At 37.8% G+C, this 57671-nt stretch carries 47 protein-coding genes, 4 tRNA genes and 1 pseudogene (1 of these 52 cut by a window edge); 37 read left to right on the top strand and 15 right to left on the bottom strand.

The genetic code is table 11. From position 1 onward, the window contains the following. From OOA_RS08005 to OOA_RS07995, 3 genes and pseudogenes are all read left to right on the top strand, one after another. On the top strand, window positions 1-1050 hold the 3' portion of the coding sequence (locus tag OOA_RS08005; RefSeq protein WP_008911635.1) for a DASS family sodium-coupled anion symporter. The gene continues 423 nt to the left of window position 1, outside the view; only the last 1050 of its 1473 coding nucleotides appear in the window; its start codon lies beyond the left edge, outside the window; its stop codon occupies window positions 1048-1050. 296 nt (window positions 1051-1346) lie between these two features. Then, window positions 1347-2219 (top strand): annotated as a pseudogene (locus tag OOA_RS08000) (DMT family transporter). A 225-nt stretch (window positions 2220-2444) separates the two neighbouring features. Beyond that, window positions 2445-2765, top strand: a complete 321-nt coding sequence (locus tag OOA_RS07995; RefSeq protein WP_008911634.1) for a hypothetical protein — start codon at window positions 2445-2447, stop codon at window positions 2763-2765. A gap of 76 nt (window positions 2766-2841) precedes the next feature. Here the strand turns inward: OOA_RS07995 and OOA_RS07990 are convergent, their stop codons facing one another. Beyond that, window positions 2842-3933: an NADH:flavin oxidoreductase/NADH oxidase gene (locus OOA_RS07990; RefSeq protein WP_008911633.1), complete on the bottom strand. Its 1092-nt coding sequence runs from the start codon at window positions 3931-3933 to the stop codon at window positions 2842-2844. 858 nt (window positions 3934-4791) lie between these two features. On the opposite strand from OOA_RS07990, the gene OOA_RS07985 reads away from it, so the two are divergent. The 3 genes from OOA_RS07985 (at window position 4792) to OOA_RS07975 (ending at window position 8521) form a co-directional block, all read left to right on the top strand. Beyond that, on the top strand, window positions 4792-6108 hold the full coding sequence (locus OOA_RS07985; protein ID WP_008911632.1) for a CitMHS family transporter: 1317 nt from the start codon (window positions 4792-4794) through the stop codon (window positions 6106-6108). Between the two features lie 569 nt (window positions 6109-6677). Further along, window positions 6678-7388 (top strand): RNA ligase family protein, encoded by a 711-nt coding sequence (locus tag OOA_RS07980; RefSeq protein ID WP_040690889.1) that lies wholly within the window; start codon window positions 6678-6680, stop codon window positions 7386-7388. Further along, window positions 7385-8521 carry an AAA family ATPase gene (locus OOA_RS07975; RefSeq protein ID WP_008911630.1) on the top strand — a complete coding sequence of 379 codons (1137 nt, stop codon included), beginning with the start codon at window positions 7385-7387 and terminating at the stop codon, window positions 8519-8521. The genes OOA_RS07980 and OOA_RS07975 overlap by 4 nt, the downstream gene beginning before the upstream one ends. A 115-nt stretch (window positions 8522-8636) precedes the next feature. Here the strand turns inward: OOA_RS07975 and OOA_RS07970 are convergent, their stop codons facing one another. The 8 genes from OOA_RS07970 to citC all read right to left on the bottom strand — a co-directional run bounded on the left by OOA_RS07970 (window position 8637) and on the right by citC (window position 16848). After that, a complete protein-coding gene (locus OOA_RS07970) occupies window positions 8637-9692 on the bottom strand; it encodes a 4-oxalomesaconate tautomerase (RefSeq protein ID WP_008911629.1) in 1056 nt (351 codons plus the stop codon). A 228-nt stretch (window positions 9693-9920) separates the two neighbouring features. Further along, window positions 9921-11354, bottom strand: a complete 1434-nt coding sequence (locus OOA_RS07965) for an anion permease (RefSeq protein ID WP_008911628.1) — start codon at window positions 11352-11354, stop codon at window positions 9921-9923. Window positions 11355-11600: 246 nt separating this feature from the next. Next, the gene (gene citG / locus OOA_RS07960; protein WP_008911627.1) at window positions 11601-12515 is read right to left on the bottom strand and encodes a triphosphoribosyl-dephospho-CoA synthase CitG; all 915 of its coding nucleotides are present in this window, start codon (window positions 12513-12515) and stop codon (window positions 11601-11603) included. Beyond that, window positions 12496-13041 carry a citrate lyase holo-[acyl-carrier protein] synthase gene (gene citX / locus OOA_RS07955; RefSeq protein ID WP_008911626.1) on the bottom strand — a complete coding sequence of 182 codons (546 nt, stop codon included), beginning with the start codon at window positions 13039-13041 and terminating at the stop codon, window positions 12496-12498. The genes citG and citX overlap by 20 nt, the downstream gene beginning before the upstream one ends. 4 nt (window positions 13042-13045) lie before the next feature. Further along, complete coding sequence (gene citF, locus OOA_RS07950; protein WP_419177168.1) at window positions 13046-14521, bottom strand: citrate lyase subunit alpha; 1476 nt, start codon at window positions 14519-14521, stop codon at window positions 13046-13048. 61 nt (window positions 14522-14582) lie between these two features. Then, on the bottom strand, window positions 14583-15479 hold the full coding sequence (citE, locus tag OOA_RS07945) for a citrate (pro-3S)-lyase subunit beta (protein WP_008911624.1): 897 nt from the start codon (window positions 15477-15479) through the stop codon (window positions 14583-14585). Further along, window positions 15479-15775, bottom strand: coding sequence for a citrate lyase acyl carrier protein (gene citD, locus OOA_RS07940; RefSeq protein WP_008911623.1), 297 nt, complete (start codon window positions 15773-15775; stop codon window positions 15479-15481). Before citD ends, citE begins: the two co-directional genes overlap by 1 nt. Beyond that, window positions 15772-16848 (bottom strand): [citrate (pro-3S)-lyase] ligase, encoded by a 1077-nt coding sequence (gene citC, locus OOA_RS07935; protein ID WP_008911622.1) that lies wholly within the window; start codon window positions 16846-16848, stop codon window positions 15772-15774. Before citC ends, citD begins: the two co-directional genes overlap by 4 nt. A 369-nt stretch (window positions 16849-17217) precedes the next feature. Between citC and dpiB the strand changes: the two genes are divergently transcribed. Beyond that, entirely contained in the window at window positions 17218-18855 is a 1638-nt protein-coding gene (gene dpiB, locus OOA_RS07930) for a sensor histidine kinase DpiB (RefSeq protein ID WP_040690883.1), read from the top strand. Further along, the gene (dpiA, locus tag OOA_RS07925) at window positions 18848-19531 is read left to right on the top strand and encodes a two-component response regulator DpiA (RefSeq protein ID WP_008911620.1); all 684 of its coding nucleotides are present in this window, start codon (window positions 18848-18850) and stop codon (window positions 19529-19531) included. The genes dpiB and dpiA overlap by 8 nt, the downstream gene beginning before the upstream one ends. A gap of 148 nt (window positions 19532-19679) precedes the next feature. Here the strand turns inward: dpiA and OOA_RS07920 are convergent, their stop codons facing one another. Beyond that, window positions 19680-20711, bottom strand: coding sequence for a tetratricopeptide repeat protein (locus OOA_RS07920; RefSeq protein ID WP_040690881.1), 1032 nt, complete (start codon window positions 20709-20711; stop codon window positions 19680-19682). 1297 nt (window positions 20712-22008) lie between these two features. Between OOA_RS07920 and dtpA the strand changes: the two genes are divergently transcribed. Then, window positions 22009-23478 (top strand): dipeptide/tripeptide permease DtpA, encoded by a 1470-nt coding sequence (dtpA, locus tag OOA_RS07915; RefSeq protein WP_008911618.1) that lies wholly within the window; start codon window positions 22009-22011, stop codon window positions 23476-23478. 58 nt (window positions 23479-23536) lie between these two features. Here the strand turns inward: dtpA and OOA_RS07910 are convergent, their stop codons facing one another. The 4 genes from OOA_RS07910 to OOA_RS07895 all read right to left on the bottom strand — a co-directional run bounded on the left by OOA_RS07910 (window position 23537) and on the right by OOA_RS07895 (window position 27315). Further along, window positions 23537-24322, bottom strand: coding sequence for a glucose 1-dehydrogenase (locus OOA_RS07910; RefSeq protein ID WP_008911617.1), 786 nt, complete (start codon window positions 24320-24322; stop codon window positions 23537-23539). A 158-nt stretch (window positions 24323-24480) separates the two neighbouring features. Continuing rightward, complete coding sequence (locus OOA_RS07905; RefSeq protein ID WP_008911616.1) at window positions 24481-24963, bottom strand: DUF4822 domain-containing protein; 483 nt, start codon at window positions 24961-24963, stop codon at window positions 24481-24483. A 293-nt stretch (window positions 24964-25256) separates the two neighbouring features. Beyond that, window positions 25257-26240: a class II fructose-bisphosphatase gene (gene glpX / locus OOA_RS07900; protein ID WP_008911615.1), complete on the bottom strand. Its 984-nt coding sequence runs from the start codon at window positions 26238-26240 to the stop codon at window positions 25257-25259. 151 nt (window positions 26241-26391) lie between these two features. Beyond that, window positions 26392-27315, bottom strand: a complete 924-nt coding sequence (locus tag OOA_RS07895; protein WP_008911614.1) for an AEC family transporter — start codon at window positions 27313-27315, stop codon at window positions 26392-26394. Window positions 27316-28056: 741 nt separating this feature from the next. Here OOA_RS07895 and OOA_RS07890 point away from each other — a divergent pair. The 23 genes from OOA_RS07890 to OOA_RS07780 all read left to right on the top strand — a co-directional run bounded on the left by OOA_RS07890 (window position 28057) and on the right by OOA_RS07780 (window position 49219). Continuing rightward, window positions 28057-30903, top strand: coding sequence for a DUF2339 domain-containing protein (locus tag OOA_RS07890; RefSeq protein WP_008911613.1), 2847 nt, complete (start codon window positions 28057-28059; stop codon window positions 30901-30903). Between the two features lie 197 nt (window positions 30904-31100). Further along, entirely contained in the window at window positions 31101-31364 is a 264-nt protein-coding gene (locus OOA_RS07885) for a hypothetical protein (RefSeq protein WP_008911612.1), read from the top strand. 68 nt (window positions 31365-31432) lie between these two features. Then, window positions 31433-31837, top strand: coding sequence for a GFA family protein (locus OOA_RS07880; RefSeq protein ID WP_008911611.1), 405 nt, complete (start codon window positions 31433-31435; stop codon window positions 31835-31837). A gap of 246 nt (window positions 31838-32083) precedes the next feature. Beyond that, window positions 32084-32491, top strand: coding sequence for a phosphate-starvation-inducible protein PsiE (psiE, locus tag OOA_RS07875; RefSeq protein WP_419177167.1), 408 nt, complete (start codon window positions 32084-32086; stop codon window positions 32489-32491). Window positions 32492-32877: 386 nt separating this feature from the next. After that, entirely contained in the window at window positions 32878-34110 is a 1233-nt protein-coding gene (gene pepT, locus OOA_RS07870; RefSeq protein ID WP_008911609.1) for a peptidase T, read from the top strand. Between the two features lie 332 nt (window positions 34111-34442). Then, window positions 34443-35102, top strand: a complete 660-nt coding sequence (locus OOA_RS07865; RefSeq protein ID WP_008911608.1) for a LuxR C-terminal-related transcriptional regulator — start codon at window positions 34443-34445, stop codon at window positions 35100-35102. Next, on the top strand, window positions 35096-36928 hold the full coding sequence (uvrC, locus tag OOA_RS07860) for an excinuclease ABC subunit UvrC (protein WP_040690879.1): 1833 nt from the start codon (window positions 35096-35098) through the stop codon (window positions 36926-36928). Before OOA_RS07865 ends, uvrC begins: the two co-directional genes overlap by 7 nt. A gap of 57 nt (window positions 36929-36985) precedes the next feature. After that, window positions 36986-37534: a CDP-diacylglycerol--glycerol-3-phosphate 3-phosphatidyltransferase gene (gene pgsA, locus OOA_RS07855; protein WP_008911606.1), complete on the top strand. Its 549-nt coding sequence runs from the start codon at window positions 36986-36988 to the stop codon at window positions 37532-37534. Between the two features lie 153 nt (window positions 37535-37687). After that, window positions 37688-37763: transfer RNA gene (locus OOA_RS07850), tRNA-Gly, on the top strand. 24 nt (window positions 37764-37787) lie between these two features. After that, a tRNA-Cys gene (locus tag OOA_RS07845) sits at window positions 37788-37861 on the top strand. Between the two features lie 7 nt (window positions 37862-37868). Next, window positions 37869-37955, top strand: a tRNA-Leu gene (locus OOA_RS07840). A gap of 106 nt (window positions 37956-38061) precedes the next feature. After that, window positions 38062-38148, top strand: a tRNA-Leu gene (locus OOA_RS07835). 643 nt (window positions 38149-38791) lie between these two features. Then, a complete protein-coding gene (locus OOA_RS07830) occupies window positions 38792-38983 on the top strand; it encodes a hypothetical protein (protein WP_008911605.1) in 192 nt (63 codons plus the stop codon). 665 nt (window positions 38984-39648) lie between these two features. Next, window positions 39649-40149, top strand: a complete 501-nt coding sequence (locus OOA_RS07825; RefSeq protein ID WP_008911604.1) for a hypothetical protein — start codon at window positions 39649-39651, stop codon at window positions 40147-40149. 438 nt (window positions 40150-40587) lie between these two features. Beyond that, window positions 40588-41343, top strand: a complete 756-nt coding sequence (locus OOA_RS07820; RefSeq protein ID WP_008911603.1) for a hypothetical protein — start codon at window positions 40588-40590, stop codon at window positions 41341-41343. A 351-nt stretch (window positions 41344-41694) separates the two neighbouring features. Further along, a complete protein-coding gene (gene yhfZ, locus OOA_RS07815; RefSeq protein WP_008911602.1) occupies window positions 41695-42615 on the top strand; it encodes a GntR family transcriptional regulator YhfZ in 921 nt (306 codons plus the stop codon). Between the two features lie 24 nt (window positions 42616-42639). Continuing rightward, on the top strand, window positions 42640-42999 hold the full coding sequence (locus tag OOA_RS07810; protein ID WP_008911601.1) for a PRD domain-containing protein: 360 nt from the start codon (window positions 42640-42642) through the stop codon (window positions 42997-42999). A 74-nt stretch (window positions 43000-43073) separates the two neighbouring features. Further along, window positions 43074-44246: a YhfX family PLP-dependent enzyme gene (locus OOA_RS07805; protein WP_008911600.1), complete on the top strand. Its 1173-nt coding sequence runs from the start codon at window positions 43074-43076 to the stop codon at window positions 44244-44246. After that, complete coding sequence (locus tag OOA_RS07800) at window positions 44239-45477, top strand: phosphopentomutase (protein ID WP_008911599.1); 1239 nt, start codon at window positions 44239-44241, stop codon at window positions 45475-45477. Before OOA_RS07805 ends, OOA_RS07800 begins: the two co-directional genes overlap by 8 nt. Then, window positions 45470-46366 (top strand): phosphotriesterase-related protein, encoded by an 897-nt coding sequence (locus OOA_RS07795; protein ID WP_008911598.1) that lies wholly within the window; start codon window positions 45470-45472, stop codon window positions 46364-46366. The genes OOA_RS07800 and OOA_RS07795 overlap by 8 nt, the downstream gene beginning before the upstream one ends. Before the next feature lie 18 nt (window positions 46367-46384). Then, entirely contained in the window at window positions 46385-46747 is a 363-nt protein-coding gene (locus tag OOA_RS07790; protein ID WP_008911597.1) for a DUF2620 domain-containing protein, read from the top strand. Between the two features lie 11 nt (window positions 46748-46758). Then, window positions 46759-48108 carry a YhfT family protein gene (locus OOA_RS07785; RefSeq protein WP_008911596.1) on the top strand — a complete coding sequence of 450 codons (1350 nt, stop codon included), beginning with the start codon at window positions 46759-46761 and terminating at the stop codon, window positions 48106-48108. A gap of 28 nt (window positions 48109-48136) precedes the next feature. After that, on the top strand, window positions 48137-49219 hold the full coding sequence (locus tag OOA_RS07780) for an aminotransferase class V-fold PLP-dependent enzyme (RefSeq protein WP_008911595.1): 1083 nt from the start codon (window positions 48137-48139) through the stop codon (window positions 49217-49219). Window positions 49220-49280: 61 nt separating this feature from the next. On the opposite strand, the gene copM is transcribed toward OOA_RS07780, so the two are convergent. After that, complete coding sequence (copM, locus tag OOA_RS07775) at window positions 49281-49646, bottom strand: CopM family metallochaperone (RefSeq protein ID WP_008911594.1); 366 nt, start codon at window positions 49644-49646, stop codon at window positions 49281-49283. Between the two features lie 949 nt (window positions 49647-50595). On the opposite strand from copM, the gene OOA_RS07770 reads away from it, so the two are divergent. The 5 genes from OOA_RS07770 to cspE all read left to right on the top strand — a co-directional run bounded on the left by OOA_RS07770 (window position 50596) and on the right by cspE (window position 57348). Further along, complete coding sequence (locus OOA_RS07770; protein ID WP_008911593.1) at window positions 50596-51345, top strand: Slam-dependent surface lipoprotein; 750 nt, start codon at window positions 50596-50598, stop codon at window positions 51343-51345. A gap of 69 nt (window positions 51346-51414) precedes the next feature. Further along, entirely contained in the window at window positions 51415-52878 is a 1464-nt protein-coding gene (locus OOA_RS07765; protein WP_008911592.1) for a surface lipoprotein assembly modifier, read from the top strand. Between the two features lie 18 nt (window positions 52879-52896). Then, complete coding sequence (locus tag OOA_RS07760) at window positions 52897-55896, top strand: TonB-dependent receptor domain-containing protein (RefSeq protein ID WP_008911591.1); 3000 nt, start codon at window positions 52897-52899, stop codon at window positions 55894-55896. Between the two features lie 44 nt (window positions 55897-55940). Further along, window positions 55941-56699, top strand: a complete 759-nt coding sequence (locus OOA_RS07755; RefSeq protein WP_008911590.1) for a TonB family protein — start codon at window positions 55941-55943, stop codon at window positions 56697-56699. A gap of 436 nt (window positions 56700-57135) precedes the next feature. After that, entirely contained in the window at window positions 57136-57348 is a 213-nt protein-coding gene (cspE, locus tag OOA_RS07750; RefSeq protein ID WP_008911589.1) for a transcription antiterminator/RNA stability regulator CspE, read from the top strand. Window positions 57349-57671: the final 323 nt, after the last annotated feature.

Genomic DNA, 57671 nt, shown 5'->3' with positions numbered 1-57671 from the left:
TTATTAGCACCCGTTACCCCCAGTAATACAGCACGTGGTGGTGGTATCATGCACCCCATTATGCGCTCGATTGCCGATAGTTTTGGCTCCAAAGCGGATGATGGCACTACAGGAAAAATTGGTCGATATCTTTCGTTAGTCAACTACAACATTAACCCAATTACATCTGCGATGTTTATTACAGCAACAGCTCCCAACCCATTAATTGTCAGTTTAATTGTGAGTGAGGCTGGGGGAGCTAATGAACTAACTTGGGCAATGTGGGCGGTTGCTGCATTTGTACCTGCTTTGGTGTCTTTAATTTTGATGCCATTAGTCATCTATTTTATGTATAAACCTGAAATCACCTCAACGCCAAATGCTCCCCATTTTGCCAAGGAACGTTTAAAACAGTTAGGGTCTATCTCATTACCTGAAGTTATTACACTCGGCGTTTTCTTACTGTTACTTTTAATGTGGGCAGGTGTGCCTGCAATGTTATTTGGCCCAAATTATAGTATTAACCCAACCACAGCCGCGTTCATTGGTTTAGGTATTTTGTTGGCGACAGGAGTCATTAGTTGGGATGACGTACTGAAGAACAAAGGGGCTTGGGATACAGTGGTGTGGTTTGCAGCACTTGTCATGATGGCCAGTTTTTTAGGAAAACTTGGATTGATCAAATGGATGTCAATCTCTGTGGGGACCTCAATCGATAATATGGGAGTCAGCTGGGTTTGGGGCGCGCTAATACTGGTGCTGATTTATGTTTATTCACACTATTTCTTTGCCAGTACCACTGCACACATTACTGCAATGTTTGCGGCCTTCTTTGCCGCAGGCTTAGCCCTTGGTGCACCGCCGATGCTGTTGGGTTTAACGTTAGCGTTTTCATCATCATTAATGATGTCTCTAACGCATTATGGAACAGGGACAGCACCGATTATCTTTGGCTCGGGTTATACCACCCTTAGTGAATGGTGGAAAGTTGGGTTTGTCATGAGCGTGGTGAACTTGATTATTTGGATCGGGTTAGGGAGTGTGTGGTGGAAATTCCTTGGTTATTGGTGATTGTTTAGTCAGTCAGCGACAGCAATAAATAACTGGATGATGACGAGACTTATAAAGTTGGCTAACCAATTATAAGCTCATGTTATCATCCGGTTTTTTTATGAGCCATAAAGAAAAATTGGCGCGTTTATTGTGTTATATCCCCATTGATAGAAGAATATCTTTTTATTTTGAAGGTCTTAAATTGTGCTTAAGGTACGGATATTGAGGCCTTTGATATGAAATATTGATTGGTATAAAACATATACGCAGTATGATAATGGTAACAAAATTATCATTGATAGGCAGAATACAACATGCAGCCACAAAGAAAGGCCGAACTATTCTTAGTGCTGACAACATTTATCGCCGCATGGGGATGGGTTTTTTCTCGTGAAGCCGTACAAGAAATGCCAATATTTGCTTTCTTAGGCAGTCGTTTTTTACTTGCAGCTATTATTTTATTGCCTTTTTGCCGAGGTAAACACAATCAAATTCGCTTAAAACAGCTCCCCAGTATTATGATGACGGGCGGTTGGATGGCATTAAATTTAGTTTTATGGATTTACGCAGTCGCTACTACGGATTCTATTGGCGAAGGTGCATTTATCATGAGCTTAGCGATGCTGTTTGTGCCTTTAGTTGGGTGGGTAATTTTAAAGATTAGGCCTAGCCGATACTTTTGGGAGGCTTTGCCTATCGCCATATTAGGTCTCGCTTGTTTGACCCTTTTTACAGGGCAAGTTCAGTTTAAAAGTAGCCAACTCTGGTTTTTAGCGGCGGCAATTGTGCAGGCGATTTATTTTTGTTATACCAGCCTGTATACTCGCAGTGTTCCATTACTCCCTCTAACCACTATCCAATTAGCCTGAACTGGCTTCGTGGGATTAATTCTTTCCTTTTTTTTAGAAGAGTGGCCAACGACATTGACCACGACAACATTAATGTGGTTCGTTGCTAGTGTGGTGATTGCCACAAGCTTACGCTTTATTTTACAATTAATTGGGCAGAAAAATACAACGACTGCGAATGCCGCTATTATTATGGTCCTCGAACCTGTCATGACAGTATTTGTTGCTGCAATTTGGTATCACGAGCGAATGCCACTGATTCAAATAATAGGCTGTATTCTTATTTTGAGTGCGCTATTTTATTATCGATGGCGCGCGATGAGTTTGTTATCGAAATAAGACTTTACTAAAAATAAACGGTGTAATAGAGATTTTTTATATTAAAGCGGCTATTATTATTCACATGAAAAGGGTATGGGTATTAATCTAAATAAGTGCTTTTTATTTGAACTATACTTAATTAAAAATATTTCAAATTGCTTGCAGGGGACACTCATACAATTTGAAGTATGACGAGTATGGTAAGATTAATTGTTGGCAAATAGAATTTTTAATAGGCTTAAAATGAAAAAAATCGCATTAGCATTAGGTATGGCAAGTGTTATCGCTTTATTAGCAGCATGTTCAGATGAAAAATCTGAAATTGCAGAATACAAAGCTAATTTTGTGACTACGTGTGTAAAAGCATCTGGTGATCCTGCAGGAGAAACAGCGGCTGCGGTTACTGCAATTTGCGGCTGTGCATATGACAAAACACTCGAAAAATATGGTTTAAAAGAATTTAAACGTATTAGTAACGAATTAGAAAAATCGCCTACTGCTGAGCCAGAGTTCCAAAAAACTATTGTGGAATTTGTGAACCAGTGCATCAAAACTGATCGTTAATATCGAAATAAACGTCAGTAGCAATCAGTAAACTGCACCTTAAGGGTAGGATATCTACTTGTTAAGGTGCTTTTTTTTACTTAAATAAATTTTTGAGTTGATGTGGTGCACTTCGCAAATATTGAGGTGCGACTTTAATGCTTTGGCTCAATTGTGCAGCTGCACGCCATGGCCAACGAGGGTCAAAAAGCATTCCTCTACCAATTGCAATGAAATCTGCTTGCCCTGTTGCAATAATCGCTTCCGCTTGCTCTGGTTCGGTAATAAGCCCAACGGCAATCACTGGCATATGTGTATGCTCATGAATCGCTTGTGCGAGAGGTACTTGGTAATTCGGGCTGATTGGTATCTGCTGCTGCTCAGATAAACCACCAGAAGATACATGAATATAATCACATCCGAGTTCTTCAAGTAACTCTGTCAATTCGATCGACTCAGGTAAATTCCAACCACCATCAACCCAATCGGTGGCTGAAATTCTAACACCGACTGCAATATTTGGGTTAATTTCGGCTCTTATTGCTCTGAACACCTCAATTAAGAAACGGCTGCGATTTTCAAAATTGCCACCATACTCATCTTGTCGCTTATTTGATAAAGGTGATAGGAATTGATGCAATAAATAGCCATGAGCTGCATGAATTTCAATCACATCAAATCCCGCATATTCTGCACGTTTAGCAGTATCAACAAATTGCTGTAGAGTATCCTCAATTTCATCTTTACTGAGCTCACGAGGTGGATAATTATTTCCAAATGGCAAATTGGATGACGAAACCGTTTCCCATCCGTACTCATCTTGCTTGGATAAACTTTTACCACCAAGCCAAGGTAGATCAGTAGAGGCTTTTCTGCCTGCATGCGCGATTTGGATACCTAGACGCGCATTTGCAAATTGCCGAATACCTTCTAGCATTTTTTTCAACGCATTGGCTTGCTCATCATTCCATAAGCCGAGATCTTGATAGGTAATTCTTCCGTTAGGTGTAATAGCACTCGCTTCTACAATCACCAAAGCAGCACCTGAGAGTGCAAGATTCATATAATGTGCGTTATGCCAAGCGGATGGCATACCATCAATAGCTGAATATTGGCACATTGGTGGAACAATAATTCTATTCTCTAAAGAAACTTGTCCTATAGAGGTGGGAGAAAATAGGAAACTCATATATCTTTTTCCTTAGTCATCTAATCAATTTAGATATCATACAAATTAATCTAACTTAAGACTGTGCGCTTAATGTGATTTTTACTCTGTAATGGAACACGAATAATAGTGACGAATTGCAAGTAAATAAGTATAAATTTGATAAATGAATAAAAAAGTATAAATTTCTGTCTATAAACTTTTCAATTTGCTTCAAAACATTAAAATAAAATAGAAAAGATAAAATAGTTTAGTAATTCAAGAAAATTAGTTACTTAGAATCGATAGCTTAGCAATTAAGTAAATAAAAAACAAAATAAAATGGTGTTAATTCTGTGTAATGGTTTTAATGGTGTTAATAGTCAATTCTTCTGCAATTTTATATTAAACAATAATTTAACATATCAATTTACTGGCATTCATCGCGCAAAAAAATAAATTAACTCTTGCGAAACTACGCATTGATTTATATAAGGACAGGGTTGCTGTTTTATAAAACTGAGATTCTCTATTAAATGTAATCGTATCAGTTATAGCAAATGAAGATGATAATGCTTAGCTATTATACAATCTAACTATTTCAATATACGTGGCGTATTACCGGAATAAAGCGCGGCGTTTAGTTATTCAAGTAATGTATTATTTATGACCGTATTCCCTCTTCTTCAGTTGTGCCTTGATGGTATTTAGTGAGGAGGTTCACAGTATTTCTCGGTTAATCGGGCTTTTTATCGAAATAAACTCACTGGTCACTTAAATAAAATTTAAATTATTTTGAGTATGAATTGAAAGTAAAAGATGAATTAAAGCAATGTCAAGTTAAGAGTATTTGATTTTCATTATTCACCTGAAAAATATAATTCTAATAAGGAATTCGATGTGTTGACGATTATTGGTATTTTGATCATTCTTTCGATAGTGACTCTACTGATGATGGGGAAAGTTAGCCCTATCATTGCAATGTCTTGTATACCCTTTATTGGCGCATTAATCGCGGGTTATTCAATCCCCGAAATATCAGTATTCTTTGAAAGTGGTATTAATAAAGTAGCCAAAGTTGCTGCGATGTTTTTATTTGCCATTTTATTTTTCAGCTTGATGAAGGATTTACACATTTTTGATCCTCTGATCCGCGCTATGGTCAAATTGACACGCGGCAATGTGATCATTGTGTGTGTGATGACGACATTAATTGCCGGCGTTGTACACCTTGATGGTTCAGGTGCTGCAACATTTTTGATTATTATTCCAGCACTTTTACCTCTGTATCGCCAACTTGGTATGAGCCCTTATTTAATGCTGTTGCTGATGTGTGCCAGTATGGGCATCATGAATATGGTGCCATGGGGTGGCCCTCTAGGCCGAGCATCAGCAGTAACAGGCATTGATGCGTCAGTTTTATGGCAAGGCTTGATACCAGTACAAATCATTGGAATGGCAGGTGCTGCGGTTTTTGCTGCCTTAATGGGAATTCGTGAAAACCGTCGTATAGCTGCCGCAAGACTTAACGGAACAACGCCTTATGAAATGGATTCATTATTACCTGCTAATGAGCAAATGGCCGATATTAATGAGCCGGGTCACAAACCTAAAAAACCATGGTTCAATGGTGGGTTAATTATTATTTCCATCATCTGTCTTGCTTTTGGTTTGCTGTCCGCGCCTTATGTATTTATGATCGCGTTGTCGTTAGCCTTACTGGTCAATTTTCCTAATCCCAAAGATCAGATGAGAGTGTTGTCAGATCATGCGCCACAGGCATTGGGTATGGTGGCAATTATACTTGCAGCAGGTGCTTTTCTTGGCATCATGTCAGACGGCGGTATGCTTCAATCTATTGCTGAGGATTTAACGGCGATACTACCAACAGAGTGGATTTCCAAAATTCATATCTTTGTCGGTATTCTTGGCGTACCAATGGACATTTTTACCAGTACTGATGCCTATTACTTCGCATTACTGCCAATTATTCAACAAATTGCAGCAACAGCAGGTGTTGACCCATCCGCAGTAGTATATTCAATGGCTATCGGTAATAACGCAGGAACATTTGTGAGCCCATTCTCTCCAGCCGCATGGCTAGCAATGGGACTGGCAGGTATTGATATGGGCCGCCATTTGCGCTATTCGTTCGGTTGGATTTGGTTGTTCAGCTTCTTTACCTTAGGTGTTGGTGCGGTTCTCGGCCTTTACTAAAAATTGCTCGTCGTCTTTTGCACTGTAGCAGCGTTGGCTGCACTCCCGAGCCTTAGTTACATACTTGTGTATGTTCCTAAGGCCTCGCTCATTGGCCGCCTTGCTACAGCACAAAATACTTAGAGCAATTATGAAGTGTTGAAAATGCTTAAATGCACACATTTTTCCTCTAATCCTGAAACCCGAGCCTTAGTCACATACTTGTGTATGCTCCTAAGGCCTCGCTCATTGGCCGCCTTGCTATAGCACAAAATACTTAGAACAATTATGAAGTGTTGAAAATGCTTAAATGCTTAAATGCACACATTTTTCCTCTCATCCTGAAACTAGAATAGCCAAAGCTTGGGATGAAATGCCAAATTCGGAATAAATTGATAGTCTTTTACTTGACTCTTGGCCTAGAATCGAGTGCGATTGAAGTAATTCATGCGTTTTATATTTAGTAAATCCCAATTATGAGGCCGTCTCGCGGAAGCAATATGTAATACCAACACTTGATTTCTCAAACAACACAGAGGCAAAACGTGAAAAAGTTTTGTCGATATTCCTATTTCTGTAGAGAAAGCATCATGAACATGCAATCAAGAAAGTATGGTAGAACGTATCACTATCCGTTCTCGCCCGGAACCACCAGCGATGATCGTATTAATAGCGATTGGTGGTCTCACATGCAAAACATTGAACAACTGGTACATACTGAAAAACTCGATGGTGAAAATAATTGCTTGAGCCAACAAGGTGTTTTTGCACGCTCGCATGCGACACCAACACAATCAGCATGGAGCCAACAAATTCGCCAACGCTGGCAGCTAATAAAAAATGATTTAGGCGATATCGAGCTATTTGGTGAAAACCTTTATGCGGTGCATTCGATTGAATATCAGCATATAGAAGATTATTTCTATATTTTTGCGGTTCGGCAAGGTGACTATTGGTTGAGCTGGGAAGAGGTAAAGTTCTACGCTGCTTTATTTGATTTCCCAACCGTACCAGAATTATCTATCGTTATTGATAGACAACTAGGTTCGACTCATTTTAGTGAACAACTGATAGCAGCCGCTTCATCAGATAGCCAATTTATCGGGCATGATACCCAAACTCATCAATCTTGCTGTATGGAAGGAATTGTTACTCGTGATAGCAAACGCTTCTTAGTTGATGATTTTATGGCGCATGTCTTCAAATATGTCCGCAAAAACCATGTAAAAACCGATATTCACTGGAAGCGCAACTGGCAGCGCGCCAAATTAGCCTTTGAGCACCAAGGAGGCACACAATGAGTTGGCAATTAACCGATAAACGCGAATGGTCACAACTGGAATCACAGTTTGATTTTATTCGCGATATGCGAGACGTTCCTCAAGATGCTCGGCATCATGCTGAGGGTAATGTGGCAATACATACTCAAATGGTACTTGCTGAACTCGAAAATTTGCCTGAGTATCAACAGCTTTCCTCTTTGGATCAAAATATTCTCTGGACTGCTGCTTTACTGCATGATGTCGAAAAACGCAGTACGACGCGAGAAGATGAAAATGGGCGAATTATTTCCCCTGGGCATGCTAAAAAAGGCGAATTATCTGTTCGTAATATCCTATTTCAGAATATTGAAACACCGTTTTCGATTCGAGAACAGATTGCTGCATTAGTTAGGTATCATGGCTTACCGTTATGGATTATGGAGAAAACCGATCCACAACAAGCCTTATTTGCAGCGTCACTACGTGTTGAAATGCGGTTACTATGCTTATTAGCCAAAGCAGACGCACTAGGTCGAAAATGTGAAGACCAAGCTGAACTACTCTCTAGGATAGAATTATTTGAGCTTTTTTGTCGTGAGCAAGAATGTTGGGATAAACCGAAAGTGTTTGCCTCGATGGCAGGGCGATTTGATTATTTTCACTACCAACGTGGTACGCCTGATTATGAGCCATTTGAAGAACAAGGAAGTGAAGTTATTATGCTATGTGGTTTACCGGGAATGGGTAAAGATCACTTTATTTCCCAATTTTATCAGCAGCATGCGATAGTTTGCCTCGATGAGATTCGGCGCGAACATAAAATCAATCCCGCAGATAAGCAAGCTCAGGGCTGGGTCGCTCAGCAAGCGAAAGAGCAAGCTAAGGTATTACTGAGAGCTAAAACAGATTTTATTTGGAATGCGACTTCATTAAGCGCCTCTTTACGCGCCAGTATGATCAGTTTATTTGCTCGTTATCAAGCCAAAGTACATCTTATCTATTTGGAAGTGCCGTACAAACAATGGCAACAGCAAAATCGACAGCGTAAGTATGCTGTACCAGAGAAAGTATTAGCGCGCATGGCGAGTAAACTTGAGTTACCGACACCAGATGAAGCTCTCCATGTGTCTTACTTTATTAATGGTCAATTCCAAAGTCTGTACCAGCGATAATTATTCGACAATAAAATGGCGCCAAACTAAAGGGCGCCATTCCATTTTGTAGAATAAATTCTTTTTAGATCTCGTTTACAGTTTACTATCTTAAAATTAATTTTTATTTATTCTTTTAAGGCACATATACATCACCAGAAAACAATTTTCTGGCTGTTCTGATAATTGATGCCTGCAATCCTTCAGGGAAATTACCTTGCTGATTCAGTGAAACATCGAAGTTACCGCTAAGATGTTCAATGGAAATATGCTCCATATCGACATTTTTTGTTAGATAACGCTTGATGACGCTGTCTTCTAAAATCGAGCCTGTTGCGATCGCAATCGCACCCGTTACGGCAAGTGCTCCGTGGCATTTATGCGGCATAAAATAGCGTACATTGACAGTGCCACCATGAATGGCGGGGGAGACTAAAATAGGTTTTGGGATCACTTTTTTGCTGACATCGCCAAGCCCCATTGCTAAACCCGCTTGGCAACGGATGCTTTCAAGTTGCTGCATAAACGCTTTATCATCCTCTAATTGCTCAGCAGTTTCATAACCCGTTTTATTCAATTGTGGTGCATCAATTAATACGACAGGCATTGCCATATCGATACAACTCACTTCAACACCATCAAAGGTATCGATAGCATGACCAGTTGGCAGCAATTTTCCGGTTTTGGTACCGCAGGCATTTAGGAAAGTGAGAGCGATAGGCGCTGCATGGCCAGGAACACTGGCGATTGTCGTGTCTCCATCATATAGGACTTGACCGTTTGGTGTTTGGACAGTTGAATTAACAAAAGTGTTGGTATTGATATTACGGATACGGATAGTTGTTTTATCACCAGTGATTGGCATTAGGCCTTTTTCAATGGCATAAGAGCCAACAGCACATAGAATATTGCCACAGTTTGGCGCGGTATCCACAATGCGATCTGTAATAGATACTTGGGCAAATAGATAATCGACATCGGCATCTGGATGAGTAGAACGGCTAATAATAGCGACTTTACTGGTTTGTGGATTACCGCCACCAATACCATCAATTTGTAAAGCATGCCCAGAACCCATAATGGCTAAAATAAGCTCATCGCGTTCTTGGATATTATCAGGTAAATCATCAGCCAATAAAAATACGCCTTTTGATGTGCCGCCACGCATCAACATACAAGGTATCTTTTTCATCTGTGTTCCTATTTGAAAATATTGCTCACTTATTATTTATGCTGTAAATGGCATGAAATAAGCTGTATATACTCGTCATACATTTATTGGTATTAGAGTATGGCTGCCAAAAATTTAGCAAAATAAAAGGAAGAGAAGGTTAATGATTAAGTGGGACCCAGATAATAATTGGGTCCCACATTATTATTTAATTTTTATGTTTAATTCTTATTACTAATGTCGTATTAATTAAATTAATCCAGAGTTAATTAATATTTCCCACCAGCCTAAACCAATTGTCATATGGACCAGTAAGCTTAAGAATCCAATGATTGCACCAATAATCCACCATGAACGAATATCGTTGTAACCAGCACCGAAAATGATTGGAGCTGCCGCGCCTCCGTAGTGAGTTAAGCTGCCGCCGTAAGCATTAGAGAATAGCAAGCCAAGGCCGAGTAACATTGGAGGTGCACCGGCTACCATACCGACAGTTGCAAACACGGGTACCATTGCCGCGACGTACGCACCACCTGAGGCAAATAAGTAACGTATTGCAACACTAATAAACATAATGACGAAGAAGGCTAGCATTGCTTGGTCACCAAAGGAGAGGTATTGCCCCATCACATCAGCTAACCATTTAAAGAAGCCTGCTTTTGTTAGTACGCCTGACATCCCGATGATACCGCCGTACCAAATTAAGGTGTTCCAGCCACCTTTATTTTTTAAGACGTCATCCCAAGTGACTACGCCTAAAATTAAGGTTAAGGCCATTACGCAAATAGCAACGGTAGATGCACTGACACCAATTTGACCTGCAAATATCCATCCTGCCAAAGCTAAAACAAAGATAATACCAAGCAATTTCTCTCTAACTGTCATTGGACCGAGGGCTTCTAAACCTTTGGCTGCAATTTCTTTGTTATTAACTTTTTTAAGTTCAGGCGGATACAGTTTGTAGATAATTAACGGGGTTAAAACCAACATGATGAGGCCAGGAACAGAAGCTGCAAGCGCCCATCCACCCCAACTTAAATGGATGCCCATAATGTCACTCATCATCGCGAGTGCTAACGCATTTGGTGCCATAGCGGTTAAAAACATATAGCTGGTGGTTTTAGTCACCATATAGACGTTAATTAACAGGTAATGACCCGCTTTGCGTGGACTTTTTTCGGGATCTGATCCCAAAGCTACTGCGACACTGTTAATGATAGGAAAGACGATCCCCCCTGCACGGGCAGTGTTTGATGGAGTTGCAGGTGCAATGACGAGGTCAAGAATTGCCGTCACATAACCCAAACCTAATGTTGTGCCGCCTAGCTTATCAATCAAGACATAGGAGATTCTTTTCCCTAGCCCTGTAATGACAAATGCAGCGCTAAGAGTGAAAGCAGCAAATACTAGCCACGTTGTACCAGAGGCATAGCCATTTAATACTTCACCCGCCTTGACATCTGAAGTTCCAGTTACACCAATTACCACGGCACTTGCAGCAATTGTGGCTAACAATATTACAGGTTCTGAATAAGGTTTTAATACCAGCCCAACGATAGCAGCTAAGTAAAGACCAAATAACAACCAAGCAATATGTGGTAGCCCCTCTGGCGTGGGTATTAGCGATATTATTATGGGAATCGCTATTAGCACTAATAGCTTCCATATTTTATCTTTTTGCATAGGCCAATTTCCTTAATTAATACTAAATTTTATTAATATTAAATTGTATTAACTTTAATATTAGGAATTTGTTAATTCACGTATTTGGTAGATAGCTGTATCTTGAATAAGTAATAATTTACTCAGATAAAGTTAATTATATATAAGTAGCAAATACGTTATAAATTCGTTAAAGCAATAATTGGAAGTTAATTTAAATTTATTTTTAATTTAATATGTCCAGTTGTTCCCCATAATGGTAAATATTTAATTGTTATTAATTGGTGAGATTAATCCTGTTTTTGAATAAGGTAAGCGAGCTAAAAACCACGTTAGAATTAGCAAATCAGCACTTCCGCCTGGACTGAGGTTTTTAGTTATACATTCATTATCGAACTCTTTAATTTTGTTTAAATCGGTAGAACACATTATTCCACCTTGATTTAACAATGCCTGAGCTCGGTTTTTTAACCATGATAACCCTTGAATACCACCTCTATTAGCAACATTGGTATCATCATTGTTTGCCATCAAGAGGATTAATGTTTCAAGTAAGGCAATATCTTGAGGTTTCCCTTCAATAAGTTGTTTTAAATAGTAGGGAAGGGATAAATCAATGACTAACCGATAACCACTCTCTGCTTCACCGCGAGCGCCGGTTAAACCAAAAGATTGATAAAGTCTTTGTCCTGCTGTTGGATTAGCCGTTTTATGTGTAAGTTCAGCTGTGATGCCTTGGCACATATGTGCTATCTCTTGGCTGATTGACGCCGCATTGAGGGGGGTACCCAAGGCTAATTGTCTACCAATCACAGTGAGCATTAAGCCTAATGAAAATATCGAGCCTTTATGTGTATTGACACCTTTAGTGGCTTGAAACATTGATTCTTCGCAGGCTATGCCAATAGGACGTATTTTGGCTAAAACCTGTTGAATGGGTAAATCTTTATATTCAGCTCCTGCCAATAAAAAGGCAGGGAAATGTTGTGCGATGGCATTAGCACTCAAGTGAAAATCAGTCAGTGCCATATCTTTGTGCGCGCCAGTATTTAATCTATCAACTAACCCAGGTTTTGGGGTTAAATTCACTTCGGACATCATGGCTTGCCAACCCAGTTGGCTGTAATAATGTACGGTATCTTGTGTTAATAATCCTAAATGCTCAATCATGATTGGACGCATTAGCTAACACCTCGATTTGATTGATAATTTCACTCAATTGATGAGTGCGCTGACGAGCACAAATTTTTGCTTCTTGTTCACAGATTAAGCAGCGTCTAGCGTGAAGATTCAGATCGCTACGTGAATACTGTTGCCCTTTGGCGTCAAAGACATCGAAGTCCCATAAACGACCTACAGGGGATAATTCTTCTGCCTCCACTAAGGCTTTTTTGACAGCAATTGCATCAGCATCAACGGCGACAAAACATTCGGGGCCTGTTGATAATGCAAAAGATTGTTGTGATAAAAGTACCCACTGCCTGCATTGAGCGATCTGTTTAAGCGCATTTAACCCCTGATTGAAGACTTGTCTAACAAGATGATTGTCTTTGACAGGTCCAGGAAAAACGACAGTAAAAGAAATCAGGGTTACCTGATGGAGACCAATCCATTCCTGCTGTCTAGCCTGACGGGTATCACGGCTTTTCAGCAGGTCAGGTAAAGAAATTTCAGATTGCTCTATCGTATCAGGCAGTGGGTAAAACATGGTGTTACTCCTTAACCTGATGCACGACATCAATGACAGAACCATCGCGATAACGTACAACAGCCACGACTTTATCTGTAAATTCAATCGGATTAGGTTTACCAGTTAACAACTCTGCGCGTTCACGTAACCAGTCAATTGACACGGTTTTGATCCCTTGGCTTTCAAGTTGTTGCTTCAATTCAGGGCGAGTAGGGTTAACTGCGATACCGTGATCAGTGACTAAAATATCAACACTAGATCCCGGAGTAACACAAGTGATCACTTCATCGACCAGAGTTGGGATGCGACCACGAACTAAAGGTGCAACAATGATTGACAGTTTTGACGCGACAGCCGTATCGCTATGGCCACCCGATGCACCGCGGATCACGCCATCCGATCCAGTTAAAACATTAACATTAAAGCGTGTGTCAATTTCGAGTGCACTTAATACCACAACATCTAGCATATCAACGGATGCACCTTTGGAATCAAAGCAAGCATATTGATTAGCGCTAATTTCGATGTGGTTTGGGTTTCTTGCCAGTGACATTGCAGCTGCACGGTCAAAGCTCTGCACATCAAGTAATTTACGAATAAAGCCTTTTTCATGTAAATCAACGATGGTTGATGTGATACCACCTAGTGCGAATCCAGCACAAATATTGTGACGACGCATTTTATCTTCAAGGAAACGTGTAACAGCTAATGAAGCTCCACCAGTTCCTGTCTGTAATGAAAAGCCATCTTTGAAGTAACCTGATTTCTCGATAACGTCTGCGGCAGTTTTCGCAATTAATAGCTCACGCGGGTTAGACGTCATACGTGTTGCATCTGCACCAATTTTATCTGCATCACCAACACGTTGAACTTTTACAATATAATCAACTTCGTCTTGTTTGATACTTGCTGGGTTGTGTGGATAAGGAAGTAAATTTTCCGTTAGCATGACAACTTTATTCGCTGTTTCTGCATCAATTTTGGCGTAGCCTAACGATCCGCAGCTTGCTTCACCAGTGTAGCCATTTGCGTTACCATACTCATCACAAGAAGGTACACCAATAAAAGCCACGTCAATTTTAAGCTCGCCACTGTGGATTAGATTAGCGCGTCCACCATGTGAATGAATTTGTACCGGTTCTGCAAGCTCACCACGTGAAATAGCTTCTGCTAATGGTCCACGAATACCGGAAGTATAAATTTTACTCACCACACCATGGCGAATATGTTCAACCAGTGGTGAATGGCAGCCGCTTAATGAACTGGAGGCAAGGGTAAGATTACGAAAGCCCATTTCAGCAATAACTTGCATCACCAGATTGACGGTTAAGTCGCCGCCACGAAATGCGTGGTGAAATGAGATGGTCATACCATCTTTTAAGCCGGAACGGCGAATCGCAATTTGTAGGTCATCACACAGTTTGCGATTTCTTGGTTTTTGTACTTGTTGCTGTACTTTACCGATATCTTTAAATTCACGAAGTGAATTGTCAGTCATAGGATCTATATAGGCTGATAAGCGAGCCTGGCGCTGTGTCATATTTGTCATCGTCAATGCCTCACTCTTCCCGAATACCTGATAATGCCGCGCGAGATAGCACTAAGCGTGCTCTATCAATTACCGGACCATCAACCATTTTTCCGTTTAGTGAAACCACACCACGACCTTCTTGTTCTGCTGCATTAGCAGCATCAACAACACGTTGAGCGTGATCCACTTCCTTTTGGGTTGGAGCATATAAGTTATGAAGTAGCTCGATTTGACGAGGGTTAATTAGAGATTTACCATCAAAACCAAGTTGCTTAATATGAGCGGCTTCTTTTAAGAAACCCTCTTCATTATTTGCATCAGAATAAACGGTATCAAACGCTTGGATACCTGCTGAGCGTGCAGCTTGTAAAATGGCGCACCGAGCATAGAGGAGTTCAATGCCTTCTGGAGACCGCTCGGTGCGCAAATTGCGGACATAGTCCTCGGCACCTAATGCGATGCCAATAAGTCGGGATGATGAATGTGCGATGTTGACTGCTTGTGTGATACCCATCGGAGATTCAATCGCAGCAAGTAAGCCTGTGCTACCGGCTTCGCGGCCACAACTTTTCTCAATACGTAATATTTCATTTTCGATATCAATAACATCTTGTGCTGTGTCGGTTTTTGGTAGGCGAACAATATCTGCACCACCTCGAACGACAGCCTCTAAGTCAGCGACACCAAAGGCTGAGTCAAGCGCATTGACACGGACAATGGTTTCAACGTCGTTATACAATGGGTGTTGCAGTGCATGGTAGACCAATCTGCGAGCAGTATCTTTTTCACGTAAAGTGACTGAGTCTTCAAGGTCAAACATCAAGGCATCTGCTTTATAAATAAAAGAGTTACTAAGCATCGCGGCATTAGAGCCTGGCACAAATAGCATGCTTCTGCGAGTACGTGTTTTTCTTTCTGGAGTCATTATTTATCCTCCCAAGGTAGTGCTGTGATGTCACAAGCTCGTGCAAGTAATGCTTCTAGTCGTGCTCTTAATACGCATTCAAGAGCACCTTTATCATCAACAATAATTTGAGCACCTTGAATATCGTATTGCTTAATCAGTTCAAGCACTACTTGCTCAATAGCATCACCAAACTGTTTTTCAACACTACTGCTAATTTGTATTGAGACTTCTTGTGTGTCTTCTAAAGGTTCTATTCGTACCATGGCATCACTTGATTCAAGCGTGCCGGCAACTGCTGCGTGGAGTATTTTCATAGTTCACCTGTTACTAATTCAGAATTTTCGACGGCAGTGGAAGTCGTTGTAGAACCAGAAGCCAACATATTCTCTAAATATTGATAAGTTGCCTCAGGTACAATCGGCTTGATCGCCGCAAGATCTTTTTTAGCGAGCAGTCTACGTACTTGTGAGGCGGAAACCGCCGTGCCGTTATAGACCATTCGTGGATATTCGACTAACTCAATCGCTGGGTCACTAAGCGTGTCCGTTTCGAGCCAAAAGCGCATGTCTTCGTTATATTTATTGGTGACTTTGCAAAAAGGTTCTGTTCCAACAAAACGGTGAGTGATACCAAGTGCTGGAGCGATGTGTTGACGGAAAATTTTAATATCTATTTCTGTATAGCAATTATCGACAACCGCTTTATCTTTGATGAAATAACACGGAAAAGTGGCACGAGAAATTATATATTCGGAACCTTTATGAATAGTTAGGTTTTCAATTCCTTTTGTTCCAGCTTCAATTAACTCCAGTCTGGCACTATAAGGAAAACGTGAAGTATCTTCTTTGACAACAAAGAGATGTAACCAATCACAAGCTTTAGCTGCTTTCTCAATCAAATAACGATGTCCAAGAGTGAATGGGTTAGCATTCATCACTATCGATCCAATTTTTGTGCCTTCTTTACGCTGTTTTTTCAATCGACTAATATAGCGATTTAAATAGCAGCCACTATTTTCCATCAATACCATAATGTTGGGAACGGTCGCGAGAGTATGAAATCCACATTGATGAAATAAACTTTCATTTTGTGTTTTTGTATAAATAAATAAATGTGTAGTGTTATTTTCATAGGCGAGATTAACTAATTCGGTTGCAAGTTTTAATGCAAGACCTTCGCCACGAACACTGTCACTTATAGCAACACATTTAATAACATTTTTTGCAAGACCACCGCATGCAATTAATTTTTCATTGCGTGTAATAGTAATGAAAACGTCAATGCTAGAGTCAATATCTAAATCATTCTCTTTTAAAAACTGAGAAATTTCAGTGAGTTTTCTGTTCTCATGACGTTTTACTTGGTTAAACGTTATGTTTTGGAACATATTAGTATCCTGCATCTCATATAGAAATGTTTTTAAGTTGTTACTAATGTTAAAATTAATTAAATAAAAATTTTGTTGTTAATTTAATGAATGACACATTAGCTTTTTATTTAATTACTCTGTTTGATATTTATATTAAAGCTAATCTAATTATTAATGTTGACCTATTTCATGTTTCTACGATGAGTTTGTATTTGTTTAATGGTTTTAATGTTTTTAATTATTGAATATGTTGTTTATTCTTTGGTTTTAATGTGTTTAATTATCAATATGTATTTTATTAGTTGGATAGATGCCTTCGATGATGGATAATCTAATATTTATTGTTGTAACATTTATTTTACTTTTCAGTAGGTAATAGGGCATCAAATGAAAAAACAGCATCTGCGATATCCATTTATAAGAAGCAAGTCAATTTCATTTTCAGTGCGTGTTTTTCTTCTTTTATTGCTTGTCTCCGTGGTACTCACGTTAGGTTTGGGTAAGTACTTCACAGATACCGCAGAGAACCGCTTGATGGCCAACATTCGCTCACTCGCGATGAGTCAGGCAAAATTGATAGCATCCATGGATGCTATTGTTCAATCAGTTAAAACTAAAAATATTCAAAAACTTAAAGTGATTGCTGATAAACTCAATCAAGATTCTGATTATGACTATGTAGTTATCGGTGATCAGAATTCCGTGCGCTTATATCACCCCAATGAAAACCAAGTTGGTTTTAAGATGCAATGGAATAAATCTGGAGCCATAGAGCGTGGTGAAAGTTATTTTATTGGCGGAGAAGGTTCTATAGGCAATGCGGTCAGAGCTAAAACGCCTATTTTTGATGAGCAAGGTAAAGTGATTGGCGTGGTTTCTATCGGTTATCTAACCAATAAAATAGAAACATCACGTAGTGAGCTATTTGTTCAAACGGGTGCGACATTTTTTGGTGTTCTGGTTATTTTATTATTCTTATCTTGGGTTTTCGCGCTGTTGATTCGTCGACAAATGTTAGGTATGGAACCTGAACAAATTACCCAAATGGTCGTGGTGCAAAAAGGAATTTTCGAAGCCGTTTTTGAAGGTATTATTGCGGTTGATTGCAATGGCAATATTATTAATATCAATCACAATGCACGGCAAATGCTTTCCCTCGTTGAACCTTCTAACCAGTTAATTGGTCGTTCGATTGCAGAATTAGTGACACCAGCGACCTTCTTTACTACCGATATTTCAATAACGCAACATGATGTTATTTGCTCATTGAATGGGCTCAATGTTATAGCCAACCGTATTGCACTGTTAGATGAAAATCATCTCGTGGGAGCGGTAGTGAGTTTCCGCAGCCAAAATGATATTGAATCTTTAAATTCTCAATTGACACAAGTACGCCAATACGTTGACAATTTGCGCGCATTACGCCATGAACATCTAAATTGGATGTCAACGTTAAGTGGACTTTTACAAATGAAAGAGTATGACCAAGCGCTGGCGATGATTAAAGGTGAATCTGAGTCTCAGCAGCAATTGATTGATGCTCTGCGTAATCAATTTACCGATAAACAAGTTGCAGGATTACTGTTTGGGAAATATCACCGAGCGAGAGAGTTAGGGTTACAATTGGAATTTACCGCAGGAAGTCAATTGAGTACGTTGCCTCAATTGCTTACCAGCACAGAATTTTGCGCAATTTTAGGTAACCTTCTTGATAATGCATTTGAAGCAAGTCTGAAAAATGCCAAAAGTAATAAACTCGTTGAGCTCTATCTTTCCGATGAAGGGACCGAATTTGTCATAGAGGTGGCAGACCAAGGTTGTGGATTCCCATCTGAAATGAAAAATAAATGGTTTGAAAGAGGAATGACAACGAAAAATGAATCAGAGGATAACCATGGAATTGGTTTATATCTTGTTGCTTCTTATGTTAAACGGTGTGACGGTGTGATTATTATTGAAGATAATCAACCGCATGGTACTCTATTCTCTATATTTATTCCGAAAGTGAAGATACAAAATGATTAAGATAAAAATCCTCATTGTGGAAGATGAATTACTCTTGGCAGAAATGCATGGTGAGTATATTAAATCCTATCCTGCCTGTGACAAAGTTTGGGTTGCTGGGGATCTTGCTCAGGCAAGAAAAATGATTGAATACATGAAGCCTGATCTCATTTTGCTCGATAACTATTTACCTGATGGTAAAGGCATTGATCTGGTACATGAGTTAATCCAAGAAAGAAATAATGCGGATATCGTGTTTACAACCGCGGCCAGTGATATGGATACCGTGTCAGAAGCTATTCGCTTGGGTGTATTTGATTATTTGGTTAAACCAATCGCTTATGAGCGTTTAGGCCAAACACTTAATCGCTATATTCAACGCAAATCAGTGTTACAGGCTAATAGTAATACAAGCCAGAGTCAGATTGATGATATGTTCAATACTTATGCACGTGGTGAAGCTAAAGAAGAGCTACCAACAGGTATTGATACGCTGACGCTTGAAAAAGTATTATCACTATTTACACAACCGCAAGCGGAATATACGGCAGAGACGATTGCCGAAACCATAAAGCTCAGCCGCACAACGGCGAGACGATATTTAGAATATTGTTTAGCGCAGCATAAAATAGAGGCTGAGATTGAATATGGCAAAGTAGGGCGCCCTCAGCGTATTTATCGAGCGCTTAAAAAATAGCACAAACTACGAGTGGTAAGTTGTAGTTCGTGTATTCCTAAAAGGAGTACAACGTTCTACAACTGGGAACTAGGAACTAGAAATTCTATAGCGATTATGAGTGGGATATATTTACTCTCTAAGAATATCGTAACTCAATAAAGTAGGCTTATTTTTTGATGTTATTTTCTAAAATTAGCACTTTTTTTTCTGCACGATCATGCCTCTGGCTTGCAGCAAGCTTGTACCAGTACAATGCTTTTTGATCATCCTGTGTAACCCCCATACCATATTGATAGCATGCACCACTGGCATATTGCGCATCAGGATTACCATGCTGCGCTGCTTTAATAAACCAACGACATGCTTTGGCTTGATCAGCAGGTACACCATCACCTCGAGCATATATAAGAGCAAGATTAAATTGAGCCGAAATTTCACCTTGTTCCGACGCTAAGGTTAACCATTTGATCGCAGATGGAACATCTTTTTTGACACCTTGGCCATGAAGGTAAAGCATTCCTAAGCTATTTTGAGCAGGTGAGAACGCCAGCTGTGCAGAACGAGAAAAATATTGATAGGCTTGCTGGTAATTGACGTTATCATACATACCGGTTGCAGCTTGGTAACCAAGAAGATAGAGCGCTTGAGGGTTATTTTTCTTTGCCAGTGAAAGATAAATTTGTTGCGATTTTTGAGGATCTTCTGTGATTGCAACGCCTTTTTCATACCAATATGCGAGCATCAGTTCCGCAGGCTGAAAATGTTGAGCAGCGGCTTTTTCTAGCCACTTTTGAGCTTGTTGTTTATTTTTAATCAGATTTTTATCAATACCCTCAAGTGTATACTCAGCCATATTCATTTGGCCTAGTGGGTCACCTGCATCAGCGGATTTTTGCATCCAATACAGCATTTGCTTACTATCTTTAGTTACACCTTTACCTTGCTGATAAAGGAGAGCGAGATTGATTTGTGCTTTAGTGAATCCTTGCTCGGCAGATAAACGATACCATTTCGCGGCTTCTGCAAATTTTTTTTCTGATTGATATAAAATAGCGAGATTGAATTGTGCTTCTGCGATTCCTTCTTGCGCATTTTCAATCAATTTTTGTTTATTTTGGGGGGCCGTTAATGTATCAGCGTAGCCTGTGTTCATAAGTGCACTACAAATGATTAATAGTGAGATCAGGTATTTTTTCACTGAGGTTCCTTTCATCAATATTCTACTTACTAGGTTAACCTGTTGTTTTCATGAGCGCAATCATGAAAATCAGATTAAATAATTTAAGATAAAATGGTTAATACAACGAATTGAAATAGATTGAGGAAAAAAAATAAAAAAAAGATGAACCTTTTTCACCAACACAGAGTCTTAGTAATAGATATATTCTTGTTTGCTTGCGTAGACATTCATATATTTACCCTCAACATTCATTTCTTTACATGAAGTAATGCAATAATGCATCTATGCAATGATAGTTTTAAATGAAGTAACGAAGATCCTTGAGTAGAATGCATTATGCCCAGTCAATTAGCTGGGCTTTTTTTTATCCAAAATAATTCCCCCTCTGCTCGCCTTGCATTTTCGATCATCAAAATAGGACAGGCAATGACAAGCTGACAAACAATATCATCTTTAGCTTTTAGAAAAATTTTATAAGCCTATTCGGTTATAGGAATAGTTGGTCTTTACTGATTATTCTCATCTTAAGTTAAGTGTTTTTAACTAGATTAAAAGTTGACCTTCAAAGATACAGGTTTTAATAGGAGTACTCGTATGACCGAAAGCTTTACGAGTATATTCATTAAAGTATTAGCAGATGATAAACAAATAAACTGGTTACTTTATCAACAACCTTTTTCATACACATATAGGGTTGGATATAAAAATAAATAATTAGCTAATAAAGTTTTAAATGGAACGTATTATTATTTTTAGCCTTTTCCAATAAATCAATTGAATGAAAATCAACCTATCAATAAATAATATTGAATGATTAATTTTTACCTAAAAATTCACTGACCAAAATAAGCATAAAAATCTCAACATAATGTATACATTGAAGTTATTTACTGTTAACAAATCTTTTTTTTATTCATTCCAATAAGCTGAATAATCCAAATAAAACATGATATCAAGCTACTGGCATAGAAATTATGATATCTAAATCTTTATTTTTGGTGCATAAGTAGCGTATATTGTTTATTAGTTTTCGCATTCCTAGCGGTATTTACCTCTATCAATGTTGAATAAATAATCAAAAATGTTTTAACTCATTGAATTTAAGTTTGCGATTAAAATATCATCGCTTGCGGATATAGATGTTTACTTTAATGCTAAATCTTATAGGGATTAGCGTCAGTGAATTAAACTTCGGGTATCTTTAAAGGCTGAATTTTTTAACTATTAATTCTTGAGACCATAACAACGCTGAGAGTGCAACTAGCGCTCCGTTTTACTTTTTTTGCTTAGGTACAGGTTCTCATCGAGGTAACTAGTGTCCACAACTAACAACAAAGAGGAAGTCAGTCTTAACGCGTTTAAGCAACCTCGCCCATTCTATTTAATTTTCTCCATCGAACTCTGGGAACGTTTTGGTTATTACGGTCTACAGGGGATACTCCCGATTTATCTTAGTCAAGTACTTGGTATGTCAGAGGTGCAATCCATAACTTTGTTTTCTGCTTTTGCTGCTTTAGTTTATGGATTTGTGGCAATTGGGGGCTGGTTAGGAGATAAAGTCTTAGGAACAAAACGAGTTATCGTTCTTGGCACGATAGTTCTAATTGCAGGTTATGCGTTAGTCGCATACTCCGGTCATGATGTATCAATTGTGTATGTTGGTCTTGCAACTATTGCTGTCGGTAATGGTTTATTTAAAGCGAATCCATCATCCCTATTGTCGACCTGTTATGACAAAGATGACCCACGCCTAGATGGTGCATTCACAATGTACTATATGGCTATCAATATCGGTTCTTTCTTCTCGATGTTGGCAACGCCTTGGTTAGCAAAACATTATGGATGGGATGTTGCTTTCTCATTAAGTGTTGTAGGTCTCGTTATTACACTAGTTAACTTTTTTCTGTGTAAGAAATGGGTGTCACTTTACGGTTCTAAACCAGACTTTTTACCAATAGCAATGCCAAAACTATTGGTAACCATTGTTGGTGTTGTGGCATTGATCGCCATTTCAACGTGGTTATTGCATAACATGGATATTGCGCGAGCAGCTCTGGGTATCATCTCGTTAGGTATTATTATTATCTTTATTAAGGAAACTTTTGCATTAGATGGAATAGCACGTCGTAGAATGATCGTGGCATTTATTTTGATGCTGGAAGCGATAGTATTCTTTATTCTGTATAGTCAAATGCCAACCTCACTGAATTTCTTTGCACTGCACAACGTTGAGCATGAAATTTTCGGTTTTAGTGTTGAACCGGCACAATATCAAGCATTAAACCCACTGTGGATCATGATTGGTAGCCCCATTCTTGCTGCCATCTATACCAAAATGGGTGACCATTTACCAATGCCACATAAATTCGCTATTGGTATGGTCCTCTGCTCAGCGGCTTTCCTTGTATTACCCCTAGGTGCAAAATTTGCTAACGAAGCGGGTATCGTGTCTGTTAATTGGTTGGTTATTTGTTATGCCTTCCAGAGTGTTGGTGAGTTAATGATTTCTGGCTTAGGCCTAGCGATGATTGCACAATTAGTCCCTCAACGTTTGATGGGCTTTATCATGGGAGCATGGTTTTTGACAAGCTCTGCTGCATCTTTTATTGCAGGCTATGTTGCATCCTTCGCTGCGGTACCACAAGGCGAGTTAACCAGCAAAATTGATTCACTTGCAGTTTATAGCGATGTATTCTTGAAGATTGGTATTGCGACAGGTGTAATTGCAATTTTGATGATATTAACCGCACCAATGTTAAATCGTATGACGTTAGAACGTGAATAATTCAGTTTAGCCAAACTGTGATAATTGAAAAGAGCCATTTTATGGCTCTTTTGTCATTTTAGCCTTCGCCACCTTGGAAAGATGGATATAATGTCATCCCTCCGTCAATAAACAGTGTGATCCCTGTAATGTAGGCCGCTTGTGAAGATGCCAGCCACGCTACGGCATTGGCAATATCATCTGTTTTCCCAACTCGCGCCATTGGGATCATTTTTTGCAGTGAGGCAAGTTTGGCTTTATCTGTCAGTTTTTCTTTATTGATTGGTGTTTCTATTGCTCCAGGGCCGATATTATTAATGCGAATACCGTGTGGTGCATATTCAAGAGCAAGACTCTTCGTCAGCATTCTGACTCCACCTTTACTAGCCGCATAGCTTGCAAAGGTCGGCCATGGAATGATCTCATGAACAGAAGACATATTGATAATACTGCCCTTTATCTTATGCTTAAGAAAATAGTGAATGGCTGCTTTTGAAGTGAGAAAGAAGCCCGTCAGATTCACATCAATAACTTTTTTCCAATCATCAAGTTCGACTTCATGACTGGGTTTTTGAATTTCAATTCCTGCATTGTTAACCAATAAATCTAACTGGCCAAATGTTTCCACAGCAAAATCGATGACTTGGCTAGCATGTTTCTCATCACTTATATCGCCTCGATAGATAACAGCCTTTCCACCAGCCTTTTCAACGGTTTCCGCAACTAGCTTGGCGGCTTTATCATCTGAGTGGTAATTAATGACGACACTCATTCCTTCCTTTCCAAGGCGTTCAGCAATTCCGGCGCCAATACCTGAAGATGCTCCAGTGACTATAGCGACTTTTGCGTATAAATCTTGATACATAAGCAATTTCCCTTCAATGGATATTCCTAAAAGCCTAGTTTAAAAATGCATATTTAGAGAGTAAGGGAAGAAATAAAAATGACATTCAATGGGGAAGGGGGGGAATATTCACTGCAACCTTTCGAATTATGCAAAAGGCTGCAGTAGATTAAATCAGATTACTTTTTGACTTGATGAACGATATCAAAATACTTGGTTTTATCATCTTGTGCTGGATAAATACGATAAGTGTATTCTTCAGGTGTTACAGTGACGTTTTCAACAACGCGGGTGAATAAAACTTCACCTTTATCATTTTTCGCTGTAATTGAACGACTTTTACCGTCGTCACTAAATGACCAGTCGCCTTGCATTTTTGGTTTACCATCAAGTGTCGTCATTTTAAACGTACCGTCTGGGTAATATTCTGCAAGCCCAAAGAAATTAGCGACATTTTCATTTGTAGGGTCAACATTTTTTTTGTCTTGATCGAGAGCTTCTGTTGTCACCCAAATTTTATCAACCATGATATCTTCATAGGCGTTGAGTTTTTTTGCAACGGCAGCGGAGGCTTCAACTTTTGCAGTTGAATTTGCTTGAGCAGTAAACGCCATCATAGTAGACAATGCAAATACTGCGGCAACAATAGGTTTTAATTTCATAAAAACTCCGTTATAGAATAATCATATTCGCCATATTTCAAGTTACATAAAGTGTATTGCGAATATCTAATTAAACTTATTAAAATAGTATCGACAATCACTGACATGAAATTTGAATTATTTTGTGTGTAAATTAAGGGATAAAAATAATCTACCTATAAAGTTAGATGAAAATTATGGAAATGGAAAGATTAAAACTATTACTAATCATTTCGCGAGTAAATTAGCTTTACAATAGTAATCTAAATTAGAATGATACTGGCACGAATGTTAATGCCAGTACTAACATTGAATTAATTAAAATATCGATTATTGATAGTTTTTAGTGAGCGATTGTGACCATTAATCAATAATGTATTTGCTGTGCGGCTATAAGAATCATGAGAAATGCCGTCCATTAAAATCGTTGGAGTAATTGCTGTTGCTGCAAATATAACATTATCAGTACTGACCATTGCCTCAAGGGTGAGAATTTCACCAATATTAACGCCCATCTGATGGCAACGTAGAGCTTCTTGTTCTGCTAATAATTGATTTTGGATGTTATCACCTTTGGCTTGAGTTCGAGATACCAAGCGAGCTTGCATATCGCCACCTAGTGCACGCGCAATTGCAGCACTGATAATTCCTTCAGGCGCACCACCAGTACCATACATCATATCAATCTGATGTTCAGGTAACACTGCTAATAGTGAAGCTAGAACATCGCCATCAGGTATGGCAATGACATTAGCGCCAAAATTACGTAATATCTGCATGATATGTTGATGGCGTGGCTTATCTAAAATGGCAATCGATAAGCTAGAGATAGGCTTATTAAGTGCTGCAGAGAGATATTCCAAGTTTTTTTCTAATGGATTGTCGAGGTTAACTGCACCTTTGGCTGCTGGGCCAACGACTAATTTTTCCATGTACATATCAGGTGCTTGTAAGAGTGTTCCTGCTGGCGCAGCGGCTAAAACAGCGATAGCATTATGTTCATTGCTGGCAACCATACGGGTGCCATCGATAGGATCTACAGCAATATCCAATTTATAATCGCTAGATTGATTACCCACTTTTTCACCAATATACAGCATTGGAGCGTCATCAATTTCACCTTCGCCAATGACTATCTGTCCTTGAAAGTTAATTTCATTAAGGCGATTACGCATTGCTTCAACAGCTGCCTTATCAGCAGCATTTTTATCTTGTTTTCCAACCCAGTCAAAAGCAGCTAAAGCGGCCACTTCAGTAACCGAAGCGATCGCAAAAGCTAATTCATCGCTAATTTTCATTGTTTATTTATTCCCTGAATGCAAAAAAGAAACGGTATTTGAGTATATGATACTTTTTTTGTGAACTACCTTGCAAATACGTGAGTGATAAACCAATAGCAGATGGGTATTCAAAGAAGAAGGCAGACTAAAACTAGCCTGCCACTTGGATCTAGAGTGATTCGACGATAGCGATACCACCAATAATAGAAATAAGTGCAGCAAGAGTACTGAGTAAAACCGTTGCTGCGGCAGTCTCAGTATAGGCTTTGTTACTAATTGCTAATGCGGGTACAGCTGTTGCTGTTGGTAATACCCCGATAATAAATGCAGCTTTCAGCATGTCGTCTTGGAGGCCTAATGCGATACCCGTTCCGAGAATCAATGCAGCCTGTACGAAGTTTTTCACAAAAACGTTGAAAATAATTTCAGTATTGATTTTTAGCTTAATGCCAGAGAGCAATAATCCAAGGAAGAACAACGCGACACCGCCTGCTGTTTTACCTAATTCATTGACTGAATTTTGCAAAATTTCAGGTAATTTGACGCCGAAAATAGCAAGTAAAGCACCTAGAATTGGTAAGAAAACTAATGGCTGTGCAACCGCTTTTCCCATTGATTTTAAAATACCGTTATTTTGCTGTCTGCCACTTATCATGAGCAAAGTAAAAGGAATGATAATAATGGTATAGATTAAGTTCCCAAGGACCATGGCTATTAAGCCTGATGAGCCAACAGTGGCTAATAAGACGGGTGGCCCACAATAAGCCATGTCTGGAAAAGACACCGACAGCGCTTGCATAGCAGCATCTTTCTTGTCATGTTTGAAGAATATTTTACCCGCTAAGAAACCAATAATATAAGAAACAATTAGCCCAACAGCGAGTGCGAGTAAATAATCTACATTCAGTAATACTGAAGGTGACGCTTGCGCAGCGGCAAGGAATAGGGCAAAAGGTAATGCAATTTTAACGACAAAGTCGGCAAACGCTTGTGAATATTCACGTTTTATAAAACCGTATTTACCTGACAACCACCCTACAGCTAAACCTAGGATGATAGGCCCAAGTGCGGCCAAAATTATTTGTAATAACATAAAGTCCCTCATAATATGAAATAAAAAAATATCTTTTGTTAATATTTTTTTACACTTTAAAATGGCATTACTTTAATGGAAATATGAATGTGTAAATATCAAAAATATGTAAATAAACACAGATAATTAATACGTTTTATTAAATAAGGTCATTTTCATCAAAAAAAGAAAGTCATAATAATAAAGAGCATTTAATTTACAAGAATAGCGCAAATTTCATCAAAGCTACGATAATCATTCGTCGTTGAGTTATCTTAATACTATTAAGATAAAAATCAAAATTAAAGTAAATAGTATTTCAGATATTGTCTTTTATTTTAGGGTAAGCCATTACCCTAAAGCATAAAGTTGATGAACTAAACGGCGTTATGTGGCTCACAATTCATACAGTACTTACGCAAGGCGAATGTCATGACGATTGCTTAAAAGATGTACATCTAGATATAACGAGATGTTAGTTTGAAGGTAGAGAAAATTATCATCTATTAAAATAAGGTAATACCAATTTGTAATAATTGATGATACCCATCATACTTTAAGAGATTATATGGTACATATGTAAGTGAACTCTATCGATTCGAACTATTGTCCATGTCAGTTTATCGAGCTGGTTTGTCGTATTTATATATTTATTTTGAATATAAATTTGGTTGGTTCTAGGTTAAACGCTATCTACGCTTGTTAGTGTTGTCTATGTTAATCTGACTAATTGCAAATTTAATGATTAGGGAAACCTATTTTGTGGATATTTGGATATTCGTAGGGTTCATTGTTGTTACTTTGATGATAATTTCGCCCATACTTGCAATCATGGCCATTAACCGTGCAAGTCGAGCGGAGCGTCAGTTATTACAGCAAAATCAACGTATCACATTATTAGAACTCGATTTAAAACAACGGTCTGAGGGGGTTATCAAGAATCAGACTGAATTAGTATTATCAAATGAATCCTTGCCTGAAGGTGAAAAAACGCATGCCGATTCATCTAAAAATAAACCTAATAAATTATCAGAGAATATATACCCTCGTCTCGGATCTGCTGTTGCTATGCAGGCAGAGCTACCACAAATTAATATCAAATTAATTGAAGTAAGCCAACATCAAACATCTGAATTAATGAATTCTGAGAGTGATATCAATCGATTGAATGAATCACGTGAATTAGTCAATCACATTAATGTTAATCGTTTTGATAATCATTCGATAAAAACAAATACTAATAATAATCAAAGCGATGATAATCGGTCTATATTCAATCATTTCTTTAGTTGGATTTGGCAAGGTAACCCATTGGCGAAAATTGGGATTTTACTGTTATTTTTTGGTATTGCCTATTTACTTAAATTTAGCATACAGAATGATGTGCTATCACCAAAAATGCGCTTAATGATTAGCGCAATAGGGTGCTTAGTATTACTTGGAATGGGTTGGTATCTTCGCCATAAGAAATTGCTATTTGCCTTGATTTTACAAGGCGGCGCCATTGGATGTTTTTATATTACTATTTTCGCTGCATTTAAACTGTATACCATGCTGCCTTACAGCCTGGCATTTGTTGGCATGACCTTGATTTGTGCGGCTAGTATTATTCTTGCTTTGTTACAACGAGCGATTAGTTTAGCTATATTGGCATCTTTAGGCGGCTACTTAGCACCTGTACTGCTCTCAGTTGGGGGTGGTAATCATATTTTACTGTTTTCTTACTATTTGATGTTATCTATTGCAATTTTAGTGATCAGCGTATGGCAAGTGTGGCGCCCGCTAAATCTGGTCGGTATGTTTATGACTTATAGTGTCGCCATTCTATGGGGATGGAATCACTATCAGACGGAATACTATCTCTCTAGCCAAATATTCCTTATTGCAAATCTTATCGTATTTAATGTCTTAACTCAGCTATTTGCTTTACGTTATCAACATGATAAACAAATGGTTGTAGACTATACATTGCTATTTATCCCACCTATTATCAGTCTATTTTTACAATATATGATTTCTTGGCAATTTGACTTTTTGCCAGCATCTTCAGCTGTTTTACTAGGCATACTTTATTTACTTGTTGGGTTCCAAATTCATAAGCGCTATACCGAATCTGGAAAAAGCTTGGCCTTAGGGTATATTGTAATTGGCGCTTGTTTTGTCACTATTGCTATTCTATTAGCACTAACTTTCGAATGGACATCCATAATTTGGTCCGTAGAAGGGTTATTATTATTGTGGTATGGCTTCCAGCAACGAAATAAAAAACTGATATCAGTTGGTGTATTGCTGATTTTAGTGAGCGCAGCAATATTATTAAGTGGTTTTTCTGTATATGAATGGAGTAAAGCGAGTACTTATATGGTTCCTGTTTTACTTATGGCTTGCTTCTGTGCTGGTGCAATGTTCTATATTCGCCGCACAATATCACATAATTTTAATGCGATTAGTTATGGTTTTCTACTTATTGGTTTAATTATTTGGTTTTTATGGATCCCAGTGATTACTGATATTTTATCTTGGAGTGTTCAATCCGAAAGTTTTGTTATTATGATGTTGGTTGTTATCTCTGTATGGCTTTGGCGTTTCCTTGCAATCAAGGCTGACTGGATACCTCTGCTTTTATGCCAATCGTTTATTTGGATAATTGGCTATTATTATCTAGCGCTTGATTTTATTAATAATGAAAATCCAATGGGGAGAGGAGAAGGGTCGCTAATTTGGCCTGTTATCTTAGGCAGCTCTATCCTGTTTGTAATGCATGCCCATAAAGCGCGCAATGTTTGGATGCGGCGTGTATTACATGGCGCAACATTTTGGCTCATACTCACTTTTATTGCTGCACAAGTAAATTGGTTTGTTGAAATTTTACCTTGGGGAATGACAGAGCTCGGCTATTTCATCTATGTGATGGCAATAACATTGACCATCTTGATAATGTATTGGCTACAAATACAAAAAATGCCGCCAATGAAACGTAATGGCATGATTTATTGGTATAGTTTCTTACCAGTCATTATTGTTTTAATTGGACTTTCTTTTGTGGCTAATTTTGAGGATGGAAAATTAACATTTTGGAATTATATACCACTTATAAATCCATTGGATGAGGCAGGGTTATTTAGTATCGCTTCATTGTTATTGATACGGCGAGGAATAGTGCAAAAAGTGAAGAAAGTGACCCAGCTTGATCTGTTTATTTTTAGAGGATTAGATTTTTCGGTTATTGCACTTTCCGCACTATGGTTCAACGGTATTATATTACGAGCATTATCTGATCTTGCTAATATCAATTGGGAGTTTGGATCACTATTTGATTCAAGGTTAGTTCAAACAGTGCTGTCTATTAGTTGGTCGCTAGTTGCTTTAGGTTTTATGGTGTTTGCAAGTATAAAACAAAACCGTGTGAGTTGGATTTTAGGGGCAGGTATTTTCATTTGTGTTATCGCTAAATTATTCCTAGTTGATATTTATGGGCAAGATGGTTTATCACGTGCAATAAGCTTTATTGTTGTCGCTGTACTGATTTTAGTTGTTGGCTATTTTTCGCCACTTCCGCCCCAAAATAGTCAAGAAAAAGAAGCAGAAAAACTTGATGATGAAGGTTAATCATCAATAAACAGAAATAGCCGCTATTAGAGGTGTTTATTTTGGCGGTTTATTTTTGTTTTTAAAACTTACTGTAATCTATTGAATTTGTTTGTATTTACTTGTTGGTTTACAATTCTCACCAAATTCTTACTTGTTACCTGTATTTTTTGACAGGGTATTGCGCTAAAACAAAGGCAAGCAATAAGGGGAATTTAATGGAAACACATTTTTTTTCGAAATTATTTATCGGAATTGCATTGTTCACCAGTGCGTCCGTATTTGCGCAAGCAACAGAAGTCGTTACTCCGAATGAAGGTGTAAAGGTAGAACACCTATTGAAACAAAGTACTACTCAAGATTCAGGTGATATTGAATCATTGCGTGAATACATTGAAATTAATCGATTAGAACTTGTAGAAATAACAACTGATAGGCGTTTTAATGGCCGTCAATTTCGCATAGTTCACAAAAAATCTTAATTGCTATTTTTATTTTAGGGGTGTCACTCTATAATTATGCCTAAAATTTTATAGCAACAGGAAATATGATGTATCAAGGGCAATGTCTTTGTGGAGCTGTAAAAATTAGTACTAACCAGTCTCTTAATAAAATTAACGTATGTCACTGCAGCATGTGTCAACGCTGGAATGGTGGTCCAGGTTTTAGTATTGACTGCCATGATGATATTACCATTGAAGGTGAAGAGTCAGTCACTCGCTTTGCATCGTCGCAGTGGGGGGAACGTGGATTTTGTCAAAGATGTGGAACCCATCTATTTTATCATCTTAACTCCCCTTCATCTTATTATGTGGCTGCTGCGCTATTTGACGAAAGTAAAAATGCTGATATGTCGCTACAAATATTTGTGGACAGCAAGCCTAAGTATTACAACTTCATTGAAAAAACGGTGATGTTAACCGAGCAAGATATCATTAATATGATGAGTAAATAATCCAAAAGATAGCTATTGTAAATATCTATTTTCAACCATTTATACTAAGCCATTTTTATACTCAAAATACTGTTGGTCATGGATGTAAGTAAATGAAAGGGCTTACATCTCAAGTTAGTAAGGAGTTACAGATATCTTTGTGCGTCCACAACAGGAAAAATTTTATTTTGTCACTTTGATATGTAAAAATGATGACACGCAATATAATGATATGTCACTGTTTAGGAAATATGATAAATGGATAGTATGAGAAATATGCGGCACGCCAGTAATATTGCATGGTTTTTGCAATGGGTATTGAATATTTGTTTGATTGGACTGGCAATTGTACTTATTTTTTTCTTAGTAAAAGAAACATATATGATGGCGTCATTGATGTTTAGTGGCGGTAAAAGTGTAACAGCATACGAATTACTAGAAGGAATTGTTATTTATTTCCTTTATTTTGAGTTTATTGCATTGATAACTAAGTATTTTTTGTCAGGGTATCATTTTCCATTACGATATTTTATCTATATCGGTATTACTGCGGTGATACGGTTAATTATTGTTGACCACAGTGATCCAATGACAACATTACTCCACGCTGGGGCGATTTTGGTTTTGGTGATTGCATTATATATTGCCAATACAGAGAAACTTAAACGAGAATAGAATACATACGTTGTTTTTATTATATGAGAAAGGGAATGATTTTTATTCCTTTTTTAATATTTTTTATTATGAATTTGTAATTTATTTATTCAAATATTTTTTATCTATTATTTTTAGTATTATGTTAGTGACTTATTTCTTATTAAATATGTTTTCAGTGGTTTCTTTGATTATATTCGTTATACATAATATATAGCTAAAAACGCTATGCAATTTGAGTGTTGATATGTTTTTAACAACAATGATATTGTTTAAAATTGATGTATTAATCACTCTGAAAGTGTTCTTTCTTTATTTGGGAATCTAATGCTTGGAGTGATTCTGATAATGACTATACATGGTGGCTTGTACAATAAGTCGGTGGGATAAGATAAAGGGAACAAAACATGAATCAATTAGGTCAACAGCTTGAACAACGCTTTTTTCGCTATTTAGCAATTGAAAGTCAAAGTAATGCGGAAAATACAATCATTCCAAGCACTGAAGGGCAACGTAATTTAGCTAAACTCCTTGCAAAAGAGTTAGAAAGCTACGGTTTAAAATATATTTATATTGATGAACACGCTATTCTTTATGCCATTCGTTCTGGTAATAAACCTTCTGCACCTAAAATTGGTTTTGTTACTCATTTAGATACAGTTAATGTTGGTTTATCACCAGTAATCAAGCCACAGACTTTAAAATACCAAGGCAAAGATCTCTGCTTAAATCCGGAAGAAGATGTATGGTTTAAAGCCACGGATCACCCAGAAGCTGCACCTTATATCGGGGAAAATATTATTTTCAGCGATGGAACTAGTGTGCTTGGCGCAGATAATAAAGCAGCAATCACGGTTGTAATGGAATTAATGAATAAGCTACAAGATGCTAATTTTGATTGTGGGGATATCTATGTTGCTTTTGTTCCAGATGAAGAAATCGGTTTACGTGGCGCCAAAATCATGGATTTGTCTCGTTTTAAAGTCGATTTTGCGTATACCATTGACTGTTGTGCCGTAGGGGAAGTGGTTTATGAAACTTTTAATGCTGCTTCTGTCGAAGTGTCTATTAAAGGAATTTCGGCTCATCCAATGTCTGCAAAAAATGTTTTATTAAATCCAATTCGTGTCGCACATGATTTTATTGGTTGTTTTGATCGCTTGGATGCTCCAGAGCATACCGAGCTGCGTGAAGGTTATTTCTATTTTACAGATTTAATTGCAAACTCAGACAATGCAAAAATAAAAATAGCAATTCGTGATTTTGATCGTAATAGTTATGAAGCACGTAAACGCTATATTGGTGAGGTAGTTGAGTTAATTAGACGTCGTCATCCACGCGCAAAAATTGACGTTAAAATAGATGATGTATATAGCAATATTAGTGATTCATTAGGAAGTGACCGTACAGCTATCGATTTAATTTTTTCTGCATTGAAAATTCAAGGTATTGAACCTAAAGTCATCCAAATGCGTGGAGGGACCGATGGTTCCGCATTGTCCGCTAGAGGTATTGTTACACCGAACTACTTTACAGGGGCACTAAATTTTCATTCTAGATTTGAATTTTTACCAATAAGTTCATTTGAGAAAAGTTATTTAGTCACAGAAACTATTTGCCGTTTAGTGGGTGAAAAGTAATCTAATTACTCAATATTTCATACTTTAAGTGACATAACGTCCATTACCAGTATCGTATGTCACTCAACTATTCGTATTATCATTTTATTATTCAAAGGCTAGCTTGTAAAATTTAACACATATATTTTAAATTATTATATTTACATCAATTGTTGGCGATTATTTATATTTACCTTGATTATTTATTTAATTGATTAAGTTGTTTTTAATATGTGTTTTTTGAATTTAAAGCCTATTGCAAAATAACAAATGAAAATTCGTATATATTATTTTGTGAAATTGCTATTTATGGAGGTGTTGATGTCAATGTATGTTAAATATAAGGGGGCGGAATGCTTGGGGTTGTAATAATTGATGATAATAATATCATTATTCGTGGGCTTGATACTATTTTTAATAAATATAAGCGTTGTAATATTGTTACATCATTACCTTTATTAGAACAAGCAATCACTTGGAATCGACAACAAAAAGCTAATATTATTCTCGTGAATAGTGATATTTGTCAGTTTGCTTCATTAAAAACATTGCAAACGTTAAGGCGAGTTCAGCCTGATGTCCGTATTATTGTTTATAACATTCGAAACTATCATTCCTTTTTACTTAAAGCGCTTGACCTCGGTATTTATGGTGTACTAAGTGTAAAAATAGCGGAGGATGAACTAGTCGAAGCAATACAGATAGTCAACGCTCGCCGTAAGGTTATTTCACCAGATATTGCACAAACTATTGCTTTGCAACGTGTCAATCAAAAAAATCAAACTGATTTATATGAACTTTTATCAACTCGCGAGCTTGAAATCATGCTATTAATCACTCAAGGTGTGCCTATAAAACAAATTGCGCAGCGGCTAACGCTTAGCTCAAAAACAGTAAATACCTATCGATATCGAATGTTTAGTAAACTTAATATTCGTAGTGATGTAGAATTAACTCATATTGCTATCAGCTATGGGTTAATTTTAGCCAAACAGGATTTATTAGGGTGTTAGAACAGTTTGAACCAAAAGCGTTTTTAAAGACGGTTACCAATCAACCCGGCGTCTATCGAATGTATGATGCTGGAGGAACGGTTATATATGTTGGTAAAGCAAAGGATTTAAAGAAACGGCTTTCTAGTTATTTTCGTATCAATGTGAGTAGCCGAAAGACTGAGCAACTAGTCAAAAATATCGCCTCCATTGATGTAACGGTAACGCATACCGAAACTGAGGCATTATTGCTTGAGCACAACTATATCAAGCTGTATCAGCCGCGTTATAATGTGTTATTACGTGATGATAAATCTTACCCTTATATTTTCCTGAGTAAAGAAGCTCACCCACGATTATCTATGCATCGCGGCGCAAAGCATGCCAAAGGTGAGTATTTTGGGCCATTCCCTAACTCTTATGCTGTAAGGGAAACATTAGCACTGATGCAAAAATTATTCCCCATTCGTCAGTGTGAAGATAGTGTGTATAAAAATAGGTCAAGACCTTGTTTGCAGTATCAAATAGGACGTTGCTTAGGTCCTTGTGTGAAAGGGCTAGTCAGTGACGAAGAGTATGAACAACAAGTCAACTATGTTCGGTTATTTCTGACAGGCAAAGATCAACAAGTTTTAACTGGCCTTATTGAACGAATGGAAAAAGCGAGTCAAAATTTACATTTTGAAGAAGCAGCTCGTTTTCGTGATCAAATTCAAGCAGTTCGCGCGGTAACTGAACAGCAATATGTATCAGGCGATGGAGACGATCTCGATGTAATTGGTGTTGCATTTGAATCGGGACTCGCTTGTATTCATGTTTTATTTATCAGGCAAGGGAAGGTATTAGGGAGTCGCAGCTATTACCCTAAAATTCCTGCTGGTACCTTACTTGACGAAGTTGTACAAACATTCCTTGGTCAATTTTATCTACAAGGTAGTGAAAACCGCACGCTGCCAGGGGAAATCCTATTAGACTTTGCCTTGCCAGAAAAAGATTTATTGGCTGACTCACTTTCGCAAATTGCTGGGCGAAAAATTCAAATTCAAACTCAGCCACGAGGTGCAAGGGCACGTTATTTAAAATTGGCTCGAACCAATGCATCAACGGCGCTTTTGACCAAACTAGCACAACAATCAACAATTCATCAAAGATTGTCATCATTGGCTAAAGTTGTTGGATTAGACTCAATATCCCGAATGGAATGCTTTGATATCTCTCATACTATGGGAGAACAAACAGTCGCTTCCTGTGTCGTTTTTGATAAAAATGGGCCTGTTAAATCCGAATATAGGCGCTATAACATCACGGGGATCACGCCGGGTGATGATTATGCTGCGATGCATCAAGTTTTAACGCGTCGCTATGGAAAACATCTCGACGAAAGTAAAGTGCCAGACATTATTTTTATTGATGGTGGCAAAGGGCAGTTAGGCCAAGCTAAAGATGTGTTTGATTCACTTGATGTAGATTGGGATAAAAATCGGCCGTTATTGATTGGAGTTGCTAAAGGCAGCGATCGTAAAGCAGGTTTAGAAACGTTATTTTTTAAACCAGAAGGAGAGGGAAGAGCGTTACCTTCAGACTCACCGGCACTACATGTGATCCAACATATTCGTGATGAATCGCACAACCATGCAATTACGGGTCACCGCCAGCGCCGTGCAAAAGTTAAAAATACCAGTGCGTTAGAATCAATTGAAGGTATTGGGCCAAAACGTCGTCAAATGCTGCTAAAATATATGGGAGGATTGCAGCCTCTGAAAAATGCGAGTGTAGAAGAGATTGCAAAAGTGCCCTCGATCTCATACGCGCTTGCAGAAAAGATTTATAATGCATTGAAACAGTAGGTGTCTTAAGGCACCATACTTATAATATCCAACTTGGTCAAAAAGTTACTGAGCATGATGAAATTAAATATTCCTACTTGGTTGACCCTATTTCGAGTCATCCTGATACCGTTTTTTGTTCTAGCTTTTTATTTGCCTGTGAGCTGGGGCCCATTCGTTAGCGCATTTATTTTTGTGATAGCGGCAGTAACTGATTGGTTTGATGGGTATCTAGCGAGGTTATGGAAGCAAACGACTAAATTCGGTGCGTTCCTTGATCCCGTCGCAGATAAAGTCATGGTGGCTACAGCACTGGTCTTGGTCACAGAAAGTTTTGATATTTGGTATGTAACATTGCCTGCTGCAATTATGATTGCTCGTGAAATTATCATCTCATCTCTAAGAGAGTGGATGGCTGAAATTGGTAAAAGAAGCAGTGTTGCCGTTTCATGGATAGGTAAATTTAAAACAACGGCACAAATGATGTCTTTAGTCGGATTACTGTGGCGCCCAAATTTACTTATTGAAAACCTCGCTATTGCATTATTGTACATTGCAGCCATCTTAACTTTTTGGTCAATGTATCAATATTTGAGGGCTGCATGGGGCGATTTGAGCGAAGCGTGATCGATATGATTGAAAAAACAGCGAATGAATGTTTTTTTTAAATAATTGTGTTGACTCAAAATGTGAAATCAGTAGAATGCAACGCATCGAACGGCAACTAGGTTTACGAAAAAAAATAAGTAAATCAGCCAGTTTGAAAAGCGAAAGCTTTAGGCGGGAATAGCTCAGTTGGTAGAGCACGACCTTGCCAAGGTCGGGGTCGCGAGTTCGAGTCTCGTTTCCCGCTCCAATCTTGATTTAAAGATTGAGCAAAGGCGCGTTAGCAAAGCGGTTATGCACCGGATTGCAAATCCGTGTAGCTCGGTTCGACTCCGGGACGCGCCTCCAAAATTTGGCCCAGGTGGTGAAATCGGTAGACACAAGGGATTTAAAATCCCTCGGCTGTAAGGCTGTGCGGGTTCAAGTCCCGCCCTGGGCACCATATAAAACTTGACTGAGTAATCAGAAAGTTAAAGAAGTAAGAAGCCACCTTCTAGGTGGCTTTTGTTTGATTTAGGTTAGAATCTGAGGCACACCTCAAGAATTTAGCCCAGGTGGTGAAATCGGTAGACACAAGGGATTTAAAATCCCTCGGCTGTAAGGCTGTGCGGGTTCAAGTCCCGCCCTGGGCACCATATTAAACTTAACTGAGCAATCAGTAAGTTAGAGTAAAGAAAAAGCCACCTTCGGGTGGCTTTTTGCATTTGTAGTTTGCGGTTTTAAAAATGTCAGATGACGACAAAACGAAGGTAGGGTGGCAAACACTGTTTTGTCTGATTAGTGGCTAGGTATAGTTTATAGCTCGCGTGGGTTTACTGTTAGGTACCCAGGATATAAACACCACATTATGCAATTAAAGCAGACAAGATTGTTCGTAGAAGAGTCATTGCAGCACTATCAGATACCTGTACTTAAAGTATGGTTACTAACGCATTAATAATAGTCAGTTAGTGACGGTCAGCTTTCCTATTTAAATAAACAAGGCATTATTATGGAGAGTATACCTTTCATTGGTATTGTCTCTTCTTTTTGTATATGACGGCTAATCGATTTAACGCCAGTTTCAATAAAAATAGCGGTCGATTTTTTATTGCTTAATTTATCGCTTTTTTTTTGAGCAATAATCAAGAATTATGAGTTTTGTGAACTTGTGAAAATTGTTTCATTTTTGTGTATATTATATTGCGTTTATTCGTGGGGAGGAATATTTTCATTTCTGTGCTCAGCAATTACCAGCACAAGGTAAATTCTTCTCCTTTTGTTATATAGGTAATACCCATGAAACGTACAATGATCGCAATCGCAGCACTGACAAGTTTACTTTCATATGGAGCAATGGCTGCAACACCAGTTTCTCAGCCTGCCGCACCAAGTAGCATTTCGGCAGCTAAAGCAGATGGTAAAGCTAAATCTCATACCCACAAGGCTAAATCAAAACAAACTAATAAAACAGCACCTAAAGCTATTTAATTAAATTATCTGTAATGTGTTAAAACCCTATGACAACATAGGGTTTTATTTAATATAATTAAAAATTAATCTCATTAAATATTCTGTAAGCATTACGTAATTCTAATTTTTAGTAGTCAATTAATTATATTAAAATACACATTATTAATGATGTTTTTTATATCAGAAAATAACATTTATTTATAACTTATGGGGACATGCTTCATTATAGTCTGATGCTAGTATCTAATAGATACAGCCTTAATATTAATATATTTTCTTTTTATCTCACCTTAGTAACATAAACCTCATCTGTTTATTTTTCATATTTAATAATTCTGATAAGCTGAAATATAATTAATCTTATGATTCCATTTTACATAAGTAAATATTAACTAGAAGAAATCGGTAATGAAGGTTCAGTTTTAAATGTTACAACTTTCTTTCAAGAAAATTCTATAATTGAATTTTCCTCGCCATTAGCCATTTATATCTCACACTCAAAATTGTGACTTAACTAAATTTAATCAGAATAGTCATCACGCTAAAATTCACATTAAGTTAAATTAATAAGTAATTCATAGCAGTTATATACATTTCGGAATATTACTCATGCAAAAAGATGAAACTCAGGTTAACGTTGTGCTAAGTAACCATAAATCAACAGTTTAGTTTAAGGGTTGGATGTGAAGAAAATATTAACGGTAGTATCTTGTTTATTGGTCACTAGCTGTGCAATGACAGATCAAGAACTCAAACAGGCTTATGCTGAGCAGTACTATCAAAGTCCAAGTTATATTGCAGGTTATAAAGAAAGATTTGATAAATTAAGTGTGAATGAAATTGCTGAGCTTGGTGCCAAAATGGACAAAGGAAGAATGAATGGGCAATCCCCAATGAAGGTAAGCGATTATCTTTATATTCACGATGTTAGGGCTCAAGGAAATAAAGTCATCTATGACTATGCTCTAACTGATGAATGGTTAAAATTGTCACCATCTAAAAAAGAAAAATATCAGCAAACAATGCAAAAAGATTTAGCTTATAGAACTTGCTCACTAAAAACAGTTGCTTTAGCACAAGAGAAAGGGTTAGAAGAGGTTCATCAGTATTACGATAACTATCCGAATCATATTTTATTTACTCTTAATGCGAATGCAGAAGTGTGTAAGCAAAATGGGTTTTAAGCTATAGGCTTAAGGTGCTTTTTTGCTTCTCAGCTAAACTGAGTGGATTATTGACGATCTAAGTTAAGTAATCTTAGAAGGCACCTGAATATTAATTGAAGCTATTTCGATGAAGGGTATTAAAACTATTATTCGGGTAGCTTTTTTGGTTTGTGTTTTCTATCACTCCTAAATGATTCTGTGAATTAAATAAAAAGTCAGATAGAGAGCATAAATCATTCAAAGAGTTATGTTGAATAACTAGCATGGTTTGAAATAGCTAAAAGCTATTGAATGAACTGAACATCGTGTTGTTTATTTTATAATGTGAATATGTTTTGGTGAGAATTTTGAGTTGGTTAAGTCTGACATCACATACCCGCACTCAAGGAGTTGGTATATGATAAATAAGGCCATATTGCTGATAGAGGATTACATGATTAACAGGATAATGTTTAAATGAAAAGATTTAGCGTTTTAGTTTGGATTGGTTTGATCGTTAATATTCTTCTTTTAGTAAGTATTTGGTACTTTACATCGTCATTCAATGAGATTACGGGTGAATTGACTTATCCCGAAAGAGACTTAGTTAATATACTTTCGTTCATGGTAATTCCATTTTGCATTTCTATTATCATGCAAATTATTAGTCTTCCCGTGTTGTTTAAAATGCCTAAGCTCGGGCTAACTCTAGCAATTATTGGCTCAATTGTTATGTTGCCATTGAGTTTGATATTTATGACCGGATATTTTTACAGTTATGAAACATATCGCAATAAAAATTTTGCTATATTCGATAAACAACCTACAGATATCAGTCTTAATTTCAAGTCATCCCAGCTAACTATGTTGGGTATAGTCTATATTGTGCTGGGTTTATTTATTGGCTTTATTGGTTTGAGCATGGGTTGGTTATTTGCAGGTGTAGGTCTAGTCGCACTGTGTAATTCTTTCCGTTTAAAAGATCGTATCATGGTTGGTATCGTGAAGGATCAACTAATTATCACGCCATCACTCTATGCTGATACTTACATGATCCCATTAAATGATGTTTCGTTGATTAAAGAAAGCAAGAGCCTTTTTAAGCTGCACATCAAATCTGCAGGCGTTGACAGGAAATGTACATTCCGAAAAGGCATGATTGAAGGACGTCATTATCAGGTAGCATTAGCTGATATTTTATCAAAACTGGCTACGAAGCAAAATAAACAATAGCCTGTATATTCAATAAGCGCTTTGTTATGTTGTTAGAGTCTCTAGCTCTACGGTATTCCAAAATTATGCTTAGCTAGTGTTGTTGAGCCGCAAAAGTGCGTTTCAACAACACATCATTTTTATAGGTTCTGAAATTAAGTATGTTATTTTATTTCGATTAACGTCATAAAGGCGCTAGCTATCAAGTTTTATAATCAAGAATTTAATTAAAGTTAGATTATTCATCGAAAGCTAATTCAAACTCATGAAAATACCATGCTCCGTGATATGAGTCACTAATTGATATTTATTACGTTGCAATTTATATTCAAATTAATGAAGATAAATTTATTGATAGTTACTGAAAAAATTATGAGCCAAGCATTTATAAAAAAAGAAGGTATTGCCCAGTCCTATCTTTCTCGTTATTTACTGGTTTTGGAAAAAGGATGCCGTCTTAAAACCATTGGTGAGTTAGCGAAAGATTGTGATTTATCAGTCGGATTAATGCAATCAGCATTGAAGTCATTAGAGGCTCTTGGCGCAATTAATATCGAACGCCGGGGACGAAATGGTAGTTTTATTGCTATGATTGATCATAAGCTGCTGATTAAATTTGCAAATATTGGGAATATTGTTTGCGCAATGCCTCTCCCATATGCAAGAGTTTATGAGGGATTAGCAAGTGGTTTGAAGACTCAATTTTTAGATATTCCTTTTTATTTTGCACATATGCGAGGGTCCGATATTCGTATTGAATGTTTAGAAAATGGCGTTTATGACCTCGCTGTAACTTCGCGTTTAGCAGCTGAGCAGCATTTGATTGAACATAATGTTCATATTGCGTTAGCGCTGGGGAAGTATAGCTACGCTGAAGGACATAAGCTGATTTATCGGCAAGGTGCATTAAATGATATCCGACGAGTTGGTGTTGATAGCACATCAACAGACCAAAAAATCATAACAGAGCAATGGAGTACTGGCGGTAATTATGATTTTGTTGATGTTTCATATCATGAGTGCCTTAACAAAATTGTCAGTGGTGAAATTGATGCGGCAATTTGGAACGTCGGGCAGGGCAAAGAGTTAGAACAGTTAGGCTTAACAACACAATCCCTTGTTGATGATAAAAATTTAAATCATGACTATTTTTATAAAGCATCAGAAGCGGTCATTTTGACTCGTAAAGACGATATACAGTTACAGCAACTCATTACCACAATGATTGATCCAAATGCATTGTTAGCTCATCAGAAACATGTAATTGATGGGGTAATTGAGCCAGTTTATTGAATAGAACCACAGGAGCCGTGAAGTATGGAGCAGCGATTAGCCATTTTATTGCAAGGTGGCGTGATTGACCAAGATATTCACGATGGCATGTTACAGGTGATTTCGATTTTAGAGAGTGATTGGCAAATATCGATTCGTCATTCTCAAGGTAATATGGCATTGACTCATATGGCGAGTGCATTAATGCGTTCTCGCCGAGGTGAAAAAATCGAATCCATCGATGATGACATTCTTGATGAGATCAAAAATGCGGATAATTACCTGAAAATTAAGGAAATACATCAATCATTAATTAACCATTTTCAAGTTACTCTCGATCCGGCAGAAGAAGGGTATTTATTGGTCAATATCTATAGTTTGATACTTGCAAACGAGCATGCCTAATTTTTTGATATTAAATGTTCAATATTTTGAATATTTAAAGTGAGTATTTCGACGTTATCACAAAAGGGAAATGTATGTTCATTGAGGCATTAAAAAAACAAAATTCAAAGCTCATTGAGGCCGCGATACATTTCTGGCAGCGAGGAGAGATCTTGCCTGATAGTTATGTGATTGATGTCGACCAGTTTATTGATAATGGCCGTCAATTACTCGCTGCTGGGCAAGCCAATAGCATTGAACTCTATTTAATGAGCAAGCAAATTGGGCGTAATCCATTTTTGGTTAAAAAATTAATCGATTTAGGCTATCGAGGGGTTGTTGCTGTCGATTTTAAAGAGGCAAATATCCTTATTGAACACCAAATTCCATTGTGTCATCTCGGTCATTTAGTTCAAATACCCGATAAGCTGATAAAGCCTATATTACAGGCACAACCTGAGGTAATAACGCTTTTTTCATTAGAAAAAGCCGCCAAAATTAGCGAAACAGCGCTGGCTTTAAATTATGTTCAACCCGTTTTACTGAAGTTTATTCGTGAAGGCGATAATCTTTATCCGGGGCAAGAAGCCGGTTTTGATTTTAATCAGATTGAACAAACTGTTGATGCAATAAATAAATTATCAGGGATTAAAATTGTTGGTGTTACTCACTTTCCATGCCTTTTATGGAATGAACAACAACAAATTACGCAAATTACCTCAAATCTTCAAACCTTAACGGATGCTGCTCAAGCACTAAGGTTACTGGATATTGATGTCTTACAAGTCAATGGCCCATCAGCTTCGAGCATCAGCACGTTCCCCCTATTAGCGCAACATGGTATTACCCATACTGAGCCGGGTCATGCTTTTACCGGCACTATTCCGGCAAATCAATCTGGTACGCAACCTGAAAAGATTGCAATGGTTTATCTGACTGAAGTTTCTCATCAATTTGCGGGGAATACTTATTGTTTTGGCGGTGGTTATTATCGCCGCGGGAATGCACATAACGCATTGGTGTTCACCGCAGATAATCAGTATCACAGTGCCAGTATTCTACCTATAGACAGTTCTTGTATTGATTACCACATTCCTCTTGCAGGTCAATATCCCGTTGGCTCTGCGGTTGTGATGTGTTTTCGCACTCAAATTTTCGTAACCCGTAGTGATGTTGTTCTGATTTCAGGTATTTCTCAAGGAACACCTAAATTAGAAGGTATTTACAACAGTCAGGGGCAATGGATAAAGGAGAGTTATCTTGGCTAAATTCTTAGTTCTTGTCATTGATAGTTTTGGTGTTGGCTACATGGATGATGTGCCGTTAGTCCGCTCGCAAGATATTGGTGCTAATACGTGTGGGCACATCTTTGAGTGCAAACCTGATCTCCAGCTTCCTACACTAGAAAAACTCGGTATCGTCAATACTCTTGGTTTTAAGGTAAATAATATTGGATTTTCTAATGTAGCGAATACGGGTACGGCTGACCTTCAACATGATGGTGGCGATACTTTTATGGGACATCAGGAAATTATGGGGACCCGACCAAAAATGCCATTGCGTATTCCATTTTCTGCTGTGCTCGCTGATGTTGAAGCAGCTTTGTTAGAGGCTGGCTATCGCGTAAGTCGAAAAGGTGATGAGCCACTGCAATACCTCTGTGTTAATCAACATGTTGCGATTGGCGATAATCTCGAGGCAGATTTAGGTCAAGTGTTTAATATTACAGCTAATTTAACTGAGATTAGCTTTGATACGGTGCGCAAAATTGGCTTGATCGTTCGTCAGAATGTGAAGGTGGATAGGGTGATTGCCTTTGGAGGCTTAATGTCATCAAGCCAACAAATACACGATGCAGTCGAAAAAAAAGAGGGTCGTTATATTGGTATTAATACACCTAAATCAGGCGCATATGATAACGGATTTCAGGTTATTCATATGGGTTATGGTGTTGATAGCCAAAACCAAGTACCGGAAAAATTAGCCAAGAAAGAAATTCAAACGGTATTAATTGGCAAAGTAGCCGATATCGTTGAAAACTCTTATGGAACTAACTACAAAAATTTAGTGGATTCACAAACTATTTTGGATCTTACCTTTGATGAAATGCGCAAAGCGGGTTCGCGATTTATTTGTACCAATATTCAGGAAACTGATCTCTCCGGTCATGCACAAAGTGTTGAACGTTATGCTGATTGCTTAGTCATTGTCGATAACAATCTAGCGCGAATTATTGACGTAATGACCTCAGAAGATTGCTTGGTGGTTATGGCTGATCATGGAAATGACCCAACTATTGGCCACAGTAAACATACTCGTGAAAAAGTGCCTTTATTAGTTTACCAGCCGGGAATTCAAGGCGTTAATCTTGGTCATCGGGCAACACTGTCCGATGTCGGCGCAACGGTATGTGACTTTTTCCACGCTGAGCCGCCACAAAATGGCACTTCATTTTTGCCACTAATGCAGGCACGGCAACAGGGAAAAGAAGATGAATAACTACATTGATCCAAAGGGTTATACCTACGCACATGAGCATCTGCATATCGATTTATCCGGTGAAAAAAACAATATTGATTGCCGCTTAGATCAATACCCGTTGTTAGTGGCTGAAATGGTGCATCTATATGATCTTGGTGTACGCAATATTATTGAAGTGACTAATCGTTATATGGGGCGTAACCCTCAGTTTATGTTAGATATTATGCGTGATAGTAAAATGAATATTGTCGCATCAACGGGATATTATCAGCAGAAATTTTATCCCGATATCGTCAAATCCTTGAGTGTGAAACAGATAGCTCAAGAGATGATTGATGAAATTCAAATAGGCATTGATGGTACCGAGTTAAAAGCGGGTGTTATTGCTGAAATTGGCTCTAGTTTTCAAAAAATTACCGATGATGAGCGCAAAGTTTTTGAAGCCGCAGCAATGGCTAGTCGCGAAACAGGACGCCCGATCTCGACTCATACGACCTTAAGCACAATGGGGTATGAGCAATTAGTCATGTTAAAGCAATTTGGTGTTTCACCAGAAAGCGTGGTGATTGGTCATTGTGATTTGAAAGACAATCTAGACACCATTTTACCTGTGCTCGAAGAAGGGAGCTGGGTGCAGTTCGATACTATCGGAAAGAATGATTACTACCCTGATGAAAAACGGATTGAGATGCTGAATGTGGTCAAATCAAAAGGATTTTTAGGCCGAGTAATGCTGTCCATGGATATCACTCGACGCTCTCATTTGAAAGCTAATGGCGGTATCGGTTTTGATTATTTAATAACAACTTTTGTCCCTATGTTAATAAACGCGGGTTTTACTCAGCAAGATGTTGAGTTAATGCTACGTGATAACCCAATTCAATTCTTTAATCACAATCATAAATAAAAATAGAAGGATGGAACTATGAAATTCGTCGTTGGTGGTCAAATTGAAAAAGAAAAAATTGCAGACGCAATTCGTATACTTGCAGGTGATAAAGCACAATCTGTTGTTGTCATGAATGATATAGAGGCTGCAATGGCGCTGAAAAATGGCATCGTAGACTATTATCTCGGTGCTTGTAATACAGGTGGTGGCGGTGCGCTGGCAATGGCCATTGCTATTGTTGGTATGCAGTCATGCGCGACAGTGGGTATGCCGGGCAAAATTTTATCTGATGATGAAATTATTGCACATGTCAAAAATGGCAAAAAAGCGTTTGGTTTTACAGGACAAGATGCTGATGTTGTTGTACCTGTCATTATCAAGGCTATTTTCTCTGAGTAGGGGGTAGCATTATGGCACAAGACTTTTTATTGCGACTTATTGAAATTGATCCGTTAAAGGCAATATTACTTGCTGTAATTGGTGCAATTTCAGCCATGATGGCGAACCGAGGAATTGCGGTTTTTCATGATGGATTACGGCCTTTGATCCCTGAGTACTTGGAAGGTCGTATGAGCAGAAAGGCACTGGCAGCAACTAGTTTTGCCTTAAGCTTTGGTTTAATTATTGGTTTTGGTATTCCATTTTCGTTAGCAGCTCCTATTATCCTTGTTCATAGCTTACTCCTTGGAACTGATGTTATCGGTATTTGGTGTGCTGATAGTAAAAAAGGGTTTATTTTATCTGGCATTATCGGGGCGTTTTATGCCATTGCTTTACTGACCGGTTTACGCTCAGTTGTGGAGATTTTCTCAAGATTGCCGGTTGATTTTATGAATAACCTGAGCAAAGTTGGTGACCCGATAGTGGTCTGTTTTTCACTGTTTCCTGCTGTTGTGGTCGGTTATCAGTATGGTTATCGTAAGGGAATTTGGGTTCTTGTCGCGACGCTTATTGGCTATTTGGGAACACAATCAGTTGGTACGTTGACATTTGGTGGATTGATTGAAAAACCAGTAAAACTCGATCCTAATGGAACTGCATTATTATTGGGCATGGTAGCAATGTTCTATTTCGCGATGAAAGAACGTCCTCCGCAAACTACAGATGATACACAAAAAGGTGCCAATGAGATGTTGGTTGGCCTGTTCTCAAGCCGTATTGCCCGTATTCAGAAAAATAGATGGTTACTGGTTCTCAGTGGTGGTTTGACTGCGGTCGCTGCGACGATGTCATTTAGTTTGTTAGCCGAAGGCCCTGTTTCGTTGCAATTAATGGCTCAAGGAGAGCAATCGAGTGCAATGCTAGTGGCATTAGCGCGTGCTATCAGTTTTGTACCTTTGGTTGGAACAACGGCGATTGCAACAGGGGTTTATAGTCCTGATGGCATGAAATTTGTTTTTGTTGCTGGATTAGCAACTAACAATCCATGGATAGCATTCATTGCGGGCTGTGTGATTATGTTCTTAGAAATTATCATGCTGGCGAAAATTGCAATATGGCTTGATAAATACCCAGGCGTTAAAGCTTGCGGTGATCACATCCGTACAGCGATCACTCGTATGCTTGAAATTTCATTATTAGTCGGCGGTATGATTGCATCAAACGCAATTTTACCGGGAATGGGTTTTATGGTTGTTGCAGGAATTTATCTGTTGAACCGAACCTCGAAACGACCGCTTGTTGAGATGGCAATCGGACCAATAGCCACTATTGCGGTGGGGATCCTTGCCAATATTATTCATCTCGTTGGTTTAAGTTAATCCAAATAATTTTTAAAAGAGAAATAAAATGAAAACTTACCCGTTACAAAGCATGACGATGGAGCAGGCTCAACAAAAACAATTTCGTTTGGTTGATATTATTTGTCAGCATTTTCCGGGTAGTGATTTTCTCACGCAAGGTGATTTGGGGTTGGTGCCTGGACTTAATCAACCTCAAATCACACAACGCGTAGAGCGCGTTTTAGCCGATTTTTTCAGTGCTGAAGCAGCGGCTTTAGTTGGCGGAGCAGGAACAGGAGCATTAAGAGCTGGATTAGCGGCCATGCTCAAACCAAGTGAAACGTTATTAGTACATAATGCGCCAATTTATCCGACAACCCGTGTTTCGATTGAGCAAATGGGTATCCAAGTGATCTTAGCCGATTTTAATCAACTTGCAGATATTAAAAGGGTGATTATGGCTCGTCGACCCCAAGCGTGCCTGATACAGCATACGCGCCAAAAAATAGATGATTGGTATCATCTTGCCGACATTATTGAACTGATGAATGAAAATGATATTCCAACAATTATTGATGACAATTATGCGGTGATGAAAGTCCCCCTCATAGGGTGTGAAGCCAAGGCGTCACTGTCTACCTTCTCCAGTTTTAAGTTACTAGGGCCTGCGGGGGTTGGGGTGATTGTTGGAAAGCAGCAATGGATAAGTAAAATACGAGCATCGATGTATTCAGGTGGTAGCCAAATTCAAGGTTATCAGGCAATGGAAATGTTGCGTGGCTTAGTTTTTTCCCCAGTGACTCATGCTGTTCAAGCTAGGGTTAATGATGAGCTGGTGGTAAGGTTGAACCAAGGGGAAATAAGTGCCGTAAAACACGCTTTCCTAGCAAATGCGCAATCGAAAGTATTATTAGTTGAATTTAATCAACCTATTGCTAAGCAAGTGCTTGTTAAAGCAAAAGAATTGGGGGCATTACCTTACCCGGTAGGGGCCGAATCACGCTTTGAAATTCCCCCTTTATTTTACCGATTGTCAGGTACATTCCTAGAAGCCTCACCAGAGTTTGAGCAGCGAATGATCCGTATTAATCCTAACCGCAGTGGTACTGAAACAATAATGCGTATTTTACGAGAAAGCTGTGGTGAATAGCGATTAAATAAATGGAGGAATATAGCTCCCCGTTAGTTAGGGAGCTAACGGAATGACGCAATTATTTTTTATCTTTATTCTTCTCTAACCATTGTTGCATTTGCTTGATTTCAGGATCTTGCGCATCAATAATTTGTTCCGCAAGTTTTCTCATTTCGGGGTCAGTACCATATTTGAGTTCAATCTTTGCCATTTCTATCGCCCCTAAATGATGAGCTATCATCCCTTCTGCAAAAGCGATGTCCGCATTTTGCTCATCCATACTTTTTGCCATATCTGAATGCATTTTATCCATGGATTGAATTAATTCTTTTTGCATTTCATTGGTTGTCGCTGGAGATGTGTGCATTGAGTGATCTGAATTTGCAAATGCACTAAATGATAATGTGGCTGCAAGAAGTGTGGTAATCGGCAGTATTTTCTTCATGATATTTTCCTTACTACATGCGTTAGACAATGGGGATAACCATAAAGCTTCCCCTTAGGTGAAGGTCAATCGAGTTTGCTAATATTTAACTTAATTTAAGCTTGGTGACGAAAGGTACTAAAAGTAGCTTCAGTGATTTGGGCCTTGACTGAGAATGAGTAATCATTAAGGAGCTTGCTTTACATCATCAGGGCAATTCGTGAGATAACGATCAGAGCCACTTCTTTATTACATAATTTAAATTTAAATGAAGCCATCATCATTTAATAGTATGTCAAATGGAGAGGGGATAATAAGAAAAAATAACTCATTGAAAATAAATATAAATAATAAAATTAGAGATGAGGGTTTATAGAATAAAAAAGAGTTACCGACACAAAACGTGACATGTCACGCGACACATTTAATCACCGAATTATGCTTTCATCACCTCTATCTTGGCGCAATCAATCCCAATCTAATTTGCAGTATGACAGGCTTCTTTCACCCATACCAAGATAGTATTCTCTCAATTTATTTAAGGATATTGTCGCTAATGGCGTAAATCAAGTTAAGGTTAATTGACTTATCGATGGTTTATAGCGATAGCACTATCGATTGATAGCTTAGATACAAATGATTAATAAATATAAACATTGTTACTTTGATAAGATCTAATAATTATTAGCTTGAGTAAGTGAATCACATAATAAGATTTAATCCATGTGGGACAATAAAGTTACTCGCTCAATTTAAATCATATAACCATATGTTTTTATATTAAAAATAATATTTAATTAATTATTTCTTCAATATAGAGGTAGTTAATATAGAAATCCATAATGATAATAATAATCATTTGCAAAGGTGAGGTGTTGCTATATACTCAAAATAGATCATTTATTCTAATGATTGAGTGCAAGGAAAGTATTATTCGGTGTATTTATCATTTATTTTAACAAGGACGATTATGAAATATCTATCATTCACCGCGTTAACATTTGCTTTATCCACGGCTGCATTTGGTGTTAATGCAGAAACAATCTCAAAACAAAGCCAAGCATATAAAACTGATGGTGTTGAAGTCATTGTTGATGAAACTCAGGTGACAGGAGGGCAGCATTCTGGAGTAGCTGGTGCACCTGGTGTTGGGTTAGCGTCTATTTTTGGTGGGAAAACAATTGCGTTTTCTGGTTTTAAATCTTTCGCTAAAGAAAATGCTCAGGGTGTGAATGTGTTGGCTGCATCGAGTAATGGTCACCGTAGTGAAATGGGAGAATTTCACTTTACACAAGTGGCTAATGCAGAAGTTTATTTTGGCGATTGGTCAAAAACTGGCGTGGCAGGCGATGGCACTCACACTGCATTCTTCTCGGGCAAAGATGCAACAGAATCAGTACCGACTTCAGGTCAAGCAGAATACACCCTTGCTGCTATCAACCAATTTGATGGCCCAGATAAATTAAATGGTGTATTTACAGCCGATTTTGCAACAAAAGAATACTCTGGGTCGCTTAAAGGCGAATCGCTTAATATTGCAATAAAGGGTGATATTTTAGATAAGGGCCAATTTGCGGGCACTGCAATCGCCAATGAGTCAATCTCAGGACAAAGTGAAGGACAATTTTTTGGTGCTAATGCAGAGGCTGTTGCAGGTATTACCACCTTTAGCAATGATCATAGCAAAGATACTGCATTTGGTGGTTCAAAAGTTCAGTAATTAATTTAATACAAATTGACGGAAAAGTATTTCCGTCAATTTTTTTGTAATCTAACTGGCTTTAGGTCTATGTTGAAACGTCAATTCAGTATTTTATTATTTTTCTTTTTTTATAGTTACCCAGTGAGTGGGGTATCCGATGGTCTAGAAAATTATCGATTCCTATTAAAGGGAAAAACTGGGTTGAATAATCAACCGTTGATATTAAAAAGCACTGAACCCTTTATTAAAAATGAAATAATTATTAACTTTGATAATAAAAACTATAAAATAAATAATAATGTTAATGAAATGGGAATGGCGATTTATATCGCATTAAATCGTGGGCAATATCAGGATGTTCACAGATTATTACCTTATTATCAAAAATTGCCTGAATATGATTATTTATTAGTTAAATTTGCTGAAGCACAATTTGCAAGAATAGATAAAAATTACATTAAAGCTATCTCTGATTATCAACAGATCTTAACATTAAAGCCTGATTTTTTACGTGTAGAACTCGAACTTGCACGAACCTATTATGAAGATAAGCAAAACAAAGAAGCATTATTACTATTTAAAATAATATTGGATAAATATGCTCAGCAGCTTCCAGCTAATGTATCAATTGTAATTGGTCAATTTACAACTGAACTGAATAAAAAAAACCGTTGGTCAGGAAGTTTTTCTACAGGCTATGGTTATAATTCGAATATTAACCAAGTGCCCAATAATGATAGAAAAACCTGTTACCAGAATTTACAACAGCATCTTTGCTATGGCGGTAGTCAAGCAGATAAAGGCAGTAAGTTTATTTATGATGGAGATATTAATCGGTCATTTGCGTTTTATCAGCACCAAAGTGTTCAGTTTAAAGCTTACTCCTTTGGCAGCCACTATGAGAGAAATGCTGATTATAATGAAAATACCACCAATATAAGACTGTACTATCAATATCATGATGCCAACAAATCGTTATCAATAGGGCCAATAACCGAATTGAAATTTGTGGGAGGCAAACGGCGCTATTATGGTGTGGGAACGGGGATTGACGCAGAGTATCGTTTTTCACCCCAATTTTCGTTAACTGCGATGATAGATTCTAAAAAAATGATTTATCGTACTCCTTACCAAAGTAATGATGGAAATAAAAGTAATCTCTACTTAACGGGAATTTATGCGTTAACCCCTGAGGCTGTTCTCTTTGGTGGAATTGATAGTTCACTTGTTAATAAAAAATATGAAAGTGATAGCTATCGGCAATACGGTGCTAGAGTTGGTGTCTTTAAAAAATTTAATCAAGACGTAAATTTTCTTGGGCTAATATCTTATAAAAATACGCGATTTAATGATGCTCAATATGAATTTAATCATAAAGTCAGAAATGATGATGAACAGCTCTATTTAACGAAGCTCAGCATTCCAAAATACAGTTTTATGACATTGATTCCCTCTATCTCTTATAAGTACAGAATTAATAATAGCAGTATTGATACGTTGTACTCTTATAAACAAAGTGAAGTTGAATTTAAATTGGAAAAACGTTTTTAATATTTTCGGGTAACTATAATGAAGATTAGAAAATTGATCGCAATTAATATTGTGACAGGGGTTTCGCTCGCGTTAATTTCGGGTGTCGTGTTCACAAAAGAACATGAAAACTTAGGAACGATTATTGTTAATGACAATAATAAAACAGTCAAGGAGCGTGATCAGCAAGGTTATGATAATCAGTATGATAAAAATGAATCTAATATCTACATTGGTAAGGATTTAGTCGATCGTTATAAAGGAACCAACCCTGCTGATGTTTTAAATAGTGCCGTGGGAGTATACAGTGGTGATTCGCGTAATAGTGGGGCAATTGACCCGAATATACGTGGGATACAAGGACAAGGACGAGTACCTGTCACTGTCGATGGCACAGAACAAGCACTCACAGTTTGGCGAGGCTATAACGGTGCCAATAATCGTAACTATATTGACCCCAATATGATCAGCAGTATTACGATACATAAAAGTGCTTCATTGGATCCAGATGTGAAAACGTCAATTGGTGGCGGCGTCGCAATTCGAACCTTAAATATTGACGATGTTGTCGAACCGGATGAAATATTTGGTTTTGATTTAAAGTTAGAAACAAGTAGTAACTCGACTAAACCGCGGCTTCCTAATTTACAAACAGGTTCAGATTATCGTGATGACCCAGCCATTATGAAGAATTTACGGGAGGGTGACCGTGCCTCATATCTATTTAATGATCCTGCTTTATTAATATCTCGACGACCTCGTGGTGACGCTAATTTTTTTAATTTAAAAGATAATGCGGTGAGGATTGCCGTCGGGACACGACAAGAGCGCTTCAATGTCATGGCCGCGTATAGTTATCGAGATCAGGGTAACTATTTTTCAGGAACTCGGGGCGCGAATGATTATAAAGAGCCAATAAACAGCTTCGACGAGGTAAATCCATCAAAAGGGATTGATCCTTATTTACCTTTTGCCGCTAATATTTTTGCTCCCGGTCACGAAGTGACTAATACATCAAGTGAACTGAAAAGCTATTTAGTTAAAGCCAACCTAGTTTTATCTGAGTCACAAAAATTATCATTAGGCTACACCGATACAATTAGCCATTACGGTGAAATAATGCCTTCGAGGATCAGCTTTAGGGATTTAAACGATAAAGTTCCGCAGTGGACATTAGCCAAATATAATATGCAAGCTTTTAATGTCAATTATCATTTAAATCCTGAAGCTAACCCTTACATTAATATGAAATTAGGGTATTGGATGACTAAAGCCACCAGTGATACCAATACGTCAGGTAGTTTTCCTCGAGAACCTATAGAACGTGATTTGCTTTTTGAAATGGAAATGAAACCTCGTAACTTAAATATTGATGGTACTTTAGTTCATGGCGCAATGTTGAATGCGATTAATAAGCGCCAAGGATTTAATTTATCGAATAAAATGGCGTTATTAGATACCCTCGATTTAACGTTAATGGGAAGCTTTACCAAGGAAACGATAGATTCTAAAGATGATCTATTTGGAGATTCAGCGACGCCGAAATCCAATATTTTCGGAGCGATACCGAGGGAAGGGGAAAGACAAGAAAATACATTAGCATTTAATTTTGAGTGGCGGCCGACAAATTGGCTAAATATTAGTGCGGGCGCTCAACGGACTGGTTACTGGTCGCAAGATCACTTATTAAATAAAAGACGGGATGCTAAGGATCTGCGTTTTGCAAAGTCTGATCAATTAGTGGCGCAAGTTTATAATGTCTCACGAACGATTACTCAAGAAGAGTATAGCAAAATAGTTAATTATACTGATTTCAAAGGGCGGAATTTAGATACCGTTAAGGATTCACCTTATTATCTACAACTTTTTGTTGAGGGGGCGCTTGGTCTTAAACCACACTCCCTTGAGAATGCAGGTTTTCAACCGACATTCAGCCAAGGGGAGTTTAGAATAAACGAAAAATGGAAAGCAGAATGGCGTCTGGATAGTAATAATAAATTTACTCGGGAAACTAATCCATTTTATAACGGAACTATAGATACCAAAGAACAATCTGTCGATCCTTTTACAGGCAAAGTCGCTAAAACCTATATGCCCGCCTACGCTCTCGGAAGTAGAGATAGAAACGTGATTAATCGTATACCCGATGACCAAAAATTTAGCTATCAAGAAAAGAGAAGGGCACATGCATGGGCTCCTGCATTTTCTGCTTCGGCTTATCTCACCGATAATGATCGTATTTATACGAGTTATACTGAAACGGTACGTATGCCAAGCATATTTGAAGATACAGTCGGTTTTTCGGGTATATTGGGCACAGCCTTATGGTCAGAAAATACTCAGCCTGAACGTGCTAAAACGATAGAGGTGGGTTATGTCCGTAATATGCAGCAATTATTAGGGGCTGAACGATTTGCCGATATCCGAATTAACTATTATCACACCGCCATTGAGAATGCTTTTGAACGAGATGGTCAGATGATATTCACGCAGGTCGATCATCATACAACGTCAGGCATTGAATTGCAGGCTCGTTACGATAATGGTAATTATTTTGGTGATTTTGGCCTCGACTATCGATTAAAGAATGAAGTGTGTGATAGTGCCTCGATTGCGGGCTTAGACCCGTTTAATCAATATAATATGTCTGAGTGCGTTGAAGCAGGTTTTCCTGGTGGTTATCTGCGCACGCAATTACAGCCTAAATACAGTCTTAAGACGAGCTTAGGGATGCGTTTTTTTGAAGAGCGGTTAGAAATTGGTAGTCGTATGCGTTATCACAGCAGTGCTGAAAATAATGATGAAAAGAAAATGATGGGTAAGTATCCGCTAAATTATGCGCCAATGAATAATAGCCCAATGCGTTGGAACCCTGTATTTGTCGCAGACGCCTATGTTAGCTATACAATATCAAAAGATACCAGCATGGAGCTTTTGGCAACTAATATTTTCGATGAATATTATGTAGATCCATTAACACGCTCAATGATGCCTGCGCCCGGTCGAACATTAAGGCTCAGTTTTACTAGCCGTTTTTAAGCGAAGTCACCCTTCTAATTCTATTTAGAAGGGTGCATCGAGATATGATGAAAAATACCAAATTCTTGACATTTATTATCTCAATCTTACTGCATATAGTGATTATTGTTGGGTTTGTTCATATTCAACAACAGCATCCTAATAAGCAGCACCAAGCTATAATTAATGCGCCAGTTATTTCTATCGCATTAACACAGGCAGTTAAAGAGATAAAATCGGTGGAAACTGAAACGCTACCGTTTATTAATAACGATCCGCTGATTGAATCACTCGCAATAGTTGAAAATGCGCAGATTATTGTGCCATTCAAAGATAAAAAAATTGAACAACAGAAAACAGTTGTCAAAAAAGAAAAAGCCAAACCGGTTACGGTTAAAAAAGATCGCGATCCTCAAAAAGAACCCGTTAAAAAAACCGATAAGTCGTCCACGAAACCGCAAAAATCAATGGAAGGTGAAACGGCTTTTTCTCAGTCGATGGGCACTCAGGGGAAACTAACACAACTTGCATCAAATGTGGTTGATAATAGTGAATTGAATATCTACCGCGAAAAATTACGTCAAGAAGTTGAACGTAATAAACAATACCCTCGGCGTGCAAAAAAGATGAAAAATAGAGGGGCAACTCAAATACAATTTTATTTGACCGCAACAGGAGATATTACCTCAGCGAATATCGTCAGTAGTTCTGGTAACGAACTTCTCGATAAGGCCGCACTTTCTGCCGTGGAAAAGAGTAGTTCAGTGGGTATCCCCCCTGTAGACTTTTTACGTTCAGTGACGTTTAAAATTGAATTTAAATAACAACGCGATATGACCCATCGTTATTTTATGTAAACAAAATAGAGTAAATATTTTTTGGCAGTAAAATATAAGTTGATGAATAAATAGACGAATGTGCCATTGGTTTGTACGCGATATCTTTTAAGGAATAGGGTTATCTTAGGTCTTCACTCACATTTAAATTTAAAAAAAATCAGTTGGTTGTAGTAAGTGTTTCATCTGCTCAAATATTACTGCGAAAATATTATTTGCTATTGTAATGAATATATGAGTTAATAGCACCGTTGATTTAGTACTAAAGACCTATTTATGAAAAGCAAGTTAAAGCAGTTCACCAATAAATGTTATCCACGATACCTTCATTGCGAATTCCTTCTAATTTAGTTCCCATAAGTACGTACGAAAAAACAAACATTACCACGCCCTATGGCAACTTAATAAATTTAAAGGATATAACATGTCTAATACAATGACTGGTACAGTAAAATGGTTCAACAACGATAAAGGTTTCGGCTTTATTTCTCCTAAAGATGGCAGCAAAGATGTATTCGTACATTTCTCTGCAATCCAAAGCAGCAACTTCAAAAGCTTAAATGAAGGACAAGAAGTGTCTTTCACTATCGAAAATGGCGCTAAAGGCCCAGCAGCTGCAAACGTTGTTGCACTGTAAGATAGAGCTTATTTTCGAAAACTGAACCTAGTGTCAGTACGAATTTAATAAAAACCTCGATTATGCGAGGTTTTTTGCATTCTGTGATACCGATAATATCATAACTTAATAATGTTACAGATTTAATGAACTAGTCCAATGCATCTTTATAAAGCATTTCTGAATTTATTCAGGATACTGATTATTTACTTTCAATCGGCAATTTTTGACTAATGTAATTAATTACTGATATTCCCTTTTGGCAGGCGGTTTCTTTAAGTGCCAATGGTGTTTTTTCAACTGTACTTTTGAGTAAATCTAACTGACCTGCATACTCTTCTTGT

The sequence above is a fragment of the Providencia burhodogranariea DSM 19968 genome, from assembly GCF_000314855.2.
Taxonomy (GTDB): domain Bacteria; phylum Pseudomonadota; class Gammaproteobacteria; order Enterobacterales; family Enterobacteriaceae; genus Providencia; species Providencia burhodogranariea.
The sequence above is the reverse complement of the archived record's forward strand: the minus strand, read 5'-3'. Positions and strand labels throughout refer to the sequence as shown.

Excerpts from the sequence above, each read along its gene's own strand:
- OOA_RS07780 (WP_008911595.1), top strand. The coding sequence starts at position 48,137 with ATGAAAACTTACCCGTTACAAAGCATGACGATGGAGCAGGCTCAACAA.
- OOA_RS07865 (WP_008911608.1), top strand. The coding sequence starts at position 34,443 with ATGCTTGGGGTTGTAATAATTGATGATAATAATATCATTATTCGTGGG.
- OOA_RS07760 (WP_008911591.1), top strand. The coding sequence starts at position 52,897 with ATGAAGATTAGAAAATTGATCGCAATTAATATTGTGACAGGGGTTTCG.
- glpX (WP_008911615.1), bottom strand. The coding sequence starts at position 26,240 with ATGAAAATTAGCGATGAATTAGCTTTTGCGATCGCTTCGGTTACTGAA.
- OOA_RS07880 (WP_008911611.1), top strand. The coding sequence starts at position 31,433 with ATGTATCAAGGGCAATGTCTTTGTGGAGCTGTAAAAATTAGTACTAAC.
- citG (WP_008911627.1), bottom strand. The coding sequence starts at position 12,515 with ATGCGTCCAATCATGATTGAGCATTTAGGATTATTAACACAAGATACC.
- OOA_RS07795 (WP_008911598.1), top strand. The coding sequence starts at position 45,470 with ATGAATAACTACATTGATCCAAAGGGTTATACCTACGCACATGAGCAT.
- psiE (WP_419177167.1), top strand. The coding sequence starts at position 32,084 with ATGAGAAATATGCGGCACGCCAGTAATATTGCATGGTTTTTGCAATGG.
- citX (WP_008911626.1), bottom strand. The coding sequence starts at position 13,041 with ATGTTTTACCCACTGCCTGATACGATAGAGCAATCTGAAATTTCTTTA.
- cspE (WP_008911589.1), top strand. The coding sequence starts at position 57,136 with ATGTCTAATACAATGACTGGTACAGTAAAATGGTTCAACAACGATAAA.
- OOA_RS07785 (WP_008911596.1), top strand. The coding sequence starts at position 46,759 with ATGGCACAAGACTTTTTATTGCGACTTATTGAAATTGATCCGTTAAAG.
- dpiA (WP_008911620.1), top strand. The coding sequence starts at position 18,848 with ATGATTAAGATAAAAATCCTCATTGTGGAAGATGAATTACTCTTGGCA.
- OOA_RS07805 (WP_008911600.1), top strand. The coding sequence starts at position 43,074 with ATGTTCATTGAGGCATTAAAAAAACAAAATTCAAAGCTCATTGAGGCC.
- OOA_RS07970 (WP_008911629.1), bottom strand. The coding sequence starts at position 9,692 with ATGAAAAAGATACCTTGTATGTTGATGCGTGGCGGCACATCAAAAGGC.
- pepT (WP_008911609.1), top strand. The coding sequence starts at position 32,878 with ATGAATCAATTAGGTCAACAGCTTGAACAACGCTTTTTTCGCTATTTA.
- OOA_RS07885 (WP_008911612.1), top strand. The coding sequence starts at position 31,101 with ATGGAAACACATTTTTTTTCGAAATTATTTATCGGAATTGCATTGTTC.
- OOA_RS07910 (WP_008911617.1), bottom strand. The coding sequence starts at position 24,322 with ATGTATCAAGATTTATACGCAAAAGTCGCTATAGTCACTGGAGCATCT.
- OOA_RS07765 (WP_008911592.1), top strand. The coding sequence starts at position 51,415 with ATGTTGAAACGTCAATTCAGTATTTTATTATTTTTCTTTTTTTATAGT.
- OOA_RS07990 (WP_008911633.1), bottom strand. The coding sequence starts at position 3,933 with ATGAGTTTCCTATTTTCTCCCACCTCTATAGGACAAGTTTCTTTAGAG.
- OOA_RS07975 (WP_008911630.1), top strand. The coding sequence starts at position 7,385 with ATGAGTTGGCAATTAACCGATAAACGCGAATGGTCACAACTGGAATCA.
- OOA_RS07980 (WP_040690889.1), top strand. The coding sequence starts at position 6,678 with ATGAACATGCAATCAAGAAAGTATGGTAGAACGTATCACTATCCGTTC.
- citD (WP_008911623.1), bottom strand. The coding sequence starts at position 15,775 with ATGAAAATACTCCACGCAGCAGTTGCCGGCACGCTTGAATCAAGTGAT.
- OOA_RS07790 (WP_008911597.1), top strand. The coding sequence starts at position 46,385 with ATGAAATTCGTCGTTGGTGGTCAAATTGAAAAAGAAAAAATTGCAGAC.
- dpiB (WP_040690883.1), top strand. The coding sequence starts at position 17,218 with ATGAAAAAACAGCATCTGCGATATCCATTTATAAGAAGCAAGTCAATT.
- citC (WP_008911622.1), bottom strand. The coding sequence starts at position 16,848 with ATGTTCCAAAACATAACGTTTAACCAAGTAAAACGTCATGAGAACAGA.
- OOA_RS07770 (WP_008911593.1), top strand. The coding sequence starts at position 50,596 with ATGAAATATCTATCATTCACCGCGTTAACATTTGCTTTATCCACGGCT.
- yhfZ (WP_008911602.1), top strand. The coding sequence starts at position 41,695 with ATGAGCCAAGCATTTATAAAAAAAGAAGGTATTGCCCAGTCCTATCTT.
- OOA_RS07895 (WP_008911614.1), bottom strand. The coding sequence starts at position 27,315 with ATGTTATTACAAATAATTTTGGCCGCACTTGGGCCTATCATCCTAGGT.
- OOA_RS07820 (WP_008911603.1), top strand. The coding sequence starts at position 40,588 with ATGAAAAGATTTAGCGTTTTAGTTTGGATTGGTTTGATCGTTAATATT.
- OOA_RS07905 (WP_008911616.1), bottom strand. The coding sequence starts at position 24,963 with ATGAAATTAAAACCTATTGTTGCCGCAGTATTTGCATTGTCTACTATG.
- pgsA (WP_008911606.1), top strand. The coding sequence starts at position 36,986 with ATGAAATTAAATATTCCTACTTGGTTGACCCTATTTCGAGTCATCCTG.
- OOA_RS07995 (WP_008911634.1), top strand. The coding sequence starts at position 2,445 with ATGAAAAAAATCGCATTAGCATTAGGTATGGCAAGTGTTATCGCTTTA.
- citF (WP_419177168.1), bottom strand. The coding sequence starts at position 14,521 with ATGACTGACAATTCACTTCGTGAATTTAAAGATATCGGTAAAGTACAG.
- copM (WP_008911594.1), bottom strand. The coding sequence starts at position 49,646 with ATGAAGAAAATACTGCCGATTACCACACTTCTTGCAGCCACATTATCA.
- OOA_RS07830 (WP_008911605.1), top strand. The coding sequence starts at position 38,792 with ATGAAACGTACAATGATCGCAATCGCAGCACTGACAAGTTTACTTTCA.
- OOA_RS07755 (WP_008911590.1), top strand. The coding sequence starts at position 55,941 with ATGATGAAAAATACCAAATTCTTGACATTTATTATCTCAATCTTACTG.
- citE (WP_008911624.1), bottom strand. The coding sequence starts at position 15,479 with ATGACTCCAGAAAGAAAAACACGTACTCGCAGAAGCATGCTATTTGTG.
- OOA_RS07965 (WP_008911628.1), bottom strand. The coding sequence starts at position 11,354 with ATGCAAAAAGATAAAATATGGAAGCTATTAGTGCTAATAGCGATTCCC.
- OOA_RS07810 (WP_008911601.1), top strand. The coding sequence starts at position 42,640 with ATGGAGCAGCGATTAGCCATTTTATTGCAAGGTGGCGTGATTGACCAA.